Raw genomic sequence first — 57,231 nt, 5'->3', positions numbered from 1 at the left:
ATGCGGCCGGGCGCTTACCTGCCGGAGGCGCGGCTATTCCTGAAAGCTGCCCTGCCACTGACGGTGCTGCTGGCATTGTGTCTGGTGATTTACCGGCACCTGATGAATCCCGTTCGCCAGCTGGAGCTGGCAACCCGCCAGTTCAGTGAGGGTAATCTGGGCGCCAGAGCCAGGGCTCTGCTGGGTAACAGAAATGACGAACTGACCGCGCTGGCAGAGACCTTTGACCGGATGGCTGAGCGGATCGGCGATCTGATCCAGTCCCAGCGCCGGTTGATCTCAGATCTCTCCCATGAGCTGCGAACGCCCCTGACCCGGATTGATATGGCCATCAGTTGCGTAGAGGAAGGCATCGATACCCAGCATTTCCTGCCCCGAATACGGCGGGAGTGCGATCTGATGCGCGCCCTGGTAGAGGACACCCTGACCCTGGCCTGGCTGGAGAACGAGCAGCCGGAGCTCAACCAGGAGGATCTGGATCTGACCGATCTGGTGGATACCATTGCGGAAGACGCCCGCTACGAGTACCCGGAGCATCATATCAGGACCGAGCTTCCGGAACAGGCGGAGATTCGGGGTACCAGTCATCGGGCGTTGGCACAGGCCATTGAAAATGTGGTCCGCAATGCCTGCAAGTATACGCCGGCCGGTGGCACGGTAATGATACGGTTGCAGGAGGAAGCCGGTGGGTACCGGCTGTCGGTGGAGGACGACGGGCCGGGTGTTCCGGCCGAGCAACTGGAGGCGATCTTCCGGCCCTTTTTCCGGGCCACACGGATCCGGGAAAGTGTGCCGTCTGGCCATGGCCTGGGGTTAGCGCTGGCAAGCCGGCATCTGGATGCCATAGGGGGGCGAATCCGGGCCTGTAATCTTGCGGGGAACGGTGGTCTGGCGATGCATTTGTGGTTGCCTGCAGTCCGGATGTAACAAATGTAAAACTGGTTCACTTCGCGACACAAGTTATCGAGAATGCACTCCAAATACGAATCATTTGCATAATGGAGTGCGGTCGTGATGGCAAATTCCTCACCGATGAAACAACCCCGGCGCTTTCGTCGCAACACCCTCTGGCTGGCACTGATGGCAGCACCTCTGGCTCATGCACAGCCGGTGTCTCTGGATCCCATTCAGGTAACGGCAGACCGTGAGGTGGACGCCGATACTGTGGTCGATGCAGAGACCATAGAGCGTTTCCAGGCGGACGATCTGGAAGACGTCTTTGCGGGCCAGCCAGACGTAAGCGTTGGTGGGTCCAACAGCATCGCCCAGAAAGTTTATGTCCGAGGCTTTGAAGACCCGCTTTTGAACGTATCCGTGGATGGCGCCACCCAGGCTGGGGCACTGTTCCATCACTCCGGTCGACTGTCGGTGGAGCCGGAGTTGCTCAAGCAGGTTGAAGTCAATGCCGGGGCTGGCCGGGCCACTGACGGGGCTGGCGCTCTGGGTGGCTCAATCCGCTTTGTCACCAAGGATCCCGAAGACATGTTGCGGCCAGGCGAAAACGCCGGGGCCCTGGTTAAATTCGGTTCTTTCTCCAATACCGATGGCTACAAAGCCAGTGGTACCGCCTTTGGCCGGCTGAGCGATAACTGGAGTACCCTGGTGTCTGTCAGCCAGAGTGACCACGAGCCCTTCAAGGATGGCAGTGGCGACCGTATTGCCGGCAGTGATGCCCGTCAGCAGCTTGGTTTTGCCAAACTGGTGGGCCAGTTGCCGGCTGATCAGACCCTGAAGCTCAGTCACGAGGTGCGCACCGATGAGGGGGAGCGGCCCCAGCGCCCACAATTGATTGTCAGTGGTTTCAATCGCCTTTACGACCTGGATGGCCGCCGGGACACCACCACCCTGAATTACGGATACGCACCCGCAGGCAATGCCCTGGTAGATCTTGAGGCAACCGTTTACCACACCGAGTCAGACATCGAGCAGAACGTTGAGGATCGCTGGGGGCGTTATTTCGGGTTTAGCCGGAACATCGGCGGCGACCTTCGCAACACCAGTCGTTTTGGCGAGCACAGCCTGACCTACGGTGTCGATTATCGGGAGGACAAGGTGAACGCCGGGTATCAGGAGGATAAAAGAGCCGAACAACAGACCGGTGAAGTACTGGGTGTGTACCTGCAGGGCGATCTATGGCTCACCAGCCGCCTGTTGTTCAGTGCCGGTGCCCGTTATGACGACTACCGGCTCAAGGACAACAACGACCAGCGCTTCAGTGAAGACGAGGTCAGCCCGAATGCCAACCTGGCCTGGGAAGTGGTGGACGGCCTCACCCTGAAAGCTGGTTATGCCGAGGCCTTTCGCGGGCCAACCACTCAGGATTCGTTCAAGCTGGAAGGCTCTGAAAACGATCCGGATCTGGAAGGTGAAAAAGCCCGGAATACTGAAGTCGGTTTTGATTACCGCTACGACAACTTCCGACTGTCGGCCGAGGTGTACCGTTCTGAAATCAAGGACGCCATTGCTGATCCGTTGCTGCCGTTCCGGGAATCCATCTACAAGAACATCGGTGATCTCGAGTCTGACGGCTATCTGATCTCGGCCGGTTACCAATGGCAGGCACTTTCCGCCGGACTGAGCTTCCACAGTAACGATGCCGAAGTGGATGGCCAGCCGTTGACGGTGTACGAGCACAATCTGCTGGGTAACACCATGGGAGATACCTGGATTGCGGACCTGGCGTACCGCTGGGATCGAAACCTGGAGTTTGGCTGGCAGGGCCGTTTTGTTCAGGGTATCGATAATCTGGACACCTCGGTTGGCAGCATCGACAAGCCTGGATACGGCGTGCACGACCTGTTTCTGCACTGGCTGCCCACCGGCAATGAGGATCTGCGCCTGAGCCTGACCATCAAGAACGTCGGCGACAAGCAGTACCTGGATCATGCCAGCAATGCGGATTACCAGCACATTGAGGACTATGAGGGAATCGTTGGCATGCCGGAGCCGGGGCGGGACATCCGTGTTGGCCTGGCCATGCGGTTCTGAGGTCCGTGATGTTGCGTTACCAAATCACAGCCGCCCTGATGGGCGGCGTTTTCTGTTTACTGGCTGAGCTCTCCCTGGCGGCGGACACGGTTACCGATCTGGCGGGGCGGACGGTAGAGGTGCCCGAGAGTGTCGAGCGAGTGATACTGGGCGAGAGTCGCTACATTCCGGCCCTTGCCATACTGGAAGGGGAGCAGCTGCCGGATCGCCTTGCCGGGCTGTTGCCGGATTTCGAAATGACGGATCCGGGGGGCTATGCCCAGTATCTGAAAGCGTTTCCCTCGCTCGCGGATATTCCTCGGGTGGGGCATACCTCGGCTGACAGTTTCAGTCTGGAAAGTGTGTTGGCCATGGAGGCAGACCTGGCCATTTTCAGTCTTGAGGGCCACGGCCCCGGTGCCCATAACCGGGCGCTGATTGACAGCCTGCAGCGAGCGGGCGTGGCGGTGGTGTTTGTTGATTTTCGCCAGGACCCGCTGGTCAATACCCCCAGGAGCATGGCTGTTCTGGGTGAGATTCTCGGGCGTCAGGATGAGGCCGAGGTCTTCAACCGGTTCTACCAGCAACAGCTCGCCCGGGTCACCGACGTAGTGGAAGATATTCCGCGAGGCGACTGGCCCAGCGTGTTCCTGCACAGTCGTCTGGGCCGGCATGACAGCTGCTGTGAGACCATGGTGGAGGGCATGATGGGGCACTTCATCAAGGCTGCCGGCGGCAGGAATGTGGCCCAAGGCCGGGTTCCCGGGGTCAGTGGTGTACTCAATCTGGAATACCTGATCAGTGAGCCGCCCCAGCGCTACGTAGCCACGGCCATTGGCTCCCGACGGTATCAGGCGTCCGATACCGACAATGCTTACGTGATGCTCGGGGCCGGTATTGATGAGCAGATGGCCAGGGCATCGCTTGTCCGGGCCACCGACCGCCCGGGACTGCGGGCGGTTAAACCCATCCGAGAGGGTCGGGCCATGGCCATCTGGCACCACTTCTACAATACGCCCATGAACGTGGTGGCGGTCCAGGCTCTGGCCCGGTGGTTTCACCCGGAGGCGTTTGGCGAGCTGAACCCGAACGCGACCCTGGCGGAATTCTACCGGCGTTTCCAGCCAGTGCCGCTCGACGGAGTCTATTGGGTGACAGCCGGGGAGGCCCAGAAATGACGCCAGTGCAGTATAGGCAAGATGCTGGGCTGAAATCGTCTACCACCAGGGTGTCCTCGCTGGCCGATGACTATCGGCGTTTTGTCTGGCGCCGGGTGTTATGCCTGGGAGGGTTGACCCTCGCGGCGATGACGGCACTGCTGGTGGATATTGCCAGCGGGCCGTCGATGTTGGGATTGCTGGATGTGTTCAGAGGACTACTCAACCCTGAGGGTATCGATGCCGGCACCCGCGTGATCATTGAGGATATCCGACTGCCCTACGCGTTGATGGCGGTGGTGGTCGGCGCTTGCCTTGGCCTTGCCGGGGCGGAGATGCAGACGGTACTGAATAATCCGCTGGCCAGCCCGTTTACCCTGGGCGTCGGTGCGGCTGCCACCCTGGGGGCGTCCCTGGTGATTGCCTTCAATATCTCGGTATTGGGGCTGGCGGCTCATGTGCTGTTGCCTCTATCTGCCTTTGTGTTCGCCGCGGCCGCCTCGCTGCTGATTCTGGTATTGTCACGCACTCTGGGGGCCTCGGTGCATGCGGTGGTGCTGTTTGGTATTGCCCTGTTATTCGGCATCAACGCAGTGGTGGGCCTGATCCAGTTCATGGCCGACGCCGAGTCGGTTCAGCAGATTGTTTTCTGGACCATGGGTAGCCTGGCTCGGGCCAGTCTGGACAAAGTGGCCATTGTCGCCCTGGTGCTTGCGCTGTGCCTGCCGTTTTCCCTTCGTAATGCCTGGGCCATGACCCTGTTGCGCAGTGGTGAGGAGCAGGCCCGCAGTCTGGGTATCCGGGTGGAGCGCATGCGCCTGGTGGTGCTGATGCGGGTCAGCCTGTTGACCGCGGCGGCCATGTGTTTCGTTGGGGAAATCGGGTTTATCGGCCTGGTGGCGCCCCACATCGCCCGTTTGATGCTGGGTGAAGATCATCGCTTTCTGTTGCCGGGCAGCGCCCTGGCCGGGGCCGTTCTGCTGTCGTTGTCATCCATCGCCAGCAAGCTGCTGGTGCCGGGGGTGGTATTGCCGGTGGGTATTGTGACCGCCCTGGTAGGTATCCCGCTGTTCATCACCCTGATCATTGGCCGCAGCAGGAGGGCCGCGTTGTGACCCTGAAGCTGCAATCCGTGACCGCCGGCTACCGGAACCGATCCGTCTTCACCGGACTTACCCTGCCGGAGATACCCGCAGGCTCCCTGGTGGCCGTGGTTGGCCCTAATGCTGTGGGTAAGTCCACGCTGCTGAAATCCATCGCCGGTCTGCTGCCGATTGCCGGCACCATGACCTTTGCCGGGGAGAATCTGGCGGCGATTACTGCCCACCAGCGCATTCGTCGTGTCGGCTACCTGCCGCAACCACTGCCCCAGGCCATTCCCCTGGTGGCCTACGAAACTGTGTTCAGCGCCTGCCGCTCTGCTCGCGGCGACTGGTCCCGGGAAGAGACCGAGCTGGCGATCGAAGAGATTTTCGACACCCTGGGTATCCGGCAACTGGCGCTTCGGCGACTGTCGGAAATGTCTGGTGGTCAGCGCCAGATGGTAGGGCTGGCTCAGGTACTGGTACGCCAGACGCCATTGATGCTGCTGGATGAGCCCACCAGCGCCCTGGACCTGCACTGGCAGCTCAACGTGCTCAACGCGGTGCGTGACGCCACCAGCCGGACCGGCTCGATTGCCCTGGTGGCCAGCCATGATCTCAATCTGACCCTGCGCTATTGCGACCAGGTTCTGGTGTTGTCTCCCGGCGGCCAGGCCGTGCTGGGCACACCGGCACAGGTACTGACGCCGGAGCTGCTGGCCCAAACCTATGGTATCGAAGCCAGAATCGAACAGTGCTCTCGTGGACACCCCATCGTGCTGGCGGATCGTCCGCTGTCCGCCAGTGTTAGTTGACCCACTGATGTCAAGGAAACTGCCATGCCAACCATGAACGCCCAAGTGGCCACCACCGATCCCGGTCGCCTGATCAATCGCCTGTGCAAACACTTTCGCCACAAGATTGAGGCTGAGTGGACCGGGACCGATGGCAGGCTGACTTTCTCCATTGGTGAATGCCGGCTTGAAGCAGCAGACGGTAAGTTGCTTATGCGGTGCCAGTCACCCACCGAGACGGAGCTGGAGGAGCTGGGCCAGGTGGTAGCTTCCCACCTCATCCGCTTTGCCGGCGATGAGGTGGATGAGGTTCACTGGCAGACGGCCAGCGCCTGAGATTGCGCGTGGTTCTGGCGAACGTTTTGCCGCAACTGGTGAAGATCGCTGCATAGCACCCGGTAGCTGTCCGGGCCGAACCACTCCAGGGAAATGTCCAGTGGGGCCGGATGGGTTTGCGACTGCTGCCAGCCGGCCAGGGTGTCCAGTAGCGGCCGGTAGTCACAGGCACCGTCCAGCACAGGCACCATTCCCTGCCGGGAACCGGCCGGTGAGTAGACATTAGCCGGAGCAAATACGCCGAGCTGATCCCGATGACGGATATTCTTGAAGTGAAAATGTCTGACCCAGGGCGCCATTTGTTGCAGCGCCAGCTTTGGGTCTGCTCCGGCTTCCCAGACATGCAAGGCGTCGAAGTTGATACCCAGGGCCGGGTGATCCACGTCGGTTAGCAACGTCAGCGTGGAGTCGACCGTATCGGCCAGGGTGCCGGGGTGTGTTTCCACCACCAGGGTCAGGCCTTCATCTGCGACGCAACGGGTCAGCGTCTGCAGACGTCGGGTCTGGGCCTGGCGCTGCCCCCGGTCAAGCTCGGCGCTGCCCTGATGGCCGGCAAACGTTCGCACTTTGGGTGCCTGCCAGTGCCGGGCCAGTCGGCAGAGGTCGCGGGTGTAGCGGATGGCCTCCTGTTCACCGCTCTCCAGTGGCAGATAGTCGCTGACCATGGGAATGGCCAGTCCCTGGCTTTTTAGCCAGCGGCCATCCAGGCCGGGTTGTTCTGACAGGTGCCGGGCATGCACGCCCCAGAGTTCAATGCCGTCGAAGCCGGTGGCCCCGGCCCAGGTGGCCAGTTCCGGTAATGACACCAACTGGTGGCGGAACGAGATGGTACACAGGTGGAAGCGGATCATGGTAATACCTCCAGGTCGGACGTCCCGGTGTCGGCGGTAGCGCTGGTGAGATCGGGGTGTTGCTGCTGCCATTCCTGGAACAGTCCCTGTAGGCTTTCCTTGATGGCGAACTCCCGCCGATCCTGCTCGTCCAGCAGCTGCTCGACCCCGGCCAGCAGGGCAGCGTTACCGGACATCACCAGTTTCAGCGCCCGGTACTGGATCTGTGTGTAAGTTTTCACCAGCCGGTCAATGTCCTCGCACAGCGCTTCGAACCACGGATCGCCCTCGGCGGTGCGGCCCTGATCCTCCAGCAGCCAGGCAAAGGCGTGCTCGTAGGCGTACTTGCGAATCGCCATTACTGGAATCTCCCTGAATGCCCGGGGCAGGTTTGCCAGTGGTTGCCTGGCGTCGGGACCGATATGGGCGTGCAGAATCTGCCGCAAGGCATCGGTAAACGGATTGGTCTCCGCTTTCATGCACTGGGCGAAATAAGCGGCTACCGTCTCCGCGGGCGTATGCCGGATGTCCAGGCCATCGAAACAGAAGCCACCGGCAGCGGCCGGGGAGCGGACCGATTCCAGAATCCGGTCTTTGGGCAGCACACCCTCCCAGCGAAAATCCGGGTCCGACATGAACCACTGCTCCGGATCTTCCGTGGCTTCCAACATCACGTAGTGGGGAAACGGGTTCTGGTGGAATTTGTTTTCCCGTTCTGGCAGTCGGTAAAGGTCCAGCATGACCATGACCTGACGATCGGAAGGGCGCGTTTCCACCAGTTCAATCAGCCGGTCGATGTTGGCCTCTTTCGATTGCTGGTGGTTATACCAGGATTCAATGGTGACGCCGTACAGTAGCCGGTACCACTCCCGGAACTGGTCGTGCCGGGTATGGGGCGAGTGGTAGGACAGAACCTGCTCCTCATTGACCGAGAAGTCCGCATCCCATACGCCAAAGTAGAAGGGGCGGTGGTCCACACCGGGGGTGCGTTTGATGATCTCGCAGACACAGCTGACAAAACAGTGCACTTTGATCACAGGGAAACCTCCGGGTTGCCTGTGGCGACCAATAGCGCTTCCAGGTCCTCAACGGTCTCGAGCTGATGGGTCAGCAGCGCTTCTTCAGGTATATGCAGGCCGTATTCCAGTTCCAGGTGTACGATCAGTTGCAACAGCATAATCGAGTCAATAGCCAGATCGGCGTTGAGGCGGGCAGTCGCTGAGAACGCCGAAAGCCGGGCGTTGGGCAGATGGCTTCGAATCACCGCTTCAATGGCTTCGCGGGTGGGAGTGGCTGAACTCATGCCGGCACCTCCCGCTGATCTTTGTGGTTGAGGGATTCAGTTAACAGCCGGCGACTGACCTTGCCGTTCGGGAGCCGGCTGATGCTTTCCACCTGTTCGATCAGTGACGGCACCTGGTGCGGTGACAGTTGGCCCCGGCTCCATTGCCGCAGCTGGTCGGTGTCTATTTCTGAGTCTGCTACAAAGCGCAGGCAAACCCGCTCACCGGCAAAGGTATCCGGTTGCTTGAAGGCCACCGCCTCTCGAATCCCGGGATAGCCAAGAAACACGTCTTCCACGGCCCCCGGATAGACGTTGATGCCGGCAACGTTGATGGTGTCATCGGAACGGGCCAGGAAATGCAGCTGACCCTGCTGGTCGAAATAGCCCAGATCCCTGCTGTGAATGCGCTGTCCGGTGGCTTTAACCGTGATCAGGATTTCATCCGGTTGCCCTGGGGAGCCCCCGGCCTGCACTGACACATGCGATAACGGCAGGCCGAGTTGGCCAGGCTCAGTCACGTCCGGGCTCAGCGCCACGCAGCCGGCTTCCGAACAGCCATATTGCTGGCAAACGCGCAGGCAGCGGTTTCGAAGCTGGTCCAGCACGGGGGCGGGCAGGGGCGCCCCGGACAGCATGACGCTGTGCAGTCTTTGGTTTTCAGGCAGCATCCGTATCAGCAAGCTGACCAGGGTCGGAGAGGCATAGAGCAGATGCTCGGGTACTGCGCGCAGCCTTGCAAGAATAGAACGTGGATTGAGATTGGTGATCACCTGGGGGGCAATCCCCCGCTGCAGGGCTGCCAGCACACCACAGATCAGACCGTAGGAGTGCGTCACCGGGCATGCGACCACCGGTGTCAAGCTCATGGCCTCAGTGAATTGGGCAACATAGGCGGCCAGCTCCCGTTCTATGTCGTGCCAGGGTCGTGTGATGGTTTTGGGGTTGCCCGTGGTGCCGGAGCTGAGCTGAATCAGCTCACCGCCTTCGGCGCAGGCCGTCTTCGCTTTCTCGCGAATGACTTCGGGCGTGACTTCCTGGAGTTGCTCGCCAAACAGCAGGTAGGTGCAGCCCGTGCTCTCGGCCAGGGTTCGGGCCGCAGCATAGGGGGTGCCGGAATGAATGGGCAGCACACTGGCGCCAAGGGGTTTCAGCCAGAGGCACAGGGCCAGCCAGTGGGCGGTGTCCTGCAGGCAGACCGCAAATCGGCAACCGGCCGGCTCCTGAAATTCAGGGCGCTCCTCCAGGCACTGGACTATCTGGTCGCAGTCCGGTTGCGTGTAAGGCATGTTGTCGACATAGAACAAAGGTGCAGTCACGGTAACCTCTTGTGATGGTGATCAATGAAGGGCATCAGGGTGTCGTTGGGGCCCGGGGCCAGGGGATTAGGCACCCGGTGGCGGGGCTGCTCGATGTCTGGCTGAAGTTTGCTGCGTAGCAGCGACTCGGTGAGCGGGTTGGGTTGATCCCATCCCAGGCGATCCAGGCGGGACCTCTGCTCCGGGTGTTGTCGTGCATAGTTGGTCAGGATTGTCCGGACTCGATCCCAGAACCGCGCCTCGTTAAATCCGTAGGCCTCTTCCAGAACCAGCGCGAGCTCACTGAGATTGAAGATAAACAGGGTATCCATCACCAGCTCGCGCAGGGCTTCCGGGTTGCTCATGCGGTAATACTGGTTATCCGGTGCCTGATCGTAGAATGCCTGCCGGGGGCCGAAGTCCGGTTCGGGGGTAGTCCGGGGCAGATAGTCCCGGGCGTACTCGACGCTGTCGTGGAAATCCCGAAGCATCAGTGCTCTCGGCCAGCCGCTGCGCGCCACCAGAAGGCTGTTCTGGGCATGAGCCTCAAGACCGACGCCGTGGGCAGCGAGCATATGCCAGACTGGCAGAATGACAGCCTTGAGCGTGGCCTCCAGCCAGGGAACCAGACCATAGTGCTCCACCCAGGGGTGAATAAAGGGCATGCCGTCTGGCTGCCACTGGAACAGGGCATTTAAGGGGATGGCCTGCTCACCCTCATGAAGCCGGGAGCCGATGCTGGCGCGCCAGATGGCGGCCAGTTCCCCTGCAAGCCCCGAATTATCTGCTCCCTGCTCATCGCCCGCGGCAACGCCCAGGCTGGCGTATTCGGGCATCAGCCGTAGCGGGTAGGTGGTATCAAACAGTGGATCGCCGCCGACAATGGACTCGAGCCAACGACTGATGACAGGAGCCGATGGCACGGAATGGGGCTCCAGATGCCGGCGTGACGAGGTATTGTGAATACCCAAAGGCAGTTTTACGCAGGCTTTCGCTGGCCGGCTGGCATTGAATAGAGACCTGAGCGACTGCCCTGGATGGTAACGGTCTCCCAGAGGCCCCAGGCATTTGATGCCCAGTGCCTCAAGCCGGGCGGCCTCGGGACCCTGACTGAGTTTCTGCCAGTGCCATGGGTGGGTTGGCAGCGCGCCATATTGTTGCCAGTCAACGCCCGCCCGGTGGAATGCTGCCCGCAGCAGATAAGCCTGTTCCTGGCCCAGTTCTGATTGCCAGAAAGCCATGTCTGAAGACGGTAACTGGGAATCCAGGTTGTGTCGGGGAATTGCCACCCAATGAAGCCTGAATCCGGTGCTGGTTTCCGGGCTATAGCGCACCAGATCATCGCCCTGGAATCCGAGTCGGCTCTTGAAGCAGGGATGGTAGGGGTGGCCTTCGTGCAGGGCCCGGTCCAGAGCTTCGCCATGCAGGTTTCGGCGGTCTCTGGAATAACGGGCTTTGCGCAGGGCGTCCAGCCGTCCACTGTTGCTGATCGTGGCCAGCAGCTCCGTCAACAGGGTTTGCTGGTGTCGGTTCGCGGCCGGTAGCTGTGCAACCAGCGCGGTCAGCGAGAGCGACACCGGTCTCTGGTTCCGCTCCAGGATCAGGGAGCTTGTGTCCAGTCTCAGTCGGCCAAAGCCCCGAATACGGGCTCGGCAACGTCCGTGCAGATTGCCAGCCTGGAAGGTCAGCCATTGCCATCCGGTGCGGTTGCGATCGCCCGGATGGTATGCAATCACCCCTTCAAACATCAGGGCTTCAAGCAGCTGCCGGAGCACCCGTTGGGCCGGTAACTCGCTCAGGGCGGTCACCGGTTGCAGTCCTGCCATGGGCGGTTTGGATAAGGCTCTCGGCTCAGGCAACACCATGGCTTACCTCAACTGCAAGGTCGACGGTATTGCCTTTCGGCGTTGTCCGGGTATCGCGGCGGAGTGGGTTGGCAATGCTGGTGTAGACTGCCATCTCCAGCTCTGCATTCAGCTCGTCAACATCGTTGACCCGGGTCAGCAGATTGCCTTTGTAGGGTAGACGGCTGTCTTCCAGTAACGACTTGACGAGCGCCTGTGCCGGGCCATGAAGCCGGCTGTGCTCGGCATGTAGAAAATGTCGGAATTGCTGGATCAACAGGGTTTCCGGTATCAGGTCGTCAATGCCAAAGCGGGCAATTACTGAAAACAGCTGATTTACGATCAGGTAGTAGCAGAACCTGTCGCGGATCATGGCGTCCCGGTAGAACAACTCCGGGGTTTCCTTAAGGTTGGTGCATTGCTCTGTGAGTGGCCCGCGCAAGCTCTCCGAGAGGTAGTAACCCTGATTGTCCCGGTAGTAGTAACAGCGTGGATAGCCCCCGCTGACATCCAGCAGACTGTTCTGCTGATGGGCTTCCAGGGCAATGCCGTGCTCATCATAAAGCCGCAGTGCCGGGCCAATCGCGCATGATAGATACTGCTGGAACCAGTCCCGGCTGACGGCTGTGAGGCTGCGGTTCTCGTTCAATGCCAGGCCCTCGATCAGATCCAGTAACCGGGAATTCCGGCCCGGCAGGGGATCCTGGGTCAGGGCGGCAATGCTGATCACCCCCTGGTCCTGCCCCGGCGGGAAAGGGTTGTTCCGGAAAATCACTTCAAAGCCGCTTTCGGTCAGCCCGGGTAGCATAACGGTCAGATAGGCCGGGTCCTGAAGGATCCGGAAGCCGGGCTCGGCCTCACCAAAACCGGTTTGCCGGAGCAGCCGGGACATAACCACCCCCGCTTTCAGCTCGTGGGCCTTGTTGACCCGCAGCGAGTTGGTCACCTTGACTGGAATGGAGAACTTCAGCATCCATTCAGCTTGCTCGCAGTAAACAGTGCGTACCGATGACGTCGCAGAAAACTCCGGACCAAGCGAGCCCAAGGGGTGAATCAACCCCTGGGCGATGGCGTCCAGCACCCCGGGCTGCGTCATCAACCACTGAGCCTGCAGAGGGTGGGCCGGAATCAGGGCATGGTTGTCCGGCAGGTTCAGGGAGGCTTGACTGTCTTGCAACAGAGATTCGGCCATGGCACTGGCTGGTAAAGGCCCATCAGAATCCTCCAGAACGCAATTCCGATGAACCAGAAAGTAGTGCAGCTGAAAGCGCCCGGTCAGCTCCGGCGCGTAGGCATGCTGCTGCCATTCCGACATCCCCTGGCGGCTCTTGGGGGTGGGATGGGCAGTGTGTCCGAACAACAGAGACTGTTCTGAATCGATAAACCGGTTGGCCAGAAGCCGCGAATCGTTGCGTCTGTGTTCGACGTAACGGACCATGACCCCGTAGCTGTCAGTGAGCCGATGCAGGAATTCCAGTTCCCGGAGTTTTCGGAGCTCGGGCACCATGCCGCCGGATAATGCATAGAGTTCACGGGCCAACAGACACATTGCCTGAAAAGGGTCGATGTCGGCCCAGCAATGACGACCGCTGAGCCACTGACGTACCTTGCCGTAGCGGTGTCGGCCCAGAGCCGAGCGGTAGAGAATGTCGATGGCCAGGCGGGAGCGCTGGCTGTTCAGAGTCAGTTCGCATACCCAGGGCCCCGAAAATCGGCCTGTCGGATCCTGGGTGCGCTGGCTGGCGGTCTGCCAGTCGCCGGGATCAACTTCCTGAAGGTAACCATGCAGGAAAGCCTGAAAACTTGCCTGTTCGGCAATTGCCCGGGCAGACGGTCCCATGTCGACGCTCCAAATTCCTGAATTTGGAGTAAATCTAAATGAGAATCTGTTGCATGTGAAATGGTTTTACATTTTTTACAATTAGCCGGGAGCGGTGATCACCCGCTGCGGCCGGAAGCGTAAAAACAGGGCTATTGCGAGGCCAAAGGTGAGCCATTCCGCCAGTGGCAGTGCCAGCAGTAGCGGCCATTCCGGCGCAAAGCGGGCAATGCCGACCAGCAGCAACGCGGGCAGCACCAGGCTTCTGGAAAAGGCGACAAGGGCTGAAGGCAGGGCTTTATGCATGGCCGTCAGATACACCGACAGCAGCACGTTGATGCCGTTAACCAGAAACAGCGGCCAAAGGATGGTCAGAAAACGGTCTGCCAGGGCTGCGGTGGCCGGGTCTGCCGTGGTGTCCAGAAACAGGCGGACCACCTGATTCCCAAACAGCCAGACCGTGACCACCAGCGCCAGTGCCAGGCTCAGAATGACGGTGGCCCCGCAGCCCATAAAACGGCGGATACGTTCGGCATTGCCGGCCCCCAGGTTGTGGCTGATCAGCACGTGCATGGCGTCCGAAATACCATAGAACACCATCAGGCTCAGGAAGATCAGATAGTTCACCACGGTAAAGGCGGCTACCCCCGCCACGCCCTGAGTGGTCATCAACAGCCAGTTGATCAACAGCATAACCAGCCCCACCGAGAGCTCGTTGATCCACTCCGAAACGCCATTGGCGAACGCCTGCGGAATTTCCTGCCAGTGTTTTTGCTGAAGCTGGAAGTGAAGCTTGCGTTCCGGCTTGAGAAAGTAACGGGCCAGAACCGCGAATTGCAGTACCTGGGCCAGGCCGGTGGCGATGGCGGCGCCACGTAAACCGTAATCCAGATAGCCCACCAGCAGGGCGTCCAGCAGGATATTGGTGGCGGCTCCTGCGACCAGGGCGGTGGTTGCCAGCCCCGGAAAGCCGTCCACCCGCACGAAGTAGTACAACACCATGGTGACAAGCTGGGCCACCAGCACCCAGATGATCACCAGAAAATACTCGGACATCAGCGGGTAGATGTCGGGCGAAGCACCCAGCACACGATAGATCCCATCATGGAACAAAAAACCCACCAGTGCGCCGGTCAGAGCCAGGGCCAGAGTGGCCATCAGGCACTTGCTGAAGATGGCAGATGCGGCGTCGGTCCTGCCTTCGCCCAGATAGCGGCCAGCCCGAACGGTACCACCAATGGCCAGGGCGAGCGCCATGCCGAATAGCAGGGTAAACCAGGGAATCAGCAGGTTCAGGGCCGCCAGGGCATCTGCGCCGGCGAAGTTGCCAATGAAGACGCCGTCAACGATATTGGCGGTGGTCAGTGCCAGCAACCCCGCCACTGATGGCAGGGCATAGCGGAAGAAAACCGGCCAGAAGGGGCCGGTCAGTATCGGGTTGTCGGAATCCTTGCCGGTCTCTGTGTCCATACTTGCCTCACCCGTTTATCCTGTGAATCAGCCGAACAGCTCCTGCAGTTTCTCACCCGGGTCTGGCGCGCGCATGAAAGACTCCCCCACCAGGAACCCGTAAATGCCCCGTCTGGTCATGGCCTCAACGTCTGCACGGGTCATGATTCCGCTCTCGGTAATGGTCAGTCGGTTTTCGGCAATCCGGTGGTGCAGTTCAAAGGTGGTGTCCAGCGACACCTCAAAATTGTGCAGATTTCGGTTGTTGATGCCTACCAGCGGCGTGCTCAGGGTAAGTGCATCGTCTAATTCCTCGCCATCATGCACCTCCACCAGCACATCCAGGCCAATCTCATGGGCGATGCCCTCCAGTTCCTGCATCTGGTCTTTGGTCAGACAGGCGGCAATCAGCAGAATGCAGTCGGCGCCAATGGCCCGGCTTTCATACACCTGATAGGGCGCCACCATGAAGTCCTTGCGGATCACCGGCAGGCTGCAGGCCGCGCGGGCGGCTTTCAGGTAGTCTTCGTGGCCCTGGAAGAAATCTCGGTCAGTCAGCACTGACAAGCAAGCTGCACCGCCTTGTTCGTAGCTCTCGGCAATGCGTTCCGGTTCAAACGGATCACGCAGGATGCCTTTGCTGGGCGAGGCCTTCTTGATCTCGGCAATGACCGCTGGCCGCTGAGCTTCGATGCGGGTGCGCAGGGCATTGGCGAATCCACGCGCTGGAGCTTGATCGCTGGCCATGGCTTTCAGGTCTGCAATCGAAACCTTGGGCTTACGTTCATCAATTTCCTCCCATTTCCGATCAACGATTTTACGCAGGATGGTGGGAGTCTTATCCAAATGTCGTTCAGTCATCTCGTGCCTGCTGAATTGGGTGCTGGAGCCGATGATGGGGGCCTTTCCAAAACACGCCCACAAGTACGTCCCTGTAGGGCTTGACTGTAGCCATCCATGGCTACAGACAGTTTTGGAAAGGCCCCCACCACCGGCTCTTCAAACTTGGTCAGGGCCTTCCGGAGTTAGTGGCCCTTAGAAACACTGAGAAAAATCAGCCAGCTCCGACATCTTGCCAGCCGCCAAACCGGAACCCATGGCATCCAGTGCCATGTCGACGCCTTCTTTGGCGGTCTTGGCCAGGCCGGCGACATAGATGGCCGCGCCGGCGTTCAGCGCGATCATGTCGCGGGCTTTTTCGGTTGTCTCGTCGTGGTTGCGGCCGAAAGCGGCCTTGATCAGCTTCAGGGATTCGTCGGAGGAATTCACCGTCAGGCCCACCAGCGACTGGCTCTTGATGCCCAGGTCTTCCGGCGTCAGGTCGTATTCGGTGATTTCGCCATCTTTCAGTTCGGCAACATGAGTGACCGTGGCCAGACTGATTTCATCCAGGCCATCCTTCGAGCAGACCACCATGATGTGTTCTGCGCCCAGGCGCTGCATGACTTCTGCCATCGGGCGGCACAGTTCCCTGGTGAACACGCCGATAAGCTGGCGGGTGACGCCGGCCGGATTGGTCATCGGGCCAAGAATATTAAAGATCGTCCGGCAACCCAGCTCCCGGCGCGGACCGATGGCGTGTTTCATGGCGCCGTGGTGGGCCGGCGCAAACATGAAGCCGACGCCGATCTGTTCGACGCAGCGGGCCACTTCCTCCGGCTTCATGTCCAGATTGATGCCGGCCTTTTCGATCAGGTCGGCGCTGCCGCTCTTGGACGATACGCCCCGGTTGCCGTGCTTGGCGACGAAGCCGCCGGCTGCGGCCACCACAAAGGAAGAGGCAGAGGAGACGTTGAACAGATTGGCACCATCGCCCCCGGTGCCGACGATATCCACCAGCGGGCTGGCGTTGATGCTGACCTTGGTGGCCAATTCACGCATCACTTCGGTGGCGCCGGTGATTTCGTCGATGGTTTCGCTCTTCAGGCGCAGGCCCATCAGGAAGGCGCCGATCTGGGCGTCGGTGGCTTCGCCGTTCATCACAATACGCATCACATCCTTCATTTCGTCCCGGGACAGGTCCAGGTTGGAGGCAATGCGGTTCAGTGCTTGTTTCATGTCCATGGGGTCGTCGGCCTCTTGTTATGTTCTCAGGAAGTTGCGCAGCAGTTCATGGCCCTGTTCGGTCATGATCGACTCGGGGTGGAACTGCACGCCTTCGATGGGCAGGGTCTTGTGGCGTACGCCCATGATTTCTTCAACGGAGCCGTCGTCGTTGCGGGTCCAGGCGGTCACTTCCAGGCAATCGGGCAGAGTGTTCTTGTCGATCACCAGGCTGTGGTAACGGGTAGCCTGCAAGGGATTGTTCAGGCCGCGAAACACACCTGCATCCTTGTGGTACACCGCTGACACTTTGCCATGCATTACCTTGCCTGCCCGGATGACGTCGCCGCCGTATACCTGGCCGATGGACTGGTGGCCCAGGCAGATACCCAGGATAGGCAGTTTGCCGGCGAAATGACGAATGGCGTCCATGGAGATCCCCGCCTCGTTCGGCGTGCAGGGGCCCGGGGAAATCACCAGTCGCTCGGGGTTCAGAGCTTCGATTTGTTCAATGGTGATTTCGTCGTTCCGGTATACCTGTACGTCGGCACCCAGCTCAGCCAGGTACTGCACCACGTTGTAGGTGAAGGAATCGTAGTTATCGATCATCAGCAACATAATCTGTTCCTCCGCCTCAATGGTCGTAGTCGTTGTAGGTCATGGCCACGGCACGGAAAATGGCGCGGCCCTTGTTCATGGTTTCTTTCCATTCGAGGCGGGGAATGGAGTCTGCCACCACGCCGGCGCCGGCCTGGATGTGCAGGGTGTTGTCCTTGATGACCGCGGTGCGGATGGCGATGGCGGTGTCCATGTTGCCGTTGAACGACAGGTAACCGACCGCACCGCCGTATACGCCGCGCTTTACCGGTTCCAGCTCGTCGATAATCTCCATGGCGCGGATTTTCGGCGCGCCGCTGAGGGTGCCTGCGGGCAGGGTGGCGCGCAGCACGTCCAGGCAGCTGGTGTTTTCTTTCAGTCGACCGGTCACGTTAGAGACAATGTGCATCACGTGGGAATAGCGCTCCACGATCATCTTGTCGGTCAGCTTCACTGTGCCGGTTTCCGACACCCGGCCGGCGTCGTTGCGGCCCAGGTCGATCAACATCAGGTGCTCGGCGATCTCTTTCGGGTCGGCCAAGAGTTCCTTTTCCAGGGCTTTGTCCTCGGCATCGGTGGCACCACGCTTGCGGGTGCCGGCGATGGGCCGGACGGTGACTTCCTCATCTTCCACACGCGCCAGGATTTCCGGAGATGAGCCGACAATGTGGAAGTCTTCCAGATCCAGGAAGTACATATACGGTGACGGGTTGAGCACGCGCAGCGAACGGTAGAGGTTCAGGGGTGGTGCCTCGAAAGGAATCGACATGCGCTGGGAAATGACGGTTTGCATGACATCGCCATCCAGCACGTAGCCTTTGATCTTGTCCACCGCCGCTTCGAATCTGTCCTGGGTAAAGCCGGAAATAAAGTCGCTCTCGTCCACCACCTTGCCGCGTAGATGTTCCGGCGTGCGGGGGGCGTTGGCGGTCTGGCGGTGCAGTTGGCTTTCCAGCTCGTCGATGCGGCGTTGCGCCGCTTCGTAGGCGCCTTCAATAGACGGGTCCACGTGCACAATCAGATGCAACTTGCCGCGCAGGTTGTCGAACACCACGATTTCATTGGACACCATCAACAGAATATCCGGCGTGCCGATCTGGTCGGGCGGGCAGCTGTTGCGCAGGCGCTTTTCGATGTAGCGCACGGTGTCGTAGCCGAAATAGCCCACCAGGCCACCGTTGAACCGGGGCAGTTCGGGCAGGTCCGGGGCGTTAAAGCGCTTCTGGTAGTCGTCCACGAAAGCCAGAGGGTCATCGACCTCTGCCTGTTCGACCACTTCGCCGTTGCGGCTGACTTCGATGCGGTGGTCGAAGACTTTCAGAACTTCCTGGCTGGGTAAGCCAATGATTGAATAGCGACCCCATTTCTCGCCACCCTGTACCGATTCAAACAGGTAGGAGTATGGGCCGCTGGCCAGTTTCAGATAGGTGCTGAGGGGAGTGTCGAGATCCGCCAGAACTTCGCGGTACACAGGGATACGGTTATAGCCGGCTTCAGCGAGCTCGTGGAATTGCTCGGGTGTCATGGTTCGGTTTCCTGAAATCTGATCTGCGTTTTGTCAGAACGGTGTTACACCGCTGTGACCGGTGGTGCGGGCAAGCAGGCATGCGCCATCAGCCCCGGGGCTTGCTCAGCCGGTGCGCCATCGCCACCATCGTGTTGCGCGGGTTGTCAGGATGCCTCGCGCTGCAGTCAGATTCAGTCCCTGCACGGCAGGAATCTCCCGAATTGATGTGTTCAAAATAAAACGTCCTTGCGAGATTACAAAAGCTCGGCCAGCGAATCAACAACAGCATCTGCACCGAGACTGTCAACGGAGCCGCCAAAGTTATAGCCATACCTGACGGCGACGCAGGGGATGCCTGCTGCCAGGGCTGCATTGACGTCTGCCTTCGAGTCCCCGACCATCACCGTGGTGCCCCGTGTGCCGCCCAGTTTTTCCATGGCGTGCAGCAAGGGCGCCGGGTCCGGTTTTTTCACTGGCAGGGTATCGCCACCGACCGAGAGGTCGAACCACTGATCCAGACCGGTTTTTTCCAGCAGGGGCTGAACAAACTGGTCAGGTTTGTTAGTGACCACGGCCATCCGGCAGCCCAGTTGCCTCAGGTGGTCCAGACAGTCATGGACGCCGGGAAATACCTCGGAATGCCGGCCATTCAGCTGGCCGTAGGCGTGATAGAAAATGGTCAGGGCGTCGTTGAACAGCGCCTCATCTTTAGCGGTGGCGGGTTCCCAATCGGTTTTTCCGGCCAGGGCCCGGCGCACCAGAACCTGGGCGCCGTTGCCAACCCAGGTGCGCACCTTGTCCAGGCCTGCCGGGCTACGCCCCAGGTGCTCCAGCATCTGATCCACGGCGGCGGCCAGATCCGGTGCGCTGTCTACCAGCGTGCCGTCCAGATCAAACAGGGCGACTCCCGGCCAGCGGGCGTTGAACAGGCCTTTCAGGCTCATCCGCCGATCACCTTGCGGGCCTGCTCAAGTTCCTCTCGCATGGCATCGATGGTGGCCTTGTAATCCGGAGTGTTGAATATGGCAGAGCCGGCCACAAAGGTGTCGGCGCCGGCCTCGGCAATTTCCCGGATGTTGTCGGTTTTCACGCCACCATCGATTTCCAGGCGAATGTTGTAGTTGCTGGCATCAATCTTCTTGCGGGCTTCCTTGAGCTTGTCGAGGGTGCCGGGGATAAACTTCTGGCCACCGAAGCCCGGGTTCACTGACATCAGCAGCACCATGTCGAGCTTGTCCATGACGTAGTCCATGTAGCTCAGCGGGGTGGCGGGGTTAAACACCAGCCCGGCCTTGCAGCCGCCGTCGCGGATCAGTTGCAGGGAACGGTCGATGTGGTTGCTGGCCTCCGGGTGGAAGGTGATGTAGCTGGCGCCGGCGTCAATAAACATGCGGATCAGGTCATCCACCGGAGACACCATCAGGTGCACGTCGATGGGGGCGGTAACGCCGTGCTTGCGCAGGGCCTCGCACACCATGGGCCCGATGGTGAGATTGGGGACATAATGATTGTCCATCACATCGAAGTGCACCACGTCGGCACCAGCAGCCAGAACGTTATCGACTTCTTCTCCCAGGCGGGCGAAATCGGCGGAGAGGATGGATGGGGCAATCAGATATGGATTCATCGGGGCTCTCTCGGTGTAGTGAATTATCGGCCTCTGGGCAACCCTGCTAGTCTATCAGTTTGCCGGTCATTTTCGCAGCGGGATAGGTGCATTGGCTCATGGTGTTGAATGCAATCAGATTACTTTGTCTGTTCTTGATCAGCGGCTGGCTGAACGCCGCTGTGGCCCAGGATGGGGCGAAGGGGGGTGAGGAAGCGGAACCCGCGACCAAGGCTAATCCAGCGTCAAGATCGGGCTTTTCAACGGGTTTGGGCGAATGGGCGCTGGTACCGCGTTACCCGGAGCAGGCTGTCTGGCTCGATCTGGACGACGAAGGCCGGGCGTTGGGGTTGTTCCTGCCCGAATACGTTACGCCGGCAACCGGGGCTTTACTGATACTGGCCGACGAAGGCCAGACGGCCGATGAGGGTGTGCTGGGATCGTTGCGGGTGGCGCTGGCGGAGCGGGGTCTTGCGGTGATGACGGTTGGCCTCGGGCTGCCGCCGGAGGCGATACGCCGACATCGCATGGATGTCATGGCGCCTGGCCTGGATGATGACGCCGGACAGAACCCGGATCAGGGCGGGAATACACCGGATTCGGTCATGATTGATGTGGCTGAGGAACCGCCTCTTGATGACCTGACCGCAGATTTTCGAAATTCGGTTCGTACAATTCTGTCCGCCGGGGTAGCCGTATTGCAGCAGCGTGGCTATGAACGTGTGGGCGTGCTGGGCATTGGCTGGTCTGCCGACTATGTCACGGACTGGGCGGCGGACGCCGCTGCCGTGTCTGCGGTGGTCTGGCTGGCCCCCCGGTTTCCGGCCCGGCAGGCCGTTACCTTGCCCTCGTTGTTGAAGGAGCGAAACGGAGGACAGGGATGGCCGGTGCTGGATCTGCATGGTTCCGGTGGTCGCTCCGGGACAGAGGGCCAGGCGCGGGCGGCGGCGTTTGCTCGCGCGGACGTGGCCGGTTACGACCGTCAGCCCGTGGCCCTCAATCGACCACTCCGGGCTGAAGATGCGATGCGGGTTGCCAGCCGGGTCAGTGCCTGGCTGAAAAACCGGTCGGCCAGCGGGGATTAAAGTGCTCGATGTCTCTGGCGAATCAGTTCCCAGGCCTGTTGATAGCGTAACAACCGGTCTTTTGCCATCGCCACTTCCGAGGGCGTCAGTTTCTGTTGCGCCAGTTTGTCCGGGTGGCAGGCGGAAACCTGTTTGCGGTAAGCGCGTTTGATGGTCTCCAGCGAATCTCGCCGGGTCACGCCCAGAATCTGGCAAGCCTGCTCGTAGGTCGCCGGCTTTTGCGGCGGCGCGGCAGTGCGAATCCACACTTTGCTGGCGTAGCTTTCGAAAATGTCATCGCTGATGACAACGGGCAACCCCATATGGCTGATGGCGTCTTCGCATCGGTAGCGCCGGGCCTTGCCGGGCTGGCCGAGGATTTGTGCGCCATGGCACAGGCAGATAGCGGTTTTCAGGGCCGGTGCCGGCCAGAGCAGCAAGGCCAGGCGCAGCATCAGGCCCTGGCGCAGGGGCAGATGGTCAGTGTCCTTGCCCTTGCGAAACTGATCGATGGCTTTGCGGCGTTGCCTGGCCGACAGGGCCAGGGCTTTCATCAGGGCTTCGGCATAATGAATGTCCGGTTCCCGGACCCGGCCATCGGCCTTGGCAATGTAACCCAGAAAAAAGAATAGTGGCTTGCGGTACCAGCGCGGCAGGCGCGCGCGCTCCATCAGGGTGCTGGCCTGATGTCCGCAACTGGACAGTTCCTGCAGCAGTTCCTGGAACGACGACTCCATTCTCGCCGGCAGGGCGGGTGGATTGCTCTGCCTCATGATGTCCGGGCCCTTTCGTGCAGCCACTGGTCCAGGCTCTGCAATCGTTCTGGTGTGCCGACGTCCACCCACTGGCCGTTATGATGCAGGCCGGTGACCCGGTTGCGGGCCATGGCCCTGCGCAGCACAGGGCCAAGTTTGCCGGCGGAATCGTCCAGTTCATCAAACAGGCGCCGGTGCAGCACGCTTATACCGGAGAAGGTGAGTTTTTCGGTCCCGTCAGGGTTCAGAAAGCCGTTGTCCTGAAGATGAAAATCCCCCTCAGGGTGGTGGGGTGGATTAGAAACCATCACCAGCAGGGCATCGGCATTGGTCGGGGCCTGGAGCTGGCTGAAATCGAAATCGCTCCAGATGTCACCGTTGACCACCAGGAACCAGTCGTCGTCCGCGTCGGTCAGCAGAGGCAGGGCCCGGATGATGCCACCGGCGGTTTCCAGCGGTTCACCCTCTGCAGAGTAGCGAATGCTGACACCAAAGGCCTCTCCATCCCCCAGCCGGGCTTCAATCTGTTCCCCCAGCCAGGCATGGTTGATCACAATGTCGCTGAAACCGGCGTCGCGCAGGCGCTCGATATGATGAACGATCAGGGGCTGCCCCCCGGCTGACAGCAACGGCTTGGGGGTGGTCAGGGTCAGCGGGCGCATACGCTCGCCTTTGCCGGCGGCGAGAATCATAGCCTTCATGGTCAGCGAACTCCCGGCTCCGGCAGCGGGCCAATGCGCTGTTCGATGGCCGGAATCACGGTGCTGCAGAGCCACTCGTGAAAATGCCGGAAGGCTGGTTGCCGGGCGCTGGCATCTCGCAGATAACTGACGGTGCGGGGAATGTCAGCCAGGTAGCCGGTCTTGCCGTCGCGAATGGCGAGGCGGGCAAAAATGCCGGCGGCTTTCAGATGGCGCTGCATGCCCATGAGCTCAAACCACTGCCGGAAAGTATCTGCATCAGCGCGGTGCAAGCCGGCCTGCTGGCTGGCGTTACGAAAATGCTCCAGCCAGCTTGCCAGTCGCTGTTCCGGCCAGCGCACGTAGCAGTCTTTGAGCAGGGAGACGGCATCATAGGTGATGGGGCCGCGTACGGCATCCTGAAAATCGATCACGCCGGGAACCGTCTGGCTATCACGGACCAGAAGATTGCGGGAGTGGTAATCGCGGTGCACGGTGACTTCCGGCTGCGCCAGGGCACTCTCCCGGAGCAGGCCGAAGGCGGTGTCCAGCAGCGCCCGTTCCTGGTTGTCGAGTTCCAGCCCCAGGTGTTTTTCCAGCAGCCAGTCCGGGAATAGCGCCATCTCCCGGTCGAGCAGGGCTTGGTCATAGGCGGGCAGTGGGTAGTCTGCCGGGTCGTCCAGCCCGGCAATACGCGCCAGTTCGTTCAGCGCGGCCCGATACAGGGTGTCCACATCGCCCTGTTCCAGGGCCGTTAACATCAGCAGATCGCCCAGGTCTTCCAGTAACAGAAAACCCTGCTCAAGATCCTCGGCGGCAATGGCGGGCACGGCGATACCGTGTTGATGCCAGTGCCGGGCGATGGCCACAAACGGAACGCAGTCCTCGTGCTCCGGTGGAGCATCCATCACAATGAAGGGGGCGGGTTGCCCGCCCGGCACGTCTTTCCAGACCCGGAAGTACCGTCGAAAACTGGCGTCGCCGGAAACCGGTGTCGGGCTGGCGGCCGAGAAGCCGGGAATTTGCCTGACCCAGCGGGTCAGCAACTGCAAACGGTTATCCATGGTCAGATCAGCATTCCTGGATCGGTGGATGATGGCCGGCGCGTTAACCGGGCACTCTCTGCACCGGAGTATAAAGAGGGTAAAACGGAATTGCAGCGGGCTTTCCGTTAACAAGCCTTGAGGGCGCGTGTAAACTAGGTGCCCTTACGCCCAGCCATCATTCAAATGGAACAGGAATTTCGTCAACGTGCCCAGCCATTGCTCCTCCCTGTTGTGCGCCAGGTTCCGGCTTTCAAGCCTGGCCGTCATCGTGGCATTGGCAGCGAGTGGCGTACGTGCCGAGGGGGCGGGTAGCAGCCCCAGCGCCGCTGAGATTGACTGGCGCCCGCGCAGTGAATTACCGCCAGAGGTGGCCGGTCGGCTGCCGGTATTCTGCGAGGGAGGTTATCTGCCTGGCACGGTTGGCGGCGATGGCGCCGTGGTGCCGGGCGAGGGCATTGAGGGTTCCATGCCACTGGAAGCCAGTGCCCTGAACGCCCGCTATGAACTGGATAGCGAACTCTACCTGCAGGGTGATGTGCGCCTGCGCCAGGGTCCGTTCCAGGCGACCGGCGCGGAGGCACGGTACAACCAGCAGTCCGGCGAATTGCAACTGCAAGGACCGCTGGTCAGCCGAGGTGAAGGCTTTCTGCTGACCGGGCAGGACGCGAACTATTCTACCCAGTCCGGGCAACTGGATATCAACACGGCCACGTTTCTCCTGCACGAGTCGGAACTCAGGGGCGAGGCCTCATCCCTGTCCAGGGTCAGTGAAAGCCAGGTGGTTATCTCCGATGGCATGATCACTACCTGTGGTCCGGGCCAGAACGACTGGTCGATTGTGGCATCGGACATCGAGCTGGATCAGGCGGAAGGTTTTGGTACTGCACGGCACGTGCGGCTGGAAGTGTTGGATGCGCCGGTATTCTACTGGCCTTACATTACCTTCCCGATTGATGACCGCCGCAAGACCGGTTTCCTGTATCCCCAGTTTGGCTCGTCCAGCGCTGGTAGCGGGGCTTATCTGGCCTTGCCGTACTATCTGAATCTGGCACCCCATTATGATGCCACCCTCACACCGCAGTATATCCACGGTCGCGGCCTGTTCACGGAAGTGGAGGGGCGCTACCTCAGTCAGTATGGCGAATCGGTGCTGCAGCTGGGGTATATCGACAATGATTCTGCTTTTCGGGATGAAAATCCGGGTGAAAATGGCGAGCGCTGGGCTCTTGATTTCACCACCCGGGCGGCATTTGGCGGAGGCTGGAGCGGCTACGGCGATTACTCGGTGATTTCAGATGAGGATTATCTGAGCGATCTGAATCGCAGTCTCGAAATAGACCAGGCGACGCATCTTCAGCGTCGGGGTGGTGTTCGTTACTACGGAGCCAATCAGTACTTTGAAACGTACCTGAGCGGCTACCAGACCATCCCTGACCGTATTGCCGACGTTGATAAGCCCTATGCCCAGTTGCCGGAAGTGATCTACGGTGGCTCGCTGGAAGCCGGCTGGCTTGAGGCCAGCCTGGAAAGCCAATACACCTGGTTCTACCGGGACAATGAGAACCTTACCGGCCTGGACAAGGCCAACGGCCAGCGGTTACGGGCGATTCCCGAACTGGCGTTGCCCATGAGGGCGCTCTGGGGCTTCAGTCGTCCCTCGGTCAGCCTCGACTACACCCGCTACGAGCTGGATGACTACACCCTGGGTGACGCCGGCTTTGACCGCACCGTGCCGGTGTTCGAGTGGGACAATGGTTTGTACTTTGATCGTCGATCCAGCCTGTTTGACTTACCCTACAACCAGACCCTGGAGCCCCGGCTGTATTACGCCTGGGCCGATGCCGAATCCGATCAGAACTATATCCCGGATTTTGATACCGGCATCCGCAGTTTCCGCTTTGACCAGCTGTTCCGGCGGGACCGGTTTACCGGCGGGGATCGGGTCGGTGACGCCAACCAGTTGACGGTGGCGCTCACCAGTCGTTTCAATGATCTCCTGACCGGGGCGGAGCGGGCCAGGGTGAGTGTTGGCCAGGTGCGCTATTTCGAAGATCGTGAAGTGGATCTGTTTGGCGAGGGCGCATCCGACCGGAGCCGCTCACCGCTGGCGGGCGAGTTGGTGCTGAACCCCATCGACAATCTGGAGCTTCGTTCTTCCCTGCTGTGGGATCACGAAACCCGGAAAACCGAAGAGGGCCGCAGCCAGCTGATTTTCCACTCCGAGGATTATCGTTACCTGGCGACACTCGGACATACCTACAGCCGGCCGGATGAGCTGGAACAAACCGACATTGGAACGGTCTTTCCGGTAACGGACCAGGTCAGTGCCATTGGTCGCTGGGTCTGGGATTCTCAGCTCGACCGAACTGTGGGCACCCTTGCCGGTCTGGAATATAACAACTGCTGCTGGAGTTTTCAGGTGGTGCACCAGAACTACCTGACTGATGACGAAGAACTGGACACCCGCTTGCTGTTCCGGATTGAACTGAAAGGTCTGGGCGGCAGTGGCGGTGCATCCGACAACATCGCGGACGCCATCTACGGCTACGACGAGCGCGAGCGCCGGAGGTTCGGAAACCCGCGCCGTTGAACGAACCCGAATCTGCAGGCCGACCCGGCTGCGATCACGATTTTACAAACCAAGAGGTGATTATGAAGGCGACTGTCCGCCACGGACTGACAATTCTGCTGACACTGGCCATGGTGGTGTTGTCAGTGACTGCTCAGGCCGAACGAAAACTGCTGGACCGTGTGGTTGCGATCGTGGATGACGAGGTGATCCTCCAGAGTGAGCTGGACGCCCGTATCAATACCATTGTCGGTCGCCTGAGTGCGCAGGGCACTGGTCTGCCGCCCCGGGAACTGCTTGAGCAGCGGGTACTGGACCAACTGATTCAGGAATCCCTGCAGCTGCAGATGGCCGACCAGATGGGCATGCGCATCAGCGACAACGAGCTGAACGAAACCCTGGCCAATATTGCCCGCAGCAACGGTATGACCCTGGCCGAATTCGAAGGCCAGCTGGCGGAAGAAGGGGTGACCTATCAGCAGGCCCGTGAGCAGATCCGCAATGAAATGCTGACCAGCCGGGTGCAGCAGCGCCGCGTAGGTAACCGGGTACGCGTTACCGACCGGGAAGTGGAAAACTATCTCCAGGCTCAGCAAGCCAACGGCAGTACCGATGCCGAATACCGTCTGGCCTATATCTTTATCGAAGTTGACGACCCGGCCAGCGAAGCGTCGGTGGATGAGGCCCGGGAGACAGCACAGGCCTTGCGCCAGCAGATTGCCAACGGTCGGGACTTCCGGGAAGTAGCGGTTGCCGAATCCGATGCCAGCAACGCTCTGGAAGGGGGCGACATGGGCTGGCGATCTGAGAGCCAGTTGCCCTCACTGGTCGCACCGGTGGTACCGGATCTGGAAGTTGGTGAGCCTTCGCAGGTGCTGGAAAACAACAGTGGTTTTCATCTGGTGATGGTGATGGACAAGCGCGGCGGTGAGCAGCAGCAATTCATCCAGCAGCACCGGGTCCGGCATATCCTGGTGCGGCCTTCCGAAGCGGTGACTGATGTGCAGGCGGAGCAGCGCATTCGCGAGATCTACCAGCAGTTGCAGGATGGCGCCGACTTTGCCGATCTGGCCCGTGAACGCTCGGACGATCCGGTCTCCGGCTCGGACGGGGGTAATCTGGGCTGGGTAAGCCCGGGCCAGATGGTGCCCGCTTTTGAAGAAGCCATGAATCAGGCGCAGGTGGGCGAATATTTCGGGCCTTTTCGGTCCCAGTTTGGCTGGCACATCCTGCAGGTGGAGGAGCGCCGGCGCCAGGACGTGACCGAACAGAATCGCGAGTCCCAGGCTCGTCAGGCCATCTACATGCGGAAATTCGAGCTGGAATTGCAGAACTGGCTGCGTGAGATTCGGGACGAAGCCTTTGTTGAGTTCAAGGGTGAATATGCCGATATGAACCCGGAGAGCGAGGAAGCAGACCCGTCATGAGCACACCGGTGATCCTGGCACTCACTGCCGGCGAACCGGCCGGTATCGGCCCGGAACTGTGCCTGCAACTGGCAACCGGGAGCCGGGACGCCGGCCTGGTGGTGATTGCCAGCCGCGAACTGCTACGGGACAGGGCCAGCCAGCTCGGACTCCAGGTTGAGCTGCATGACTGGCAACCAGGTGTGGCGGCAGCAACCCGGGCGGGTCATTTGTCGGTACGGCATGTTGAAGGTTGTGGTTCCACGGTGGCCGGCCGGCTTGATCAGGGTAACAGTCAGTACGTGCTGGACACCCTGACCATCGCCGCCCGGGGTTGCCTGAATGGCGATTTCGACGGCATGGTGACTGCACCTGTGCACAAGGGCGTTATCAACGAAGCCGGCATCGTCTTCAGTGGCCACACCGAATTCCTGCAGGAGCTGTGTGGCGTAGAACGGGTGGTGATGATGCTGGCCACGGAAGAACTCCGGGTGGCATTGGTAACCACCCACTTACCCCTGAAAGACGTTTCTGCGGCCATTACACCGGACCGGCTGACTCAGGTGACGCGTATTCTGAACGCGGACCTGAAAGCCTTTTTTGGTATTGATCAGCCGCGCATTCTGGTGGCTGGCCTGAATCCCCACGCCGGTGAAGGGGGCCATCTGGGCCGGGAAGAAATCGAGGTGATTGAGCCGACCCTCGAACAGCTGCGGGCCGAGGGAATTCAACTGACCGGGCCGTTGCCGGCGGACACCCTGTTCACCCCGCACTGGCTCGACAATGCCGATGCGGTATTGGCCATGTATCACGATCAGGGCCTGCCGGTACTGAAATTCCAAGGCTTTGGCCGGGCCGTTAATATCACCCTGGGCTTGCCCATTGTCCGTACCTCGGTTGACCATGGCACTGCCCTGGATCTGGCTGGTACCGGCAAGGCCGATGCCGGCAGCCTGCATACCGCTATCCGTGTGGGCGAGCAGATGGCCCGCTGCCGCAAGGCCGCACGGGCCGGAGAACTGTCATGAGCAACAAACACGGGCACCAGGCCCGTAAACGGTTTGGCCAGAACTTCCTGCATGATCCAGGTGTGATAGAACGCATCGTGCGCGCGATCAATCCCAAGCCGGAAGACTCGATTGTTGAAATCGGCCCCGGTCTGGGGGCTATTACCGAAGAAATCCTTGCCATCAATCCCCGTTTGCAGGTGGTGGAACTGGACCGGGACCTGATTCCGGTGCTGCGCACCAAGTTCTTCAACTACCCGGAATTCCGGATTCACGAGGCCGATGCCCTCAGTTTCGATTTCAGCCAGTTGGTGAGTGACCGGCCTTTGCGCATTGTCGGCAACCTGCCTTACAACATCTCCACCCCGCTGATCTTTCATCTGCTGTCCCAGAGCGGTGTGGTGCAGGACATGCACTTCATGTTGCAGAAGGAGGTGGTGCAGCGGCTGGCGGCGGTACCGGGCGACAACAATTACGGCCGCCTGGGTATCATGGCCCAGTATTTCTGCAAGGTGCAGCCGCTGTTCGAAGTAGGCCCTGGCGCCTTCCGCCCGGCCCCGAAAGTGGACTCCGCCATTGTCCGCCTGGTGCCCCACAAGGAACTGCCGTACCCCGCGAAAGACCTGAAAACGCTGCAGGCAGTGGTACGCACCGCGTTCAATGCCCGCCGAAAAACCCTGCGCAAGGCGCTGGCGGCCATGGTTACCGTAGAACAGCTGCAGTCCCTCGGAATCAACGATGGCCTGCGCCCGGAAAACCTGGGCCTGGCCGACTATGTCAGGATTGCGGATTTGCTGGCAGACACTGGTAAGCTGCAGGCAGATGACAGCGAGGTAAGTGATGACTGACTACGCCATCGGCGATATTCAGGGTTGCTACGATCGGCTGCGGGATGTGCTGGCGAAGGTTGATTTTTCGCCGTCCCGTGACCGGCTCTGGGTGGCCGGTGATCTGATTAACCGCGGCCCGTCATCACTGGAAACCCTGCGCTACATCGAAAGCCTGGGCGATGCCGCCGTTGTGGTACTGGGCAACCACGACCTGCATCTGCTGGCGGTCGCGCTTGGCGGCCACAGACCGAAGCGCAAGGATACGTTGCATGACATTCTGGACGCACCGGATCACGACCGGCTGATCCAGTGGCTGCGCCAGCAGCATCTGTGCGTGCACGACGCCGGCCGAAACCTGGTGATGGCCCATGCCGGTCTGCCGCACATCTGGAGTGTGGAGCAGGCCGTGGCCTGTGCCCGGGAAGTGGAAGCCGTGATCCGGGACGACCAGGCGAGCGAATATTTCAGCCAAATGTATGGCAATCAGCCTGAAACCTGGTGTGATACCCTCACCGGTATGGATCGCTGGCGAGTGATTACCAATTATTTTACCCGCATGCGTTTTATTGCCAGCGACGGCCGCCTGGAACTGGCTACCAAAGAGTCGGCCGATCAGGCGCCTGAGGGCTATGCCCCCTGGTTTACCTATCCCCGTCAGGACGATGTAAAAGTGGTGTTTGGCCACTGGGCTGCGCTGGAAGGCAACACCGGCAGCGACCGGTTTATCGGGCTGGACACCGGGTGTGTATGGGGCGGCGCCCTGACCATGATGAATCTCGATACCGGAGAGAAAATCCACTGTGACTGCGGCTGACCTCGGAACCCGGATTGTACTCTGGGCACTTGTCGCCGGCGCCGTCGCCGGCCTGCTGGCCGTTATGGCTGGCGCTTTCGGTGCTCATGGCCTGCGCCATGTGGTATCCGAACGCGGCCTTGAGGTATTCCAGACGGCTGTCAGCTACCAGATGTACCATGCCCTGGCTTTGGTGGCCGCGAGTCTGATGCCGGCGCTTGGCCTGCCGCGAAATCTGTTGACCCTGTCCTGTGGCTTCTGGCTTGCCGGGATGTTGCTGTTCAGTGGCAGTCTCTACCTGCTGGTTCTGACAGGAATCCACTGGCTGGGTCCGGTGACACCGGTGGGCGGCGTCTGCTTTATGGTGGGCTGGGTGTTGCTGATTGTCGCAGCCCTGAAGAAGTAACGGAGGCAATGGTAACCATGTTGGTACAGGTGAATGGCGAGGCGATGGAACTCCCAAGCGGAGCGACCATTGCCGCCCTGATAGAACAACTCACCCTGACCGGGAAACGCCTGGCGGTGGAGGTAAACGAAGACATTGTACCCCGCAGCCAGCACCCGCAGTTCACCCTGAATGAAGGTGACCGGGTGGAAGTGGTCCACGCCATCGGTGGCGGTTGATACCTCACCAGAGCCAGGCGGTTCCCGCTCTTACTTTATCCAGATAACTCAGGCAGGTTATGACAGAGACACCAGAGATTCAGCTCCCCGAAGACAAACCCCTGGAAATCGCCGGCAAGGTGTACCAGTCCCGCTTGTTGGTGGGCACTGGCAAATATCACGATCTGATGGAAACCGGTCATGCCATCGAGGCCAGTGGCGCCGAGATCGTGACTGTGGCGGTACGCCGTACCAACCTGGGCCAGAACCCGGATGAACCCAACCTGCTGGACGTGATTTCCCCGGAAAGCTACACCATCCTGCCCAATACCGCCGGCTGCTACACCGCCAAAGATGCGGTCCGCACTTGCAAGCTGGCCCGGGAACTGCTGGATGGGCACGATCTGGTCAAGCTGGAAGTGCTGGGCGAACATAAAACCCTGTATCCTAACATGCCGGAAACCCTGGTCGCGGCAGAAGAGCTGATCAGGGATGGTTTCAAGGTAATGGTGTACTGCTCGGACGACCCGTTGCTGGCCATGCGCCTGGAAGAAATGGGCTGCGTGGCCATCATGCCTCTGGGTGCACCGATTGGATCGGGCCTGGGTATCCAGAACCGCTACAACATCCGGCTGATTGTCGAGAACGCCAAGGTGCCGGTGCTGGTGGATGCGGGCGTCGGTACGGCCTCAGACGCTACCATTGCCATGGAGCTGGGCTGTGACGGGGTGCTGATGAACACCGCGATCGCCCAGGCCAAAGACCCGATCAGAATGGCCAATGCCATGCGCCTGGCCATCGAATCCGGCCGTGAAGCCTACCTGGCCGGTCGTATGCCCAAGAAACTGTATGCCAGTGCCTCGTCACCGATCGACGGCACTTTTTTCTGAAAAGTCCCTCCCTCGCCGGGGAGGGCATATAAAACCAAAACCAGAATTTCAGAGCGCTGTAGTCCTGTCATGACCAACCAGAAACCCAGTCGCCGGGAGTCTATTCTCCAGGCGCTAGTCGAGCTGTTGCAAAGCGATCCCGGTGCCCGAATCACCACGGCCGGCCTGGCCAAAACCGTGGGCGTTACCGAAGCGGCCTTGTACCGGCATTTTCCCAGCAAGCGCAAAATGTTTGAGGCGCTGATCGAATTTGCCGAGGAGGCGGTTTTTTCCCGTTGCCAGGTGATTCTGCAGGAACAGGAGGATGTGCGCGTGCGCCTGCAGCAGCTGTCGCATCTGGTGCTGGTGTTTGCCGAGCGTAATCCGGGCCTGTGCTGTGTGCTGACTGGCGATGCGCTGATGGGGGAGGATGAATCCCTGAGAAAGCGGGCATCCCAGTTTTTCGAGCGGCTGGAAACCCAGATTCGCCAGGCCCTGAAAGAAGGTGAAATCCGTCAGGGACTGCGGCCCAGAACCACGGCTGCCCGTGGTGCGGACTTTGTCATGGTGTTCGTGGAAGGCCGGATTCAGCGCTTTGTGCGCTCTTCGTTTTCGCGCTTGCCGACGAGTGATTTCGACGAGGCCTGGGGGCTGGTGTCTGAGGTGGTCTGGGGTTGAGCCGTGGAGTTTCGTTCACCTAGCCTTCCAGTGGACTGCCTGTTGTGACTGGGGTTTACCTTCGCAGAACCGCTACAAGCACATCCATGTGCGCTTCTCTCCGGCCATCCTTGGCCTCCGACATTCTGCGAAGGTAAACCCCAGTCACAACGATCGAACTTTGTTGGGATAGTCGAGTTATACCCCTCGATCTTTCTCTATGGATTTGTATTTCCTGATCAAACCTAGATTCGGTGCGTTATCGCTGATGTCAGAAAGGCATGGGCTGGGATCCCTTTCCCGAAATTTCGGAGGCCAAGGATGGCCGGAGAGAAGCGCACACGGATGTGCTCGTAGCGGTTTCGGGAAAGGGATCCCAGCCCATGCCTAACTCCAAAATATCAGGCTAGGTGTTGGCGATATTATCCAACCTTACTCGTATCCGGAAGCAGTCCGCAGAATTGAGCGCACTGGCGCCCACACGGCCGGCGCCGAGATGAGAATATCCCGTCCATAGAGATCCGCCGGATAGCCCTCCGGAACTTCCCCGAAATGGCCTACCGTAGCGCCAGCTTCTTTTGCGATCAGGCGGGCGGCGGCGAAGTCCCAGGGGCTGACGTTTTCGTAGTAGATGTCCAGCCGGCCACAGGCCACCCAGCAGATGTCCAGAGCGGCTGAGCCGATCCGGCGCAGGTCTCGGCACTGGTGAATCATGGCGTCCAGGCGGCGTACCAGCGGTTCCAGGTTGTCCTTGGTGTACGGAAAACCGGTGGCGAACAGCGATTGCCTGGGGTCGGTCGCTCCGCTGTGGCGGATTGGCTGGTTGTTCAGGGTTGCGCCTTCGCTTTCGGTAGCCCGGAAGGTCTCGCCGGGAAACGGCGCGTGCACAACGCCCACCCGCACTTTGCCCTTCTCGGCGTAGGCGATGGACACCGCAACCTGGGGATGGCCGTAAGCGTAGTTCACCGTGCCGTCGATGGGATCGACTATCCACAATGGCGTTTCCAGCTCTTCCGCCTGGGACAGATCCGGCATGGTTTCCTCAGAGAGGATGCGGTGGTGGGGGAAGCGTTCGCGGATGGTGCCGGTGATGAACTCGTCGGCCATCACGTCGGCGTGGGTGACCAGTTCGGTCTGGTGTTTGTAGTCGGTGCGCAGGGTGTTTTCTTCCCGCTCGTGGCGGATCAATTCGCCGGCTTCGCGGGCCAGGGCTTCGGTGAAATCGGCGATTTCCTGGAGAGAAACTGAGTCAGACATGGCACCCCCGCGGTTTCTGAAACTGTGAGGGTGCAAGTCTAGCACGGCAGGCTTACAGGCTGTTCAGCCACTTCTCCATTTTATCCATGGCCAGCACCAGTCTTGGGCAGGCCTGCTGGATATAGCTGTCATCCAGCTCCTGGTCGGCGTAATCGCCACCGGCCAGGTTCAGGGCCGCGGCACCGTCGAAATCGACAAACGCCAGGCGGGCGCCCAGGTGATCCGGCACGAAGCCGAAATCACTGGAGGGCAGGATGGCGACGCCGGTATTCTCCAGCAGGGCGGTGCAGAAGGCCTGGGAAGTCTTGATGTCCTTGCGGGCCAATTGGTCGCGGAAACCGGAGAAGTCCGGGAACAGGTAGAACGCACCTTCGGGCTTCTGAACCACCGCGCCCATGTCGGTCAGACGGCGATGCATGTATTCACCCACCACTTTCAGCACCCGGCGCGACTGAACCAGATATTCCTCAATATCCTCACCACCATTGAAAGCAGCAATGGCAGCGTGCTGGATGGGGGCGCTGGTCGCCGTGTAGGTTTCGCTGGCGATGATCGCCATGGCGTCCTGCAGTGGCCTCAGCTCGGGCGGGAAGATAAAGGTGCCCAGGCGCCAGCCGCCGGCGCCGGCCCACTTGGACAGGCCGGTGCTGATGATGGTGCCTTCCGGGTAGTAGCGGGCAATGGACTTGTGCTTGCCCTCAAAGTGCACTTCTCCGTAGATCTCGTCTGAGAGCAGGATCAGCTTGTACTTGCGGGCCACGTTGGCGATGGCCAGCAGCTGGTCGTCGGTGTAGGTGCAACCGGTGGGGTTGGACGGGTAGTTGAGAATCAGGATTCGCGGGCGCGACGGGTCGTCCCGGCAGATAATGTCCAGTTCCTCGGCGGTCAGCTGCCAGTTGTTCTCAGCGTGGGTCGGCAGCCAGTGCACCGAGCGACCGATGATGCGGGCCTGGGGCGCGTAGGACACCCAGCTCGGGCGCGGGATCAGCAGGTCGCCGTAGTAGGCCAGCTGCAGCATGAACAGCAGCTCTTTGGAGCCCGGGCCGATCAGCACGTCTTCCCAGGTACAGCGCATGCGTTCGCTCCGGTTGATGTAGCCGGCGATGGCTTCACGCAGGCCCTTCAGACCTTTGACCGGCAGATAGTCCTTTTCGTGGGCGTGCTCCTTGAGGGCGTCGACCACGCGATCCGGTACCGGGAACGGCGACTGCCCCAGCCCCAGTTTGATGATGTCCTTGCCTTCGGAACGGAGCTGGTTACTGAGCTCGTTGATGCGCAGGGTGGCGGAGGGCTGGATGCCCCGTACGTTCAGGTTAATCGCGTAACGGTGGTCGTTTTTTATGTCCATTGTCCCGGTCTGTTGGTTGGAGGGTGACAACGGCAGTATAGGAAACCCAAACATATCTGTGATGGGGGTGCGGATAGGGGATTGCCGAAGTCTGCAGGCAGACTTTGGTCGAATCCCCGGCTGGTCAGGGGTTCTTGATCCAGACTTCTACCCGGCCATTGCGCAGGTTTCCCTTGCCGCCAACGGGCATGTAGTGGCCATAACCTGTGTAGGCGACGTTCGCCACACCTGCCTGGCCCAGTGCCTTGCGCACCGACAACGCTCTCAGCTCGGAAATCATCTGGGCCCGAAGTTCGTGACTCTGTGCATCTGCAAAACCGATCAACAGCAGATCACTGGCGTCGCGATTGTGCTGTCGCAGGTAATGCTTCACCCGTAGCAGATCCCGCTGGGCCTTGTTGTCGAGCTTGGTGCGGGCTTCGGCAAAGCGGAAATTGACGGTCAGGCGCTGGTAATTGCTGGTCAGTCGCCGGAAGCTCTCTGGTACGGAGGTGTCGAATTCCGGTTTTACCGCGATCGGATTCTGGGAAATAAACCCGGATTCGGCCACCAGGTTCTGGCCATCCTCTTCCAGTGCATAGTCGATCAGGCCTTTGGCGAAAGTCGGTGTTCTATCTCCCATGGTATACATGAACAGTCGGCGGGAGAGTGGGTAGTCTTCGCTGGCAACCGTGAGCTGATTCGGTTTCAGGGCCGGGGCATTGCCTTCGGAAATCGCCAGCAGTTTGCTGTTGCGCACCGAGGCCAGGCCGGAGAAGCCGATACCACCGGGATCGCGGGACACGTCATCGGACAGCTGGTCGTTGGATTCGTAGCGTTTGGCGGATTCGTCCAGGCGGTAGCTTTTACCCAGAACCAGGGATTTAAAGGTATCCCAGGTGCCAGAACGATCATCCCGGGCGTAGAGCCGTATTGGCCGGTCCGGCCCGCCAAGTTCCGACCAGTTGCGAATCTGGCCAGCGAAAATGCGCCCGAGCGTATCGATACTCATGGCATTGATAGGGTTCTCGGGGTGCACCAGTACGGCAAGGCCATCAATAGCGATGACATGCTCACTTTCAAGGGCCGTCAGGTCGGCCTTCTGGCGAACCTGTTCCGCCTCAGCGGCTTTGACCGGTCGGGAGGATGCCCAGATCTGCGCCTGACCGCTGGCCAGGGTGCGGAAGCCGGTGCTGGAGCCGTGGGCGGCCACCAGAACACTGATGGGACCCTGTTCGGTCTCGGTCAGCAGAATCTGCTCGTTCTCGGTGCCCGTAGCCCGGCGACTGACCGACCCATTACCCTGCTGTGCCAGATAGCCGCTTACCAGCATGGGTGCCAGTGTGGCGCCGACGGTGTTGGAGCCGTGAATTTCCAGCTCATGGGCGTAGGCGCTGGCGCAGAGACTGGCGCTTGCAAGCAGTGCCAGCCAGTGGCCGGCGGTCTTCCTTGTGAAATCAGGCATCGTGTTGAAAACCTTTTCAGATCAGATGGTTGTGATGCCGGAAGGATGCTTCAGAAATATGACATTTATGTTTCAGGCGAGATCAGTTGGCGCGAAAGGTTCAATACTTTTGTAATAAAGTGTTAAGCAGGCCGCTGAGGCGCCGGGCTTGCTGGCTTATAGTGGGGTGTCCGCAGTAACAAAAACAAACACAAACACAGCGGGGCACTATCATGCATGTGACATCGCTCCGGCATGGCTCATCTTCGGAAGAACATCATCGAACCGCAGCCTTTGAGAAGGTTTTGCTGGTCGATGACCACGCCCTGTTTGCGCAGGCGCTGGCGGGCCTGATCCGGCAGGAGGAACTGGCGCTCTCGGTGGTCACGGTGGGCACGCTGGAGGACGCGGCCGAGCAACTGGTCCATGGCACCGGGGTCGATCTGGTATTGCTTGACCTGGCACTTAACGGAGAAGCCGGACTTTCGCTGTTGCCGCGTCTGGCTGGCTTGCGGAACACCCCGCCGGTGGTGATTATCTCCAGCAGTGAGGACGAAAGCACCGTCAGGGCCGTGCGAACGGCCGGGGCGGCGGGGTTTCTGGCCAAATCGGCCGGCCGGGCGGCACTGGTTCGTATGATGCAATCGGTACGGCGGGGGCAGGGCTATTTCCCCGGGGGTATGGCGCCTCTGGTGTCGGAGACCCCGTTAACACCACGTCAGCTCGAAGTGCTGACGCTCCTCGCCCAGGGGTTTCCCAACAAACGCATCTGCCAGAGCTTGGGCCTGACCGAACACACGGTCAAAACCCACCTGAAAGCGATCTTTACCCAACTGGGGGTGCACAATCGGACTGAATGCGTGAACCGGGCCCGGGCCCTGGGCTGGTTGTAACAGCAATCGGCAGTGCCACCCAGAATACCGCTCCCCGGCCCGAAGATGATTCGGTTCCACATTGCCCGCCCATGAGCCGGGAGAATTCGCGCACGATGGTCAGGCCCAGCCCGAGCCCCGCCTGGTGGCTGGCACCGGCACGGATGTAGGGGTCGAAGACCTGTGTGTGCAGACTTTCCGGCAGCCCACGCCCGTCATCGCACACCCGGATGCGGGCCCAGTTCCCGGTGGTGACCGTGTTGACCTGAATGCGCTGGCCACCACTGTGGTCGGCGGCATTGATGACCAGGTTCTGCAATACTCGCAACAGCAAGCTGGGATCCGCGGTCAAGGCCAGCCCGGGCTCGGCCGGGGCAATGTCCAGGCGGATGTCGCGACGGGACAAGGTGTCTGACAGCAGATCTTCAAGCTCCTGCAACGTATGGTTCAGTTGCACAGGCTGGAGCTCCGGCTGAATCATGCCCTCGTTCAGTCGGGCGCTGTCGAACACCGTTCCCAGCAGATTACGGAGCTGGCCCACGGTATCACGAAGCTGATTCATCACCTCGGAGTGTTCGCGTTCAGGTTGCAGCGTTTCCAGCGTCAGGTCGATGACATTCAGGGGTTGGCGAAGATCATGGCTGGCCGCGGTAATCAGCTCGGTTTTCCGACGGCTTTCGTCCCTGGCGGACTGGTGTAACAGATCCAGTAACTGGCGGTCGAGAAAGTGGGCCCGGTGACGGTACTCGCTGATCCAGGCGCCCACCATACCGATGACATTCGCCGTCATCAGAAAAAACAGATTGGTGAGGGTGGCGGTGGCGGGGTTGCCGGCCCAGAGCTCGGCCAGCAGGTAGGCCCACACCAGAACAAAGGACGCCACCGATGCGGAGACAAACGGCAGTCCCATGGCAAAGTACCCGAACATCAGCATGAGTATCATGCCCTCATAAGGCAGGGGGTAGCTGTGCCAGCGGGCAGCCAGGATAATGGCAATGACGCTCAGGCCTCCGGCGATATAGGCAAACACATACAGGCGCTCGAAGCGGAGGTCGTTGGGGGTTTTCCGGTGGGCTAGCCAGAGAACCAGGGCGATGATCGGGCAGGTAATGGCCAGTCTTATTCCAGCCGTGAAACGGGCCAGCTCGGCTGGCAGGGTCATCAGGTCTACCAGGGCGTACACCAGAAAGAGCAGCAGACCAGCGATAGATGCCAGTCTCGCCCGTTGGCGGATTAACGCAGAACGCGCTTTGCGGTAGTCGGCTTCCAGTGCCGGCACAAAACGCAGGGTCTGGAAGCCTCTGGCCTGTTGCTGTTGGATTTGTTCGGCCGTCATGGTCGGGATATCCACGGAACACAAGCTCCGATTCTAGAACGCTCTGGCTCCGGATTTCGGGAGCCAGAGCACAGAGTGGTCAGCTTTGGTTCAGCATTCTGAGTCGGGCCCAGGTTCGGCTCTGTTCATCGGGGAAGTATTGCTCCAGCAGGGCATCCTTGTGTTTCTGACGATCTGCTCCGGCCAGGCCTTCCAGATCCTCGGCGTCAACAGCCTGTTCGAACTCGGAAAACTGCTGATCAAAACTTTCACGTTGTTTGAGGTAACTGACGACCCCTTCGGCACTTTCCGGGTCCATGCCCAGCTCCACCAGCTTCCGGCCGGCGGCTTCCGGTGATTCGGTATTCTCCAGGGCAGACAGTCGGGCCTGATGCTCGCGGGTTTCGCTCTGCAGTCGTTGCTCGGTTGCCTGAAGCGACTCCGGCAGCTGTTTGCGGTGCCATTCAATCAGCGCCTGTTTGCCTTGATCGGAAAGATCTTCCCGCTGCTGGATACTCATGGCCGCCAGGGTGTACTCGCTGTAGGCCTCTTCCTCGCCGAAAAACGCCTGATGTGCGTCCGGGCTGAAGGTCGAACGGCGCAGTTGTTTCAGGCTGCTCAGGGCATCGCCGAGGGCGGTTAGCTGGTAGCCAGGGTCGTGTTGTCGGCTCGGATCCAGTTCCGTCTGCATCAGCTGTAACGCAGCCTGCTTGTAAGCCAGGTATTGGTCGAGCAGTACCATGGCATCGCTGGCGGCCGGTTCCGGCAGATAGTTGCGGGCCAGGGACTGAATCTGTCCGATGGCGGCCTCCGGTGAGACTTCACCCACGGCGCTCAGGAAGTAATCGAAGAAGTCGCGAACGCCAAGGTCCAGAATCAACTCGCCGTTGCCGTCTGCCTTGAGGGCGCCGTCGATATCCGTGCCGGCCAGGGAGCGGGCAAAGTTCTGGTCGGGAAGGCTGGCGGGTGTCTGGTGTGGCGGTTCCTTATTGGAAGGAACCGGGGCCGATGCCTGGGTGACCGCCGGTGGCGTGACAGCAGGCGCACTGGCAAAGGTTTTTGCCGGGTCTGGCCTGGGTTTTGAATCCGGTGCCTGCCAGTACCAGAGGCCGCTGCTGGCCATAATGGCCAGCAGGGCAACGGGAAGCGGCCACCGCAGTTTCCGGGTGGACTGGTGCTTCATAACCACCTCACAGACCGCGGTTTTTCAGACGGTTGGCCTGGCTGCGGTAGAGTGAGACCGGGTTGGTCCAGAGAGAACGGGCGCCCAGCAGATGGTTGATGGCATCAACGTGGTTCATGTCGTAGTGGGTGCCGATGACATTGCCCATCATGGTGGCGCAGACGCCGACCAGACCATCATTGGGCTCGCTGCCAAAGGCCAGGGAGGTCACGCCCAGGAACGGATCGGTAATGTCGAACACGTTGGTCCATACGGCGCGTCCGGTCCAGGAGAAAAACTTGATCTTCTGGCCACTGATCCAGACATCTTCGCTGGTACCCGCGCAGGCATTACGATTAACCCCTTTCCAACCCAGGGCGTCGTTCAGGCTGGTGGTGCCCGGAGTGGTCAGGGTTTCCAGGGCGGCAATACCATCCTGGGAGTTGCTGGCTCCGGACAGGGCATTGATCAGTCCGCCCAGGGCGTTGGCAATGGCGTCGGCGCCCCCTTCAACATAGCTGCCGGGAGGGATGATGCCCCGGATAACGTCAGCAACTTTGGAGCCCTTGTTTACGCCGTCAATCGACGTGACCGAGGCAATCTTGTGGGGAATCAGAGCCGCTGCCACCCGGGAGGTGGGGGCACCCTGACTGTGCGCCACCAGATTGACCTTGCTGTGGCCCAGGCTGTTGACGTAATTGGCCAGTTGCTGGCCACGCTGTTCGCTGCTGTTCACGAAGGACACGCTGGCGGTATAGACCTTTGCGCCACTGCGTTCAAGGTTCCAGGGAATGGTGTGGAAGTAGTTGATCAGACCGCCAAGAGTGTTGAAGCCGGTTACACCGTGTACCAGCACAATCGGATGACGGGTCTGGGTGTAGCTGGCGTGGCTCAGTACCGAGAACACCAGCATGAGAATTCCGGCCACAAGCCGGATGGGCATGGCAAAACGCATAGATGACTCCTGTTGTTTTTGTTGGTTGTCGACATGCAACAGGGAGTATCACGGACGAACACAGGTGCCGGTAATCGCCCATTTGGGTGAGGCGGCTCCGGTGACAGTCGGTCAGAATCGGTGCGGTTCAAGTTCGGTGTGAATGATGCTCTGGCCAAGCATGATGATACGGCCGGTGTAACGCTCTTCGCCGGTGGTGGTGAAGTCGAACAGGAAACGCCGCCACACTCGCAGTTTTCCGTTCTGATCGCGCTTGAACCAGAGTCCGCGCAGATAAACGGCGTCGTCCAGCAGCATTACGTCCATGGATTTGCAGTACCGGTGAGCAGCCTGCAAGACAAAGTCTTTGATGGCTTTGGCCCGCCACCAGTACCAGATGGCGAAACCGGCGACAAACAGCCAGAAGAGGGTTGCTAGGGTCAAGGCACGGGGAATCCTGTGGGTGATTGCGACAGGGGTGGAGGCTCCACCCCGGCGAATCGCCAGACTACCCTATTGTGCCGGCTCAGGAAATTGCCGGGCCGGGGCTTTGGGCCCTCGTACAGTGGATCCTACGCTTCACCTTTGTCAAAAGCGAAGGGTGTTTGCAAAATATGGATAGGTTTGCGACGGTTTCTGCTTATGCTGGAACAAAGCGCCTGCTCGAAGCAGGCGGCGCACGGAAGGTATTTGGCGTATGCAGGCGTTGACAGAACAGGACTTCAAAGCCCTGGTGGATAATCATCCGCGAGCCATCATGCTTTCAACTCCGGACGCAGTCATTACCTATGTGAACCGGATGTTCCAGGCCGTGACCGGCTACCGCCCAGAAGAAGTCCTGGGCCGGGCACCGTCGGTGCTCAGTTCCGGACTGCACTCGCCGGAGTTCTATCAGGCCATGTGGGAAAGCCTGAATGAGAGCGGTCGATGGGAAGGCCTGATCTGGAACCGGCGCAAGAGCGGCGAGAACTATCCCCAGTGGCTGACCATCTACCCGGTGGACTATCAGGGCAAGCGCCTGTACGCCGGTGTGTTCATGGATGTGGGTGAGCTGGCTGCCAGCGAGGAACGACTGGCGACCCTGGCCTATTATGATCCCCTCACGGAACTGCCCAACCGTTCATTGTTCCAGGAATTCCTGAAGGCCCGGGTCAACCAGCGTAAAGACACCGCTGATCTGTTTGCGGTGCTTTATATCGACCTGGACTTTTTCAAGTCTGTGAACGACTTGCATGGCCACGATTGTGGCGACCGGGTGCTGCAACAGGCTGCGGCCTGTATCCAGGCCGTGGTTCGCAAGGGCGATGTGATTGCCCGGCTATCGGGGGATGAGTTTGCCGCCATCATCGAACTGGATACCGAAGATCAACTGAAAGCGGTGTGTGAGCGCATGACCCATGTGTTCCGGGCACCCGTGATGGTGGAGCACCGGGAATATTTTCTCTCCGCCTCGGTGGGCGCCGCTATCTATCCGAATCACGGCGAGACCGCGGGTGAATTGCTGCAGAATGCCGACCGGGCCATGTATACCGCGAAACTGGCCGGGCGGGCCTGCTACCGGATCTACAGTGCGAGCGAAATCCAGCATGGCCAGCAGCAACAACGGCTGTCCGAAGCCCTTGTGGCTTCCCTGAAGGTGGCGCCGGAGGAATTCTCGGTGGTGTACCAGCCCCAGTACGATCTCGCCACCGGCGCCATGGCCGGCATGGAAGCTCTGCTGCGCTGGCAGCACCCTGAGCTGGGGTCAGTATCACCGGGAGAGTTTGTCCCGGTGGCCGAGCAGCGCGGGCACATTCACGAACTGACCGAGCAACTGATCCGATGCATCCGTCGGGATCTGGAGGCTTGTGCTGTCGATCATGGCCGAGGTCGACGCCTGGCCATCAATATTTCTGCCCGACAGATTGCCGATGGCCGACTGGATGGATTGCTGGAGCCATTCTTCGAGCGGGTTCGGCAGGCGGGCTGGCAGCCGGAAATCGAGATTACTGAAACCCACCTGATGAACCTGTCACGCCGTTGCCTGGACAAACTCCGGGAATTTGGTGACAAGGGGGTGGTGGTTGCCATTGACGACTTTGGTACCGGATATTCCTCGCTGGCGTATCTGCATGCTTTACCTGTAAACGTGCTCAAGATTGATCAGCAGTTCGTCCAGCGGCTGGGGCAGGACGGCAGGGATTCACGGATTGTGTCAGCCATTCTGGCCATCGCCGAGGCGCTGAGTCTGGAGGTGGTAGCGGAGGGCATCGAGACCGAGATTCAGAAACGCAAGCTCCAGGAATTGAACTGTCACCGTGGCCAGGGCTACCTGATGGCCCGGCCGTCCCCCCTGGATGAGCTGCCACTGGATTGATAAGAATCAATTAACAGGCAAACTCCGTCCCGTTTCTTGCCGTTTTGCAAGATTTGGCTAGGGGTTTGCGGCACGCTGGCTTAAAACAGCAAGCTCACTCACTGCCTGTTCACGCTGTATGCGCAATCTCACTGCCAAACCGGATCTGGATGCCTACCTTCGACTCAATCGCGCTGCAGCCGGCGAATGGCAGGCGGCTATCCGTGAGTTGCTGGCCTGTGATGACGTTGGTCTCACTCTTGAGCGGCCGCAAACTGTTGCTGGGTCGCTGTCTTCCCTGAGTGTTGATCGTGGGGTCGTGTGTGCCCTGGATCTGGCCCAGGATGCCGAGGTGCATCTGTGCGGACTGCCTGGGACATTGCTGGTGGTGCCGGTATCGGGGCAGTGCGATGTATTGGTGAATGGCGATTGCGGACAGCCGGCTTTCCCGATGGCCGCCATCACCTCCAGCCAGGCAATTTCCGTGCGCGCCTGCGGGCAGTCCCGGCTGATTCTGTTAAACCCGGAACAATGGTGCGGCAGCGCCAGGCCAGGGCAGAGGGTGTTAGCCTGGATGGCGGAACGGGTGAATCACTTTCTGTTGCGCTCCAACTTCTTCCAGGATCACAACGATGCCTGCGCTGCGGCCGACAGCCTGTTTGACGAACTGGACAACATCGCCCGAGAGGGTGGTTGTGAACCCAACGAAACGCCCCCAGAGCTCGATCGCCGGCTTCTTCGGGTTATCGACAAAATCCGCATGGAGCCCGCCTGGGAGTTCGATTTGCAGGAGCTGGCAAACCATTCCGGGGTCAGCGAGCGCAATCTGTATTATCTGATGAAGCGGGAAACCGGAATGACCCCCTACCGTTTCTACCAGCGCTGTCGGTTGATCCGGGTACGGCGCAGGCTGGTGGATTGCCAGTGTGATGTGCCCCATATTTCCTGGTACGCCGCCGATGAGGGATTTTCACATCTGGGGCGGTTTGCTGCGCTGTACCGGGAACATTTCGGTGAGTTGCCCAGCGAGACCGTCCAGTGGCGCCGCCGTCTGCAGACGGGAGAGGCAGCGTTGGAAGCGCCGGACAGGATCGTTGCTTCCTGACAAAAAAAGCCCGACATGACGCCATGCCGGGCTTTTTTGTGTTGCTGTGCGGGGTTAGTGGTTGCCCGCCGGCACCTGTGATGACTCTTCGTCGTTGCCGTATTCATCGGCTGCCGAGCCATGGTGGTCACGGGCCAGCAAAATGTAGAACGCCGGCAGCACAAACACCGTGAACAGGGTACCAATGCCCAGACCAGCACTGATGGTCAGGCCGATAGCAAACCGGCTTTCCGCACCCGGGCCGATGGCAATCAGCAGAGGCACCATGGCGAAGATCAATGCCAGAGAGGTCATGATAATCGGGCGCAAGCGGATAGCCGCCGCCTCGATGACCGCATCGACCTTGTTCAAGCCCCGCTCTTTCTGCAACTGATTGGCGAATTCCACAATCAGGATGCCGTTCTTGGAGACCACCCCGATTAGCGTAATCAGCCCCACCTGTGTGTAGATGTTCATGGTGGCAAAGCCCAGTACGATGAACGCCATGGCCCCGGCTACCGACATGGGAACCGATACCAGAATGATGATCGGGTCGCGCCAGCTTTCAAACTGCGCGGCCAGGACCAGATAGATCACCAGCAATGACAGGAAGAAGGTCACCATCAGTGCGCTGCCCTGGGTGGCCAGCTGGCGGGTTTCCCCGGTGTAGTCGTAGCTGAAACCCTGAGGGAAGACGTCGCTGGCGGTTTGCTCCATAAACTCCATGGCGGTGCCTGCCGCCACGCCCGGCATCACCACGCCCTCCAGGGTCAGCGAGTTTTGCTGGTTGAACTGAGTGCGGTTCGACGGCTCCACTTCCTCGGTAAAGCTCACGACGCTGGACAGCGGCACCAGTTCGCCGTTGCCGGCACGGATGTAGTAGTCCTGCAGGGCTTCCTTGCTCGGGCGGAACTGGTCATCCACCTGTGGAATCACCTGGTATGAACGGCCTTCCATGTTGAAGCGGTTGATGTAGCCGCCACTGAGCATGCTGGCCAGGGACTGCCCAACATCCTGCATTGACAGGCCCAGATCGGCCACGCGATCACGATCAACATTAATGCGGGTAACCGGCTTGTCGAAGTTGATGGACTTCTTCAGGAACATGAAGTTACCGCTCTGCATGGCCTTGCCCAGCATTTCATCCGCCACCTGGTCCAGCTGTTCATAGCTGCCGCCGGTGGTGATGACAAACTGGAACGGCAGGCCGCCGCCGGAGCCGGGCAGGGACGGCCGGGGGAATACCGCGGTCTGCAGCCCGGTGACCTTTTTCAGTTCAGCATCCAGCTTGGGCTGAACCTCGAACTGGGTAATCTCCCGCTCGCTCCAGGGCGCCAGCTTGAAGCCACCGAAGACGGCGTTGGGGCTGGTGATGCCCAGAATCATGAAGTCTTCGCTGTAACCCGGCACCTCAGACATCCGGTTCTGCACTTCCTGACCGTGGTCGTACAGGTAGTCCAGGGTGGAGGTCTCGGGCCCCAGGCCTTGATAGAACAGGATGCCCTGGTCTTCGGTGGGGGCCAGTTCGTTCTGACTCATCATCAACATGAAGTAGATGGATCCAAGTACCACAAAGGCGAAGAACACCACGACGGACTTGGTTTGCATCAATGACGCCAGCGCTGCCTTGTAACCGTTTGCCAGACCGTTGAAGCTCTTTTCGACAACCTTTTCAAAGCGGCCCGGGTCGCCGTGGGGTTTGAGTACCTTGGCAGACAGCATGGGTGACAGGGTCAGTGCAACAATACCGGAAATGACCACGGTGCCGGCCAGGGTGAAGGCAAACTCGGTAAACAGTGAGCCTACGAGACCTCCCATAAAGCCGATGGGCGCATAAACCGCAACCAGGGTGGTGGTCATGGCGATGATTGGGGTCGCCATTTCCCGGGCACCGTTGATGGCAGCATCGAACCGGGATTCGCCCTGTTCAATATGCCGGTGCACGTTTTCCACCATGATGATGGCATCATCTACCACCAGGCCGATGGCCAGCACCATAGACAGGAGCGTCAGCAGGTTCAGGGAGAAGCCGAACATCAGCATGACAAAGGCGCCACCGATCAGGGACAGCGGAACCGCTACAGATGGCACCACTGAGGCTCGAACCGAACCCAGGCACAGGAAAACCACCACCAGTACGATGATCATGGCTTCCAGCAAGGTCTGGATAACCTCGTTGATGGAATCGTCGATAAAGTCGGAAGCGTCGTAGGCCAGGCGCACATTCAGGCCGCTGGGTAACTGACTCTCGATATCCGGCAGTTCTGCCTTGACCAGTTCAGCCACCGTCAGCGGGTTGGCTCCTGGTGCCAGCTCAATGGCCACATAGGTGGCTGGTTGGCCTTTGTACAGCGCCAGGCTGTCGTAGGTCTGGGAGCCCAGCTCCACCCGGGCAATGTCCTGCAGGCGGATCAGAGTGCCGTTTGACTGTTTAACCACCAGGTTCCGGAAGGCGTCCGGGTCGGCGATGTCGGTGTCGCTGGTCAGGCTGACCTCGGTGTACTTGCCGCGGGTCTTACCCACCGCGGCCTGATAGTTGTTGGCCCGCAATTTGGCAGCCACCTCGACCGGGGTCATATCCACGGCGGCGAGACGCTCCGGGTCCAGCCAGATACGCAGGGCAAACGTCCGGCCCAGCAGTTCAGCCTTGCCCACGCCGGCCAGCGCCTGCAGCTTGGGCTGCACCACCCGGGTCAGATAATCGGTAATCTGGGGGACATCCAGCTCGGTGCTGTAAAAGGCAATGTACATCAGTGCCGTGCTGTCGCCGGTTGTAGAGGTAATCACCGGGTCCTCGGCTTCCGCCGGTAACACGTTGCGCTGGCTGGCCACCTTGGCCTGGATCTCTGCCAGGGCATCGTTGGCGTCGTAGTTCAGGATCATCTTGGCCTGAATGGTCGATACGCTCTGGGAACTGGTGGACGTCAGGTAATCAATGCCGCTGGCTTCCGCAATGGCCTGCTGCAGCGGAGTCGTGATAAAGCCCTTGATCAGGTCCGAACTGGCGCCGGGGTAAGCCGTGGAGACGGTCACCGTGGTGCTTTCCAGCTCCGGATACTGCCGGATTTCCATCTCCATGGCGGCCCGCGCGCCGATCAACAGGATCAGCAGGCTGACCACCGTGGCGAGAACCGGCCGGTGGACAAAAATGTCGGTGAATTTCATTACTCAGACGCCTCCTGGCCGGACTCGTCCTGGATTTCAACACGCTGGCCCGCGCGCAGCCTCAGCAGGCCCTTGGCGACGACCGTTTCGCCTTCTTCCAGACCGGAAAGCACGGCTGAGCGGCCATCACGGACTTCGCCCGTGGTGACGGTGCGGCGGCTGACAATCAGTTCACCGTTGTCGTTTTCTTCAACCACATACACGAAATTGCCGTAGGTGTTGTAGGAAATGGCGGTGCGCGGCAGGGTAACCACTTCATTGTCCCGGGGCTGACCGGTCTGAATGGTGGCAAACATGCCGGGGCGCAGCAGGTTTTCTTCATTATCCAGGGTGGCGCGTATACGCACGGTACGGGTTTCCGGGTTTACCGAGGTGTTGATAGCGCTCACCTCACCCTCGAAGGACTGGTCCGGCACAGCAGCGACCGTCACGGATACCGGGTAGCCCTGATCCACGTCCGGCAGAAATTTCTCGGACAGGGTGTAGTCCACATAGATAGGGTTCAGCATGTTGATCTCGACGATCGGTGTGCCGGTGGCAACGTACTGACCCTGATCCACCATGCGGATACCCAGCTTGCCGTCGAAGGGCGCGCGAATCACCTTCTTGTTGAGCTGAGCTTCGGCCTCGTTGACACGGGCTCGGGCGGCATCGAAATTGGCCTTGGCCTCATCATACTGGGACTGAGACACGGCCCGCTTCGGCAGCAGATCCGAAACCCGCTTGAATTCCTGTTCTGCCAGTTGGGCTTCTGCCCGCCGTGTGCGCAGCGCTGCTTCGTCGATGGCGGCATCCAGGCGCACCAGAACATCGCCCTTGTTGACGGTATCGCCGGACTCAAAGCCAATGCTCTCAATCACACCGGGCACTTCGTTGGCCACTTCGATGCCGTTGATAGCAGTGATGCTGCCGACAGCCTTGATCGCCGGCTGCCAGTTTTCGGTAGTTGCTTTGGTCACAGAAATGATGGCTGGCGGCTGTGGCTGGGACATCATTTCTTTCATCTGGCCGAACTGGTAGAACTTGTAACCAAAGATTCCACCCAGCACGACGCCGAGAAAAAGGAGAACGATGACGAAACGGGAAGCAGTGCGCATAAGTCTGTTCCTGGGAGTGAATTTCCTGAATCTGATAAAGTCGCCCGGAAGGGAAGGCTGACAGCTGTCCTTGCAAATCAGGGCACGGGGACAATGTAATAGAGCATCAGTTCAATTTAACGAATAGGATGCTACAAAAGCTGTTTCTATTTGTCACCCGTTTGCATTCAACAAACAGTATAAATACTGCGGACAGGTTACGCTGGTGTGTCCGGGGTGGATTATAGTATCCGGGCGTATTTCGGACTCCCGCTTTTCGACAGCAGGAATACAGGACTAACATCGATGCAACTGATTCTCGGCCTGGCCCTGGCTGCCGCTGTATTTGTGATCCTGAAAAAATGGGGCGCGCTGTCGCCGGAAGGGCAGAAGGCGGCAATCTGGAAAGTCATTCTGGTGGCTGGCGGTGCGCTGTTGCTGTTCATGGTGCTGACGGGCCGGGTGCATGTGATCACGGCCGGTATTGCCGCTCTTATTCCCCTGTTGAGAAAGGTGCCGGCACTACTGCGTTATGCGCCGATGTTTCGCAAGGCCATGGGCGATTCATCCGGTAATGACTCGACGCGCCATGCAAATGCCGGGGGCGATCGGGCTGCCACCCGGGGGCCAATGAGCACGCAGGAAGCCTGCGATATTCTGGGAGTTAACCCCGGTTGCTCCCGTGAGGAGGTGACCGCTGCCCACCGCAAACTGATGTTGAAGGTGCACCCGGACCGCGGCGGCAACGATTACCTGGCCGCCAAGCTCAATGAGGCCCGAGATGTCTTGCTGGGCAAGCGTAATCAGGCCTGATCAGGGCAGAATTTCCACTTTGACGTCGATGGACAGGTTTTCTGCACGCTTGCCGTTCACACGGTAGGTGATGCCTTGCTGCTCCTGATTCATGGAGGTGCGAGTTCCTCCGAGGCTGACCCATTGGCCCGGCTCGACCCGCCGGATGGTCATCAGGGCTTCGGTTTCGTAGCCGGGCAGTGCGGCGGGGTCTTCCTCAAAGGACACGATACTCAGCTCTACCGCCTGGCTCGAGATGGCCTGGGGGCTTACGACAAAGCCGCTTCGGGTTTCGACCTGCTGCAGTATGGCGGCGGGGTTGCGCCCACCCTTAACGGCAAATTGCAAGGTTCGCACATTGCCGGAGGTAATGTGGGCTGACTGGCCATCCTGCACGATCAACTGACGTTCACGGGTTGAATTGGTGCTGATGGTGCGGCGTTCGACGCTGGCGCCGGCCGAGCCGTTCGAGAGGCTGACGCCGCCTCCGGATTGTTTGCCGCCGATGTCCTGACGGTAGCGTACGCTGATCCTCATCTGTACCGGCGGCACATCCATCGATTGCACCAGTGTTCCGATTTCGTCCAGCAGTGCGGGTTCGCCACGGACCACCAGTTGTTGTCCGCGTGCCGTCACCGTGACCGGCGACTGTTGGTAAAGTTCGCGAATCTGTAGCGCAATGTCGTCGGCCGTTCGGTTGTTCAGCTCATAGACCCTGGCTTCTGATTGTGCCCAAACGACGGTGGAAGCCGTTAACATCGCAAGAAACAGGGCAGTCATCAGCCAGAGAACGGAGCGGTGCTCGGTGTTTCGCATGCAGGCCTCCAGAGCCATGACGGCCATGCCCGCATTAAATAATCCGTTTTGCGGGTTGCCATCGTTAAAACCGTAGGTATATAGTGAAAAGCATGAAGACCTTACACGCAGCCTGTCAATTGAATGTTCTGAAAGCTTTCGGTGAAAAACTGAAGGCCGCAGGCTCTGCTGTGTATTTTTGGTGGTTTGGTTATGGCTTTTATTTTAGCCAGAGCCCGGGCCGCCCATAAGATCTTCATCGACCGAATACAACGAGGAAGGCAGCCCGGCAAGCAACCCAGGCTGCCACCGGACTCCGAAAAGCCCCGACTGGTAGCCCAGCCGGGGCTTTTTTGATTCTGACACAGGGAAACGGGAACACAGACATGAACATGCCGCTGAAATCTGAAACACTGGATGCGCAAGCCTCAAGCGCCTGCCAGCACCGCCAGGAAGCGAGACTGCCCACCGCCGCCGAGTTGCGCCAGCAGTTTCCTGCCGATGAGCAACAGGTGCGGGCCATTGCCGGTTACCGTGATCAGATCCGCGCCGTGCTGCACGGTCAGGACGACCGCACCCTGATCGTGATGGGCCCCTGCTCCATTCACGACGAGCAGGCTGCCCTGGATTACGCCACCCGCCTGAAAGCACTGTCAGACGAAGTCAGTGACCGTTTCCTGATTGTCATGCGCGCCTACCTGGAGAAACCCCGTACCACGGTGGGCTGGAAAGGCCTTCTGTACGATCCGGAACGCACCGGTCAGGGCAATCTGAAACAGGGTCTGGAGCGTTCCCGCAAGCTGTTGCTGGCGTTGTCCGAGCTCGGCCTGCCGCTCGCCACCGAAGCCCTGAGCCCGTTCATGATGGATTACCTGGGGGACCTGGTAAGCTGGACCGCGATCGGCGCCCGTACCACCGAATCCCAGATTCACCGGGAAATGGTCAGCGGCCTGCCCATGCCTACCGGGTTCAAGAACGGCACCGATGGTGGCATTACCGTGGCCAGCCACGCCATGAAGTCGGCCTCGCACCCGCACCACCACATGGGGATCTCCCATAGCGGCGCACCGGTGATGATTTCCACCGCCGGCAATCCGGATACTCATCTGGTTCTGCGCGGTGGCCGGGGTGTGACCAACTACGATGAACTGAGCATTGCCAAAGCGGTGGCAGAGCTGGAAAAAGCCGGCGTATCAACGGCGGTGATGGTGGACTGCAGCCATGATAACGCCTGCAAGCAGGCCGAGCGGCAGGTGGACATCGCCCGGGAAGTGATGGCGCAGAAGCGTAACGGCAATCGGCACATCAAGGGCCTGATGCTGGAAAGCTTCCTGGAATTCGGCCGCCAGGACGACGGCAAAGAGCTGGTCTACGGGTGCTCGATTACCGATCCATGCCTGGGCTGGGAACAGACGGAGACTCTGATCCGCTCACTGTAGACAGCAGCAGTTGCCCGGCCAGCAATACCAGAATGCCCCCCATGGTCCGGTCGAGCCAGTGTCCGAACCGGTTGAACCCCCGGCGGACACGGGGGTGGGTAAAGAACACCGCTACCATGGCAAACCACAGGCCGGTGGCCAGGGCCATATAGATGCCGTATCCGGCCTGCAGCAGAACCGGCGTGCCTGGATTGATGATGACGGAGAACAGGGACACGAAAAACAGGGTGGCCTTGGGATTGAGGGCGTTGGTTAAAAACCCGAGCCGGAACGCCGCCCAGCCAGTCTGGGCCTGCCCGCCGTTCGCTTGCACGTGAATGGCTCCGGGTTTGGCCCGCAGGCAGTGCCAGGCGATATAGAGCAGATACACGGCCCCAATCACTTTCAGCACGGTAAACAGCATTACCGATTGCTGGATGATCAGCCCGATACCCAGCAGCGAATAGCCCACATGCAGCAGAATGCCGATGCCAATGCCCATGGCGGTCAGCAGGGCATTGCGCCGGGCCTGGGTCAGTGCCTGGCGCAGCATGACTGCAAAATCCGGCCCGGGGCTGGCCACCGCCAAAAGGTGCACCAGGGCAACGGTCAGAAACTCCAGCCAGTAATTCTGCACATTCATTCTCCCGCGTGTTTGCAATTGTGCTTGGGTTGTTGCGCCTGCAGCCAGTAACCACAGGGATTTTTTCTGTGATTCCCCTGTCAGCGGATAATAAGCTTTCTATACTTTACCGAAAGGCTCCTTAAGTTTAATAGCCCAAACCACCTGAAATTTCAGTCAGTCTCCAGGAGGCAGGATGGACAAGCGAGAAGTGGATGTAGCGGTTATCGGTGCGGGTACGGCGGGAATGGTCGCCTATCAGCGCGCCCGCAGGGCCACCGACCGGATTGTGTTGATTGAGGGTGATCAATACGGCACCACCTGTGCCCGGGTAGGGTGCATGCCCAGCAAGTTGCTGATTGCCGCCGCGGAAAGGGCCCATCAGGTGAGGCAGGCGGAAGCGTTCGGTGTGCTTCCGGGCGATGTGCGCATTGATGGTCCGGCTGTGATGGCGCGAGTGCGTGAAGAGCGCGATCGCTTTGTGGCACCGGTGGTGCGGTCCATGGAATCGCTGCCGCAGGAACACCGGTTGATGGGGCATGCCCGATTTGTTGACAGTCATCGTCTTGTCGTGGGTGATCATACCGAGGTCACCGCGGGCCGGATTGTTATTGCCACCGGCTCCCGCCCCAACATCCCGGGCATTCTGAAAGAAGCGAAAGACCGACTGGTGGTCAACGATGACGTGTTCGACTGGCGGGATCTGCCGTCTTCGGTGGCGGTGTTCGGCCCGGGAGTGATTGGGGTCGAATTAGGTCAGGCATTGAGCCGGCTGGGCGTAAAGGTCCGCATGTTTGGCGTCAGCGGCGGCATTGGCGGTATTCAGGATGAGAAGGTGAGGGAGTATGCGCTGGACACCTTCCGTGAAGAGTTTGCCATCAGCCCGAAAGCCGATACCCGGCGTGTTGAACGCATCGAGGAGGGGGTTCGCATCAGCTGGAGCGAGGGCGGCAAGGAGCATCAGCAAACCTTTGATTATCTGTTGGCAGCCACCGGGCGGAGACCCAACATTGATCACCTGGATATCCAGAATGCCGGCATCGAACTGGATGAACGGGGCATGCCGGAGTTTGACCCCTTCACCCTGCGCTGCGGTGACAGCCATATCTTCATTGCCGGTGATGTGAACAACGACCGCCCCCTGCTGCACGAGGCGGCAGACGAAGGCCGGATTGCCGGCGACAATGCAGGGGCCTGGCCGGAAGTCCGAACCGGCCGCAGAAAAACTCCCATGGCGGTGGTGTTCACCGAGCCCCAGATTGCCTCGGTGGGGCTGAACATTCATCAGGTGGATGAGCGTTGCCAGGGCTGCTTTGCGGTTGGTGAGGTGTCGTTTGAGGATCAGGGTCGCAGCAAGGTTATTGGCAAGAATCGGGGGCTGCTCCGGGTCTACGGCGAGCACGGCAGCGGCCTGTTCATGGGGGCCCAGATGTTCGGGCCTGCTGCAGAGCACCTTGCCCACTTGCTGGCGTGGTGCGTGCAAAAGCGAATGACCGTGAGCGAAATGCTGGAGATGCCGTTCTACCATCCGGTGATTGAGGAGGGGCTGCGAACCGCAATAAAAGACCTGAGCAAGAAACTCCGGATAGGCCCTGAGCCAGGGGAGGGTTGCATGGATTGCGGGCCGGGTGTGTAGCTTTACCCTCCGTCTTTGACAGAGGGCAAGTCATTAAAGCGTGTTTTGCGCTAGATTCATGGCATTGGCGGTTGTATTCCGCTGATGCCGTGCCCATATCTTCTCATGGAAGAAGTAAGCAACGGTGTTAATGGCCGGTTCGACCATCGCGATCAGGCTGCCGATCAGAATGTCCCCGGTCAGCAGGAACGCGACGGTAAAAGCCACCGTAAAGTGGGTAATCGCGAAGGTGATCGTTTTCAGAAACGACGGGTCGCCCTTCGAGCTGTGATTGTGAACAAACAGTTTCAGGGTACTCATGGAATCAACTCCGCGTGATGAATGCCTATAACCCCATTTAAGGACAAACGAGAATTGTTTCCAAATAGAAAGTGACATTTTTCTCGATAGGGTTCAGCTATGATTTTAGGGTTGGTGGTATAAGTTTCTGCTATGAGCGATATTGAATACCCAAACTTTCGTTCTGACACTGAGCTGTCATACAGTAGCTGTTAGATGACACCCCAAAACGAATCAGGAGGTTCAACATGGGCAAGAATTTTATTGGTCTCGACACAGACAAAACCCAGAAGCTGGCAGATGCACTGAACGAACTGCTCTCCAACTACCAGATTTTCTACATGAATGTGCGTGGCTATCACTGGAACATCAAGGGTGACAATTTCTTTGAGCTGCATGCCAAATTTGAAGAACTCTACGATGACCTGCTGCTCAAGATTGATGAAATTGCCGAGCGGGTTCTCACCCTGGGCCATCGTCCTGCACACGCCTACAGCACCTACATTGAAAAGTCCGAAGTGCCGGAGCGCAAGGACGTATCTGATGGCAAAGAAGCGGTGGGTAACATCGTCGAGAGTTTCGGTAAGCTCATCGCCAAGCAGCGTGGCCTGCTGAACCTGGCCGGTGAAGCAGAAGATGAAGGTACCGTGGCACTGATGAGTGACTATATCTCTCAGCAGGAAAAAACGGTATGGATGTACCGGAGCTACCTGGGCCAGTAAGTTCCGGCTGATGCTCCGACTTTTCCCCGGCCCGGCATCGGGCCGGGGAGTTGTCACAGAAACGTCACTGCACTGTCACTTTCCTTTCCCGCGTTCGTCACGTCTGTCGCCTAGCCTTCTTTGCTCTTGCATCATTAAATAAGCAAAGGAGCCCGCTGTGCCCAAGACATCGCACCCATTTCAACTGTCATTGCTCGTTCTCGCTGTGAGCGCCGTGCTGGTATCCGGCTGTAATTCCTCGGACAACGATGATGATCTGGCGCCGGAAGCTCAGGTCACTGGCCTGACGCTCGAATTCGCCGGTCGATACAGCACCGGACAGTTTGATGAGTCTGCTGCGGAAATCACGGCGTTTGACCCTGCCAGTCGCAGGGCGTTTGTGGTTAATGCCTTGTCCGGGGCTGTGGATGTGCTGGATATGAGCGACCCGGTCAATCCAGCCAAAATCGACACGCTGACAGTTGCTGACATTGCCGCTGATGCGGTGGTTAACAGTGTGGCGGTGGCAAACGGGCTCGTTGCGGTTGCTGTTGAATCGAATCCGAAAACTGACCCCGGTTATGTTGCGGTATTTGGAGCTGCAGACCTGCAGCTGCGTGACAGTATCCAGGTAGGTGCGCAGCCGGATATGGTGACCTTTACGCCGGATGGGCAATATGTCCTGGCAGCAAACGAAGGCGAGCCAAGCGATGACTACCAGATCGATCCGGAAGGGTCGATCAATGTGGTTGATGTTTCCAATCCGGGGAATCTCACGGTACGGACAGCCGATTTTCTGGCCTTCAACAGCCAGGATGGCGCCCTGAAGGCATCGGGTGTTCGCATATACGGCCCGGGGGCCACCGTAGCCCAGGATCTGGAACCGGAATATATCACCGTCAGTGCCGACAGCCGCACTGCCTGGGTCTCTTTGCAGGAAAACAACGCCCTGGCGAAGCTGGATATCGGCGCGGCAACGGTCACCGGTATTTTACCCCTGGGGTTCAAGGATTACGGTGTTGAGGGGCAGGGTATTGATGCCTCGGACGATGACGGCGTCATCAATATCCAGAGATGGCCGGGTGTGGCGGGTATCTACCATCCCGATGCCATCGACAGTTACCAGGCAAATGGTGAAACCTTTATCGTGACGGCCAATGAGGGTGATGCCAGGGCCTGGGGTGAAGATGACGCCGACTACTGGAATGGCGATAGTTCCAGGGGTTTTGTCGAAGAGTTGCGGGTGAAACACCTGGTACATCCGGATGGTTTTGCCCGCCGGATTGGTGACGACATGCCACCGCAACTGACTGCGCTGGCCGAAGGTGCGCTGTTGAATCCATCCGTCTTCGATTACTGCGGTGCCACAGCCGGTGCAGCCAATGACTGTCGCGATGATGACCAGTTGGGAAGACTCAACATCAGTTGGGTGCAGGGTTACCGGGTTGATGAAAATGGTGCTCCTGTCATGTTCAACGCGTCGGGTGCAGAAGACCCGGACGGCACGCTTCTGATGTACGACCAGCTGTACTCCTACGGCACGCGTTCTCTGGCGATCTGGAATGAGGACGGTGAGCTGGTATGGGACTCCGGCGATGCGATCGAGCAGTTCCTGGCCAGTGAGGACTGTCGTCTGGGTACGGCTCGTTCTATTCCCTGCTCAGACCACTTCAACTCCGCCCATGACGAGGGCATGGCGTTCGATTCCCGGTCGGACGCCAAAGGTCCGGAACCTGAAGCCGTGACTGTGGCGACGTTCGGCAATAAAACCTTTGCTTTTCTGGGCCTTGAGCGCATGGGCGGTATTCTGGTCTACGACGTAACGGACCCTGCCAGTCCGGTTCAGGTGGATTACCTGAATACCCGTGACGACTGGACCACTGTCGACACGGCTTCAGTACTCGAAACCGCAGGGGATCTGGGCGTGGAGAGCATCACTGTGGTGGCCGCCGATGACTCACCTACTGGTGAGCCGTTACTCATCACCGGTAACGAAGTCAGCGGCACCACGGCGATCTACCGTGTGAAACTCGAACTGACTGATTAATTCAGTTTCCGGAATAAAAAAGCCCCGTCTTCATGGCGGGGCTTTTTTGTGTCCGGTGACCCGTCCTGAATAAGGTTTAC

Annotated in this window: 52 protein-coding genes (1 of these 52 only partly in view); 24 read left to right on the top strand and 28 right to left on the bottom strand. The window is 59.7% G+C overall.

Going from position 1 to position 57,231, the window contains the following annotated elements:
* The 6 genes from B3Y70_RS05535 to B3Y70_RS05510 form a co-directional block, all read left to right on the top strand.
* A protein-coding gene (locus B3Y70_RS05535; RefSeq protein WP_141067404.1) for a sensor histidine kinase crosses the window boundary here: on the top strand, window positions 1–927 show its 3' portion. Its footprint begins 423 nt before the window's first position; only the last 927 of its 1,350 coding nucleotides appear in the window; its start codon lies off the left edge, out of view; it ends in the stop codon at window positions 925–927.
* Between the two features lie 87 nt (window positions 928–1,014).
* Window positions 1,015–2,988 carry a TonB-dependent receptor domain-containing protein gene (locus B3Y70_RS05530; protein ID WP_286714472.1) on the top strand — a complete coding sequence of 658 codons (1,974 nt, stop codon included), beginning with the start codon at window positions 1,015–1,017 and terminating at the stop codon, window positions 2,986–2,988.
* Window positions 2,989–2,996: 8 nt separating this feature from the next.
* A complete protein-coding gene (locus tag B3Y70_RS05525) occupies window positions 2,997–4,145 on the top strand; it encodes an ABC transporter substrate-binding protein (RefSeq protein ID WP_273031190.1) in 1,149 nt (382 codons plus the stop codon).
* Window positions 4,142–5,239 carry a FecCD family ABC transporter permease gene (locus tag B3Y70_RS05520; protein ID WP_273031192.1) on the top strand — a complete coding sequence of 366 codons (1,098 nt, stop codon included), beginning with the start codon at window positions 4,142–4,144 and terminating at the stop codon, window positions 5,237–5,239. Before B3Y70_RS05525 ends, B3Y70_RS05520 begins: the two co-directional genes overlap by 4 nt.
* Window positions 5,236–6,021 (top strand): ABC transporter ATP-binding protein, encoded by a 786-nt coding sequence (locus B3Y70_RS05515; RefSeq protein ID WP_273031193.1) that lies wholly within the window; start codon window positions 5,236–5,238, stop codon window positions 6,019–6,021. The genes B3Y70_RS05520 and B3Y70_RS05515 overlap by 4 nt, the downstream gene beginning before the upstream one ends.
* A gap of 24 nt (window positions 6,022–6,045) precedes the next feature.
* Entirely contained in the window at window positions 6,046–6,336 is a 291-nt protein-coding gene (locus tag B3Y70_RS05510; RefSeq protein ID WP_023009524.1) for a DUF2218 domain-containing protein, read from the top strand.
* On the opposite strand, the gene B3Y70_RS05505 is transcribed toward B3Y70_RS05510, so the two are convergent.
* The 13 genes from B3Y70_RS05505 to rpe all read right to left on the bottom strand — a co-directional run bounded on the left by B3Y70_RS05505 (window position 6,312) and on the right by rpe (window position 20,632).
* Window positions 6,312–7,187 (bottom strand): sugar phosphate isomerase/epimerase family protein, encoded by an 876-nt coding sequence (locus tag B3Y70_RS05505; RefSeq protein WP_288589346.1) that lies wholly within the window; start codon window positions 7,185–7,187, stop codon window positions 6,312–6,314. The two genes, B3Y70_RS05510 and B3Y70_RS05505, sit on opposite strands and share 25 nt — an antisense overlap.
* Entirely contained in the window at window positions 7,184–8,203 is a 1,020-nt protein-coding gene (locus tag B3Y70_RS05500; RefSeq protein ID WP_288589344.1) for a DUF6005 family protein, read from the bottom strand. The genes B3Y70_RS05505 and B3Y70_RS05500 overlap by 4 nt, the downstream gene beginning before the upstream one ends.
* Window positions 8,200–8,469: a phosphopantetheine-binding protein gene (locus tag B3Y70_RS05495; protein ID WP_014422799.1), complete on the bottom strand. Its 270-nt coding sequence runs from the start codon at window positions 8,467–8,469 to the stop codon at window positions 8,200–8,202. Before B3Y70_RS05495 ends, B3Y70_RS05500 begins: the two co-directional genes overlap by 4 nt.
* On the bottom strand, window positions 8,466–9,767 hold the full coding sequence (locus B3Y70_RS05490) for an AMP-binding protein (RefSeq protein ID WP_222179574.1): 1,302 nt from the start codon (window positions 9,765–9,767) through the stop codon (window positions 8,466–8,468). The genes B3Y70_RS05495 and B3Y70_RS05490 overlap by 4 nt, the downstream gene beginning before the upstream one ends.
* The gene (locus B3Y70_RS05485) at window positions 9,764–11,554 is read right to left on the bottom strand and encodes an IucA/IucC family protein (protein WP_288589342.1); all 1,791 of its coding nucleotides are present in this window, start codon (window positions 11,552–11,554) and stop codon (window positions 9,764–9,766) included. The genes B3Y70_RS05490 and B3Y70_RS05485 overlap by 4 nt, the downstream gene beginning before the upstream one ends.
* A 43-nt stretch (window positions 11,555–11,597) precedes the next feature.
* On the bottom strand, window positions 11,598–13,430 hold the full coding sequence (locus B3Y70_RS05480) for an IucA/IucC family protein (protein ID WP_288589340.1): 1,833 nt from the start codon (window positions 13,428–13,430) through the stop codon (window positions 11,598–11,600).
* A gap of 81 nt (window positions 13,431–13,511) precedes the next feature.
* On the bottom strand, window positions 13,512–14,879 hold the full coding sequence (locus tag B3Y70_RS05475; protein WP_286895771.1) for an MATE family efflux transporter: 1,368 nt from the start codon (window positions 14,877–14,879) through the stop codon (window positions 13,512–13,514).
* Between the two features lie 27 nt (window positions 14,880–14,906).
* Window positions 14,907–15,719 (bottom strand): indole-3-glycerol phosphate synthase TrpC, encoded by an 813-nt coding sequence (gene trpC / locus B3Y70_RS05470; RefSeq protein WP_278351072.1) that lies wholly within the window; start codon window positions 15,717–15,719, stop codon window positions 14,907–14,909.
* Window positions 15,720–15,893: 174 nt separating this feature from the next.
* On the bottom strand, window positions 15,894–16,922 hold the full coding sequence (gene trpD, locus B3Y70_RS05465) for an anthranilate phosphoribosyltransferase (RefSeq protein WP_273031208.1): 1,029 nt from the start codon (window positions 16,920–16,922) through the stop codon (window positions 15,894–15,896).
* Window positions 16,923–16,940: 18 nt separating this feature from the next.
* Window positions 16,941–17,519, bottom strand: a complete 579-nt coding sequence (locus B3Y70_RS05460) for an aminodeoxychorismate/anthranilate synthase component II (protein ID WP_011786929.1) — start codon at window positions 17,517–17,519, stop codon at window positions 16,941–16,943.
* A 16-nt stretch (window positions 17,520–17,535) separates the two neighbouring features.
* Window positions 17,536–19,023 (bottom strand): anthranilate synthase component I, encoded by a 1,488-nt coding sequence (trpE, locus tag B3Y70_RS05455; RefSeq protein WP_011786928.1) that lies wholly within the window; start codon window positions 19,021–19,023, stop codon window positions 17,536–17,538.
* Window positions 19,024–19,259: 236 nt separating this feature from the next.
* Complete coding sequence (locus B3Y70_RS05450) at window positions 19,260–19,949, bottom strand: phosphoglycolate phosphatase (protein ID WP_014422790.1); 690 nt, start codon at window positions 19,947–19,949, stop codon at window positions 19,260–19,262.
* The gene (gene rpe, locus B3Y70_RS05445) at window positions 19,946–20,632 is read right to left on the bottom strand and encodes a ribulose-phosphate 3-epimerase (RefSeq protein WP_011786926.1); all 687 of its coding nucleotides are present in this window, start codon (window positions 20,630–20,632) and stop codon (window positions 19,946–19,948) included. Before rpe ends, B3Y70_RS05450 begins: the two co-directional genes overlap by 4 nt.
* Window positions 20,633–20,730: 98 nt before the next feature.
* Between rpe and B3Y70_RS05440 the strand changes: the two genes are divergently transcribed.
* Window positions 20,731–21,696, top strand: a complete 966-nt coding sequence (locus B3Y70_RS05440; protein WP_288589336.1) for a DUF3530 family protein — start codon at window positions 20,731–20,733, stop codon at window positions 21,694–21,696.
* Here B3Y70_RS05440 and B3Y70_RS05435 read toward each other — a convergent pair.
* Genes B3Y70_RS05435 through B3Y70_RS05425 form a run of 3 tightly spaced genes read right to left on the bottom strand, consistent with a single transcriptional unit; the run spans window position 21,693 to window position 24,174 of the window.
* Window positions 21,693–22,448, bottom strand: coding sequence for a DnaJ domain-containing protein (locus B3Y70_RS05435; protein ID WP_036149899.1), 756 nt, complete (start codon window positions 22,446–22,448; stop codon window positions 21,693–21,695). The two genes, B3Y70_RS05440 and B3Y70_RS05435, sit on opposite strands and share 4 nt — an antisense overlap.
* Window positions 22,445–23,131, bottom strand: coding sequence for an N-acetylmuramate alpha-1-phosphate uridylyltransferase MurU (gene murU, locus B3Y70_RS05430; RefSeq protein WP_288589335.1), 687 nt, complete (start codon window positions 23,129–23,131; stop codon window positions 22,445–22,447). The genes B3Y70_RS05435 and murU overlap by 4 nt, the downstream gene beginning before the upstream one ends.
* A gap of 2 nt (window positions 23,132–23,133) precedes the next feature.
* A complete protein-coding gene (locus B3Y70_RS05425; RefSeq protein WP_183577347.1) occupies window positions 23,134–24,174 on the bottom strand; it encodes an aminoglycoside phosphotransferase family protein in 1,041 nt (346 codons plus the stop codon).
* Between the two features lie 238 nt (window positions 24,175–24,412).
* On the opposite strand from B3Y70_RS05425, the gene B3Y70_RS05420 reads away from it, so the two are divergent.
* The 9 genes from B3Y70_RS05420 (at window position 24,413) to slmA (ending at window position 32,911) form a co-directional block, all read left to right on the top strand.
* On the top strand, window positions 24,413–26,746 hold the full coding sequence (locus B3Y70_RS05420; RefSeq protein WP_286896569.1) for an LPS-assembly protein LptD: 2,334 nt from the start codon (window positions 24,413–24,415) through the stop codon (window positions 26,744–26,746).
* Window positions 26,747–26,808: 62 nt separating this feature from the next.
* Window positions 26,809–28,152 carry a peptidylprolyl isomerase gene (locus tag B3Y70_RS05415; protein ID WP_031210318.1) on the top strand — a complete coding sequence of 448 codons (1,344 nt, stop codon included), beginning with the start codon at window positions 26,809–26,811 and terminating at the stop codon, window positions 28,150–28,152.
* Window positions 28,149–29,159 (top strand): 4-hydroxythreonine-4-phosphate dehydrogenase PdxA, encoded by a 1,011-nt coding sequence (gene pdxA / locus B3Y70_RS05410; protein WP_222179566.1) that lies wholly within the window; start codon window positions 28,149–28,151, stop codon window positions 29,157–29,159. Before B3Y70_RS05415 ends, pdxA begins: the two co-directional genes overlap by 4 nt.
* Entirely contained in the window at window positions 29,156–29,986 is an 831-nt protein-coding gene (gene rsmA, locus B3Y70_RS05405; RefSeq protein WP_022993142.1) for a 16S rRNA (adenine(1518)-N(6)/adenine(1519)-N(6))-dimethyltransferase RsmA, read from the top strand. The genes pdxA and rsmA overlap by 4 nt, the downstream gene beginning before the upstream one ends.
* Complete coding sequence (locus tag B3Y70_RS05400; RefSeq protein WP_022993141.1) at window positions 29,979–30,782, top strand: symmetrical bis(5'-nucleosyl)-tetraphosphatase; 804 nt, start codon at window positions 29,979–29,981, stop codon at window positions 30,780–30,782. Before rsmA ends, B3Y70_RS05400 begins: the two co-directional genes overlap by 8 nt.
* Window positions 30,769–31,167, top strand: a complete 399-nt coding sequence (locus tag B3Y70_RS05395) for a DUF423 domain-containing protein (RefSeq protein ID WP_286896542.1) — start codon at window positions 30,769–30,771, stop codon at window positions 31,165–31,167. Before B3Y70_RS05400 ends, B3Y70_RS05395 begins: the two co-directional genes overlap by 14 nt.
* 17 nt (window positions 31,168–31,184) lie before the next feature.
* Entirely contained in the window at window positions 31,185–31,385 is a 201-nt protein-coding gene (gene thiS / locus B3Y70_RS05390) for a sulfur carrier protein ThiS (protein WP_031210319.1), read from the top strand.
* A gap of 59 nt (window positions 31,386–31,444) precedes the next feature.
* Window positions 31,445–32,254, top strand: coding sequence for a thiazole synthase (locus tag B3Y70_RS05385; RefSeq protein WP_022993138.1), 810 nt, complete (start codon window positions 31,445–31,447; stop codon window positions 32,252–32,254).
* A 69-nt stretch (window positions 32,255–32,323) separates the two neighbouring features.
* On the top strand, window positions 32,324–32,911 hold the full coding sequence (gene slmA / locus B3Y70_RS05380; protein ID WP_272998476.1) for a nucleoid occlusion factor SlmA: 588 nt from the start codon (window positions 32,324–32,326) through the stop codon (window positions 32,909–32,911).
* A gap of 411 nt (window positions 32,912–33,322) precedes the next feature.
* Here slmA and B3Y70_RS05375 read toward each other — a convergent pair whose 3' ends face one another.
* The 3 genes from B3Y70_RS05375 to B3Y70_RS05365 form a co-directional block, all read right to left on the bottom strand.
* Complete coding sequence (locus tag B3Y70_RS05375; RefSeq protein WP_014422779.1) at window positions 33,323–34,147, bottom strand: inositol monophosphatase family protein; 825 nt, start codon at window positions 34,145–34,147, stop codon at window positions 33,323–33,325.
* A gap of 52 nt (window positions 34,148–34,199) precedes the next feature.
* Window positions 34,200–35,495 carry a pyridoxal phosphate-dependent aminotransferase gene (locus B3Y70_RS05370; RefSeq protein WP_022993136.1) on the bottom strand — a complete coding sequence of 432 codons (1,296 nt, stop codon included), beginning with the start codon at window positions 35,493–35,495 and terminating at the stop codon, window positions 34,200–34,202.
* Window positions 35,496–35,619: 124 nt separating this feature from the next.
* A complete protein-coding gene (locus tag B3Y70_RS05365; protein WP_153740202.1) occupies window positions 35,620–36,939 on the bottom strand; it encodes a substrate-binding domain-containing protein in 1,320 nt (439 codons plus the stop codon).
* 212 nt (window positions 36,940–37,151) lie between these two features.
* Here B3Y70_RS05365 and B3Y70_RS05360 point away from each other — a divergent pair, with 212 nt between their 5' ends.
* Complete coding sequence (locus tag B3Y70_RS05360) at window positions 37,152–37,811, top strand: response regulator transcription factor (protein ID WP_153740201.1); 660 nt, start codon at window positions 37,152–37,154, stop codon at window positions 37,809–37,811.
* Here B3Y70_RS05360 and B3Y70_RS05355 read toward each other — a convergent pair.
* The 4 genes from B3Y70_RS05355 to B3Y70_RS05340 form a co-directional block, all read right to left on the bottom strand.
* Window positions 37,744–39,126 carry a sensor histidine kinase gene (locus tag B3Y70_RS05355; protein ID WP_206769444.1) on the bottom strand — a complete coding sequence of 461 codons (1,383 nt, stop codon included), beginning with the start codon at window positions 39,124–39,126 and terminating at the stop codon, window positions 37,744–37,746. The genes B3Y70_RS05360 and B3Y70_RS05355 overlap by 68 nt on opposite strands.
* A gap of 79 nt (window positions 39,127–39,205) precedes the next feature.
* Entirely contained in the window at window positions 39,206–40,288 is a 1,083-nt protein-coding gene (locus tag B3Y70_RS05350) for a lipase secretion chaperone (protein WP_153740199.1), read from the bottom strand.
* A 7-nt stretch (window positions 40,289–40,295) separates the two neighbouring features.
* Entirely contained in the window at window positions 40,296–41,222 is a 927-nt protein-coding gene (locus tag B3Y70_RS05345; RefSeq protein WP_153740198.1) for an esterase/lipase family protein, read from the bottom strand.
* Window positions 41,223–41,333: 111 nt separating this feature from the next.
* Complete coding sequence (locus B3Y70_RS05340) at window positions 41,334–41,645, bottom strand: DUF3301 domain-containing protein (RefSeq protein WP_023009553.1); 312 nt, start codon at window positions 41,643–41,645, stop codon at window positions 41,334–41,336.
* 253 nt (window positions 41,646–41,898) lie between these two features.
* Between B3Y70_RS05340 and B3Y70_RS05335 the strand changes: the two genes are divergently transcribed.
* A complete protein-coding gene (locus B3Y70_RS05335; protein WP_153740197.1) occupies window positions 41,899–43,557 on the top strand; it encodes a putative bifunctional diguanylate cyclase/phosphodiesterase in 1,659 nt (552 codons plus the stop codon).
* A 118-nt stretch (window positions 43,558–43,675) separates the two neighbouring features.
* Window positions 43,676–44,641, top strand: coding sequence for a helix-turn-helix domain-containing protein (locus B3Y70_RS05330; RefSeq protein WP_153740196.1), 966 nt, complete (start codon window positions 43,676–43,678; stop codon window positions 44,639–44,641).
* Between the two features lie 54 nt (window positions 44,642–44,695).
* On the opposite strand, the gene B3Y70_RS05325 is transcribed toward B3Y70_RS05330, so the two are convergent.
* Both B3Y70_RS05325 and B3Y70_RS05320 read right to left on the bottom strand, forming a co-directional pair.
* The gene (locus B3Y70_RS05325) at window positions 44,696–47,785 is read right to left on the bottom strand and encodes an efflux RND transporter permease subunit (RefSeq protein WP_014422768.1); all 3,090 of its coding nucleotides are present in this window, start codon (window positions 47,783–47,785) and stop codon (window positions 44,696–44,698) included.
* Entirely contained in the window at window positions 47,785–48,882 is a 1,098-nt protein-coding gene (locus B3Y70_RS05320) for an efflux RND transporter periplasmic adaptor subunit (RefSeq protein WP_022993128.1), read from the bottom strand. The genes B3Y70_RS05325 and B3Y70_RS05320 overlap by 1 nt, the downstream gene beginning before the upstream one ends.
* Before the next feature lie 285 nt (window positions 48,883–49,167).
* Between B3Y70_RS05320 and B3Y70_RS05315 the strand changes: the two genes are divergently transcribed.
* Window positions 49,168–49,674, top strand: coding sequence for a DnaJ domain-containing protein (locus B3Y70_RS05315; RefSeq protein ID WP_183577329.1), 507 nt, complete (start codon window positions 49,168–49,170; stop codon window positions 49,672–49,674).
* Here the strand turns inward: B3Y70_RS05315 and B3Y70_RS05310 are convergent, their stop codons facing one another.
* Window positions 49,675–50,469 (bottom strand): secretin N-terminal domain-containing protein, encoded by a 795-nt coding sequence (locus B3Y70_RS05310; RefSeq protein ID WP_288589332.1) that lies wholly within the window; start codon window positions 50,467–50,469, stop codon window positions 49,675–49,677.
* A 365-nt stretch (window positions 50,470–50,834) separates the two neighbouring features.
* Here B3Y70_RS05310 and B3Y70_RS05305 point away from each other — a divergent pair, with 365 nt between their 5' ends.
* On the top strand, window positions 50,835–51,887 hold the full coding sequence (locus tag B3Y70_RS05305; protein ID WP_286896564.1) for a 3-deoxy-7-phosphoheptulonate synthase: 1,053 nt from the start codon (window positions 50,835–50,837) through the stop codon (window positions 51,885–51,887).
* On the opposite strand, the gene B3Y70_RS05300 is transcribed toward B3Y70_RS05305, so the two are convergent.
* A complete protein-coding gene (locus B3Y70_RS05300; protein ID WP_011786900.1) occupies window positions 51,832–52,503 on the bottom strand; it encodes a LysE family translocator in 672 nt (223 codons plus the stop codon). The genes B3Y70_RS05305 and B3Y70_RS05300 overlap by 56 nt on opposite strands.
* Before the next feature lie 181 nt (window positions 52,504–52,684).
* Between B3Y70_RS05300 and B3Y70_RS05295 the strand changes: the two genes are divergently transcribed.
* Complete coding sequence (locus B3Y70_RS05295) at window positions 52,685–54,124, top strand: dihydrolipoyl dehydrogenase (RefSeq protein ID WP_153740193.1); 1,440 nt, start codon at window positions 52,685–52,687, stop codon at window positions 54,122–54,124.
* Between the two features lie 33 nt (window positions 54,125–54,157).
* Here B3Y70_RS05295 and B3Y70_RS05290 read toward each other — a convergent pair whose 3' ends face one another.
* Window positions 54,158–54,424, bottom strand: coding sequence for a DUF2061 domain-containing protein (locus B3Y70_RS05290; protein ID WP_153740192.1), 267 nt, complete (start codon window positions 54,422–54,424; stop codon window positions 54,158–54,160).
* A gap of 227 nt (window positions 54,425–54,651) precedes the next feature.
* Here B3Y70_RS05290 and B3Y70_RS05285 point away from each other — a divergent pair, with 227 nt between their 5' ends.
* Window positions 54,652–55,125: a Dps family protein gene (locus tag B3Y70_RS05285; RefSeq protein ID WP_014422762.1), complete on the top strand. Its 474-nt coding sequence runs from the start codon at window positions 54,652–54,654 to the stop codon at window positions 55,123–55,125.
* 157 nt (window positions 55,126–55,282) lie between these two features.
* On the top strand, window positions 55,283–57,151 hold the full coding sequence (locus B3Y70_RS05280; RefSeq protein WP_153740191.1) for a choice-of-anchor I family protein: 1,869 nt from the start codon (window positions 55,283–55,285) through the stop codon (window positions 57,149–57,151).
* Window positions 57,152–57,231 lie beyond the last annotated feature (80 nt).

The sequence above is a fragment of the Marinobacter sp. UBA5687 genome, from assembly GCF_002420325.1.
Taxonomy (GTDB): Bacteria; Pseudomonadota; Gammaproteobacteria; order Pseudomonadales; family Oleiphilaceae; genus Marinobacter; species Marinobacter nauticus.
This window is presented reverse-complemented; position numbering and strand designations above follow the sequence as displayed.

Coding starts and splice junctions, on each gene's coding strand:
- B3Y70_RS05530 (WP_286714472.1), top strand. CDS start 1,015: ATGGCAAATTCCTCACCGATGAAACAACCCCGGCGCTTTCGTCGCAAC.
- B3Y70_RS05525 (WP_273031190.1), top strand. CDS start 2,997: ATGTTGCGTTACCAAATCACAGCCGCCCTGATGGGCGGCGTTTTCTGT.
- B3Y70_RS05520 (WP_273031192.1), top strand. CDS start 4,142: ATGACGCCAGTGCAGTATAGGCAAGATGCTGGGCTGAAATCGTCTACC.
- B3Y70_RS05510 (WP_023009524.1), top strand. CDS start 6,046: ATGCCAACCATGAACGCCCAAGTGGCCACCACCGATCCCGGTCGCCTG.
- B3Y70_RS05505 (WP_288589346.1), bottom strand. CDS start 7,187: ATGATCCGCTTCCACCTGTGTACCATCTCGTTCCGCCACCAGTTGGTG.
- B3Y70_RS05495 (WP_014422799.1), bottom strand. CDS start 8,469: ATGAGTTCAGCCACTCCCACCCGCGAAGCCATTGAAGCGGTGATTCGA.
- B3Y70_RS05480 (WP_288589340.1), bottom strand. CDS start 13,430: ATGGGACCGTCTGCCCGGGCAATTGCCGAACAGGCAAGTTTTCAGGCT.
- B3Y70_RS05475 (WP_286895771.1), bottom strand. CDS start 14,879: ATGGACACAGAGACCGGCAAGGATTCCGACAACCCGATACTGACCGGC.
- trpC (WP_278351072.1), bottom strand. CDS start 15,719: ATGACTGAACGACATTTGGATAAGACTCCCACCATCCTGCGTAAAATC.
- trpD (WP_273031208.1), bottom strand. CDS start 16,922: ATGGACATGAAACAAGCACTGAACCGCATTGCCTCCAACCTGGACCTG.
- B3Y70_RS05460 (WP_011786929.1), bottom strand. CDS start 17,519: ATGTTGCTGATGATCGATAACTACGATTCCTTCACCTACAACGTGGTG.
- trpE (WP_011786928.1), bottom strand. CDS start 19,023: ATGACACCCGAGCAATTCCACGAGCTCGCTGAAGCCGGCTATAACCGT.
- B3Y70_RS05450 (WP_014422790.1), bottom strand. CDS start 19,949: ATGAGCCTGAAAGGCCTGTTCAACGCCCGCTGGCCGGGAGTCGCCCTG.
- rpe (WP_011786926.1), bottom strand. CDS start 20,632: ATGAATCCATATCTGATTGCCCCATCCATCCTCTCCGCCGATTTCGCC.
- B3Y70_RS05440 (WP_288589336.1), top strand. CDS start 20,731: ATGGTGTTGAATGCAATCAGATTACTTTGTCTGTTCTTGATCAGCGGC.
- B3Y70_RS05435 (WP_036149899.1), bottom strand. CDS start 22,448: ATGAGGCAGAGCAATCCACCCGCCCTGCCGGCGAGAATGGAGTCGTCG.
- murU (WP_288589335.1), bottom strand. CDS start 23,131: ATGAAGGCTATGATTCTCGCCGCCGGCAAAGGCGAGCGTATGCGCCCG.
- B3Y70_RS05425 (WP_183577347.1), bottom strand. CDS start 24,174: ATGGATAACCGTTTGCAGTTGCTGACCCGCTGGGTCAGGCAAATTCCC.
- B3Y70_RS05415 (WP_031210318.1), top strand. CDS start 26,809: ATGAAGGCGACTGTCCGCCACGGACTGACAATTCTGCTGACACTGGCC.
- pdxA (WP_222179566.1), top strand. CDS start 28,149: ATGAGCACACCGGTGATCCTGGCACTCACTGCCGGCGAACCGGCCGGT.
- rsmA (WP_022993142.1), top strand. CDS start 29,156: ATGAGCAACAAACACGGGCACCAGGCCCGTAAACGGTTTGGCCAGAAC.
- B3Y70_RS05400 (WP_022993141.1), top strand. CDS start 29,979: ATGACTGACTACGCCATCGGCGATATTCAGGGTTGCTACGATCGGCTG.
- thiS (WP_031210319.1), top strand. CDS start 31,185: ATGTTGGTACAGGTGAATGGCGAGGCGATGGAACTCCCAAGCGGAGCG.
- B3Y70_RS05385 (WP_022993138.1), top strand. CDS start 31,445: ATGACAGAGACACCAGAGATTCAGCTCCCCGAAGACAAACCCCTGGAA.
- slmA (WP_272998476.1), top strand. CDS start 32,324: ATGACCAACCAGAAACCCAGTCGCCGGGAGTCTATTCTCCAGGCGCTA.
- B3Y70_RS05375 (WP_014422779.1), bottom strand. CDS start 34,147: ATGTCTGACTCAGTTTCTCTCCAGGAAATCGCCGATTTCACCGAAGCC.
- B3Y70_RS05370 (WP_022993136.1), bottom strand. CDS start 35,495: ATGGACATAAAAAACGACCACCGTTACGCGATTAACCTGAACGTACGG.
- B3Y70_RS05365 (WP_153740202.1), bottom strand. CDS start 36,939: ATGCCTGATTTCACAAGGAAGACCGCCGGCCACTGGCTGGCACTGCTT.
- B3Y70_RS05360 (WP_153740201.1), top strand. CDS start 37,152: ATGCATGTGACATCGCTCCGGCATGGCTCATCTTCGGAAGAACATCAT.
- B3Y70_RS05355 (WP_206769444.1), bottom strand. CDS start 39,126: ATGACGGCCGAACAAATCCAACAGCAACAGGCCAGAGGCTTCCAGACC.
- B3Y70_RS05350 (WP_153740199.1), bottom strand. CDS start 40,288: ATGAAGCACCAGTCCACCCGGAAACTGCGGTGGCCGCTTCCCGTTGCC.
- B3Y70_RS05345 (WP_153740198.1), bottom strand. CDS start 41,222: ATGCGTTTTGCCATGCCCATCCGGCTTGTGGCCGGAATTCTCATGCTG.
- B3Y70_RS05335 (WP_153740197.1), top strand. CDS start 41,899: ATGCAGGCGTTGACAGAACAGGACTTCAAAGCCCTGGTGGATAATCAT.
- B3Y70_RS05330 (WP_153740196.1), top strand. CDS start 43,676: ATGCGCAATCTCACTGCCAAACCGGATCTGGATGCCTACCTTCGACTC.
- B3Y70_RS05325 (WP_014422768.1), bottom strand. CDS start 47,785: ATGAAATTCACCGACATTTTTGTCCACCGGCCGGTTCTCGCCACGGTG.
- B3Y70_RS05320 (WP_022993128.1), bottom strand. CDS start 48,882: ATGCGCACTGCTTCCCGTTTCGTCATCGTTCTCCTTTTTCTCGGCGTC.
- B3Y70_RS05315 (WP_183577329.1), top strand. CDS start 49,168: ATGCAACTGATTCTCGGCCTGGCCCTGGCTGCCGCTGTATTTGTGATC.
- B3Y70_RS05310 (WP_288589332.1), bottom strand. CDS start 50,469: ATGCGAAACACCGAGCACCGCTCCGTTCTCTGGCTGATGACTGCCCTG.
- B3Y70_RS05305 (WP_286896564.1), top strand. CDS start 50,835: ATGAACATGCCGCTGAAATCTGAAACACTGGATGCGCAAGCCTCAAGC.
- B3Y70_RS05295 (WP_153740193.1), top strand. CDS start 52,685: ATGGACAAGCGAGAAGTGGATGTAGCGGTTATCGGTGCGGGTACGGCG.
- B3Y70_RS05290 (WP_153740192.1), bottom strand. CDS start 54,424: ATGAGTACCCTGAAACTGTTTGTTCACAATCACAGCTCGAAGGGCGAC.
- B3Y70_RS05285 (WP_014422762.1), top strand. CDS start 54,652: ATGGGCAAGAATTTTATTGGTCTCGACACAGACAAAACCCAGAAGCTG.